The 57,671-nt window shown below is 46.1% G+C and carries 31 protein-coding genes, 2 tRNA genes, 2 rRNA genes and 2 pseudogenes (1 of these 37 only partly in view); 14 read left to right on the top strand and 23 right to left on the bottom strand.

The annotated features are described in order from the left end of the window. The 5 genes and pseudogenes from FO447_RS09120 to FO447_RS09140 all read right to left on the bottom strand — a co-directional run. Nucleotides 1–1,369, bottom strand: a 23S ribosomal RNA gene (locus FO447_RS09120); it reaches 1,529 nt to the left of the window's first position. 226 nt (nt 1,370–1,595) lie between these two features. Beyond that, nucleotides 1,596–1,669, bottom strand: a tRNA-Ala gene (locus FO447_RS09125). Nucleotides 1,670–1,688: 19 nt separating this feature from the next. Continuing rightward, nucleotides 1,689–1,762, bottom strand: a tRNA-Ile gene (locus FO447_RS09130). 131 nt (nt 1,763–1,893) lie between these two features. Continuing rightward, nucleotides 1,894–3,425: ribosomal RNA gene (locus tag FO447_RS09135) — 16S ribosomal RNA — on the bottom strand. The 16S and 23S rRNA genes sit together here with 2 tRNA genes alongside, the layout of an rRNA operon. Before the next feature lie 635 nt (nt 3,426–4,060). After that, nucleotides 4,061–4,671, bottom strand: a pseudogene (locus FO447_RS09140) (glycoside hydrolase family 43 protein); the annotation flags it as partial. Between the two features lie 42 nt (nt 4,672–4,713). Here FO447_RS09140 and FO447_RS09145 point away from each other — a divergent pair. After that, nucleotides 4,714–4,947 (top strand): hypothetical protein, encoded by a 234-nt coding sequence (locus FO447_RS09145; protein WP_200756105.1) that lies wholly within the window; start codon nt 4,714–4,716, stop codon nt 4,945–4,947. A 38-nt stretch (nt 4,948–4,985) separates the two neighbouring features. On the opposite strand, the gene FO447_RS09150 is transcribed toward FO447_RS09145, so the two are convergent. The 3 genes from FO447_RS09150 to asnB are packed head-to-tail and all read right to left on the bottom strand — an operon-like array spanning nt 4,986 to nt 12,719. Then, the gene (locus FO447_RS09150; protein WP_200756106.1) at nt 4,986–6,329 is read right to left on the bottom strand and encodes a glutamate synthase subunit beta; all 1,344 of its coding nucleotides are present in this window, start codon (nt 6,327–6,329) and stop codon (nt 4,986–4,988) included. A 19-nt stretch (nt 6,330–6,348) separates the two neighbouring features. Beyond that, a complete protein-coding gene (gene gltB / locus FO447_RS09155; protein ID WP_200756107.1) occupies nt 6,349–10,872 on the bottom strand; it encodes a glutamate synthase large subunit in 4,524 nt (1,507 codons plus the stop codon). Between the two features lie 59 nt (nt 10,873–10,931). Further along, the gene (gene asnB, locus FO447_RS09160) at nt 10,932–12,719 is read right to left on the bottom strand and encodes an asparagine synthase B (protein WP_200756108.1); all 1,788 of its coding nucleotides are present in this window, start codon (nt 12,717–12,719) and stop codon (nt 10,932–10,934) included. Between the two features lie 470 nt (nt 12,720–13,189). On the opposite strand from asnB, the gene FO447_RS09165 reads away from it, so the two are divergent. From FO447_RS09165 to FO447_RS09175, 3 genes are all read left to right on the top strand, one after another. Continuing rightward, nucleotides 13,190–15,367 (top strand): GH92 family glycosyl hydrolase, encoded by a 2,178-nt coding sequence (locus tag FO447_RS09165; RefSeq protein ID WP_117728725.1) that lies wholly within the window; start codon nt 13,190–13,192, stop codon nt 15,365–15,367. 28 nt (nt 15,368–15,395) lie between these two features. After that, complete coding sequence (locus FO447_RS09170) at nt 15,396–16,880, top strand: glycoside hydrolase family 125 protein (RefSeq protein ID WP_117695681.1); 1,485 nt, start codon at nt 15,396–15,398, stop codon at nt 16,878–16,880. A 745-nt stretch (nt 16,881–17,625) separates the two neighbouring features. Beyond that, nucleotides 17,626–19,200: an ATP-binding protein gene (locus FO447_RS09175; RefSeq protein WP_117695682.1), complete on the top strand. Its 1,575-nt coding sequence runs from the start codon at nt 17,626–17,628 to the stop codon at nt 19,198–19,200. A 150-nt stretch (nt 19,201–19,350) separates the two neighbouring features. Here the strand turns inward: FO447_RS09175 and FO447_RS09180 are convergent, their stop codons facing one another. From FO447_RS09180 to FO447_RS09195, 4 genes are all read right to left on the bottom strand, one after another. Next, nucleotides 19,351–21,339, bottom strand: coding sequence for a M13-type metalloendopeptidase (locus FO447_RS09180; protein ID WP_117695683.1), 1,989 nt, complete (start codon nt 21,337–21,339; stop codon nt 19,351–19,353). A 33-nt stretch (nt 21,340–21,372) separates the two neighbouring features. Beyond that, nucleotides 21,373–22,278: a DUF3667 domain-containing protein gene (locus FO447_RS09185; protein ID WP_117695684.1), complete on the bottom strand. Its 906-nt coding sequence runs from the start codon at nt 22,276–22,278 to the stop codon at nt 21,373–21,375. 40 nt (nt 22,279–22,318) lie between these two features. Further along, entirely contained in the window at nt 22,319–22,894 is a 576-nt protein-coding gene (locus FO447_RS09190; RefSeq protein ID WP_117695685.1) for a hypothetical protein, read from the bottom strand. A 61-nt stretch (nt 22,895–22,955) separates the two neighbouring features. Beyond that, nucleotides 22,956–23,636, bottom strand: coding sequence for a hypothetical protein (locus FO447_RS09195; RefSeq protein WP_147329742.1), 681 nt, complete (start codon nt 23,634–23,636; stop codon nt 22,956–22,958). Between the two features lie 247 nt (nt 23,637–23,883). On the opposite strand from FO447_RS09195, the gene FO447_RS09200 reads away from it, so the two are divergent. Further along, nucleotides 23,884–25,572 carry a helix-turn-helix domain-containing protein gene (locus FO447_RS09200; RefSeq protein WP_234698966.1) on the top strand — a complete coding sequence of 563 codons (1,689 nt, stop codon included), beginning with the start codon at nt 23,884–23,886 and terminating at the stop codon, nt 25,570–25,572. A 70-nt stretch (nt 25,573–25,642) separates the two neighbouring features. Here FO447_RS09200 and FO447_RS09205 read toward each other — a convergent pair whose 3' ends face one another. From FO447_RS09205 to FO447_RS09235, 7 genes are all read right to left on the bottom strand, one after another. After that, nucleotides 25,643–26,359, bottom strand: coding sequence for a hypothetical protein (locus tag FO447_RS09205; RefSeq protein WP_234698967.1), 717 nt, complete (start codon nt 26,357–26,359; stop codon nt 25,643–25,645). A 123-nt stretch (nt 26,360–26,482) separates the two neighbouring features. Beyond that, entirely contained in the window at nt 26,483–27,745 is a 1,263-nt protein-coding gene (locus FO447_RS09210; RefSeq protein WP_200756109.1) for an ammonium transporter, read from the bottom strand. A 166-nt stretch (nt 27,746–27,911) separates the two neighbouring features. After that, nucleotides 27,912–28,268 (bottom strand): P-II family nitrogen regulator, encoded by a 357-nt coding sequence (locus FO447_RS09215; protein ID WP_118066115.1) that lies wholly within the window; start codon nt 28,266–28,268, stop codon nt 27,912–27,914. 347 nt (nt 28,269–28,615) lie between these two features. Then, nucleotides 28,616–31,759 (bottom strand): glycoside hydrolase family 2 TIM barrel-domain containing protein, encoded by a 3,144-nt coding sequence (locus tag FO447_RS09220; RefSeq protein ID WP_200756110.1) that lies wholly within the window; start codon nt 31,757–31,759, stop codon nt 28,616–28,618. A 9-nt stretch (nt 31,760–31,768) separates the two neighbouring features. Then, a complete protein-coding gene (locus tag FO447_RS09225; protein ID WP_200756111.1) occupies nt 31,769–34,111 on the bottom strand; it encodes a family 20 glycosylhydrolase in 2,343 nt (780 codons plus the stop codon). 23 nt (nt 34,112–34,134) lie between these two features. Then, nucleotides 34,135–36,126, bottom strand: a complete 1,992-nt coding sequence (locus FO447_RS09230; RefSeq protein WP_200756112.1) for a glucosamine-6-phosphate deaminase — start codon at nt 36,124–36,126, stop codon at nt 34,135–34,137. Nucleotides 36,127–36,181: 55 nt separating this feature from the next. Next, nucleotides 36,182–37,147 (bottom strand): ROK family protein, encoded by a 966-nt coding sequence (locus tag FO447_RS09235; protein ID WP_200756113.1) that lies wholly within the window; start codon nt 37,145–37,147, stop codon nt 36,182–36,184. Nucleotides 37,148–37,570: 423 nt separating this feature from the next. Between FO447_RS09235 and FO447_RS09240 the strand changes: the two genes are divergently transcribed. Then, nucleotides 37,571–38,791, top strand: coding sequence for an ROK family protein (locus FO447_RS09240; RefSeq protein ID WP_200756114.1), 1,221 nt, complete (start codon nt 37,571–37,573; stop codon nt 38,789–38,791). A 187-nt stretch (nt 38,792–38,978) separates the two neighbouring features. Here FO447_RS09240 and FO447_RS09245 read toward each other — a convergent pair whose 3' ends face one another. Continuing rightward, the gene (locus tag FO447_RS09245; protein ID WP_005814044.1) at nt 38,979–40,268 is read right to left on the bottom strand and encodes an IS1380-like element IS612 family transposase; all 1,290 of its coding nucleotides are present in this window, start codon (nt 40,266–40,268) and stop codon (nt 38,979–38,981) included. 161 nt (nt 40,269–40,429) lie between these two features. Between FO447_RS09245 and FO447_RS09250 the strand changes: the two are divergent. From FO447_RS09250 to FO447_RS09280, 7 genes and pseudogenes are all read left to right on the top strand, one after another. Further along, nucleotides 40,430–41,872 (top strand): annotated as a pseudogene (locus FO447_RS09250) (alpha-L-fucosidase); the annotation flags it as partial. Between the two features lie 55 nt (nt 41,873–41,927). Beyond that, complete coding sequence (locus tag FO447_RS09255) at nt 41,928–44,927, top strand: SusC/RagA family TonB-linked outer membrane protein (protein WP_200756116.1); 3,000 nt, start codon at nt 41,928–41,930, stop codon at nt 44,925–44,927. 28 nt (nt 44,928–44,955) lie between these two features. Next, complete coding sequence (locus FO447_RS09260; protein WP_117693583.1) at nt 44,956–46,782, top strand: RagB/SusD family nutrient uptake outer membrane protein; 1,827 nt, start codon at nt 44,956–44,958, stop codon at nt 46,780–46,782. Nucleotides 46,783–46,966: 184 nt separating this feature from the next. Next, nucleotides 46,967–48,613 (top strand): sulfatase family protein, encoded by a 1,647-nt coding sequence (locus FO447_RS09265; RefSeq protein ID WP_200758534.1) that lies wholly within the window; start codon nt 46,967–46,969, stop codon nt 48,611–48,613. A 25-nt stretch (nt 48,614–48,638) separates the two neighbouring features. Continuing rightward, nucleotides 48,639–50,162, top strand: a complete 1,524-nt coding sequence (locus FO447_RS09270) for an arylsulfatase (RefSeq protein ID WP_118141034.1) — start codon at nt 48,639–48,641, stop codon at nt 50,160–50,162. Between the two features lie 55 nt (nt 50,163–50,217). Continuing rightward, nucleotides 50,218–51,438, top strand: a complete 1,221-nt coding sequence (locus FO447_RS09275) for an anaerobic sulfatase-maturation protein (RefSeq protein WP_200758535.1) — start codon at nt 50,218–50,220, stop codon at nt 51,436–51,438. An 87-nt stretch (nt 51,439–51,525) separates the two neighbouring features. After that, the gene (locus tag FO447_RS09280; RefSeq protein ID WP_118080185.1) at nt 51,526–52,686 is read left to right on the top strand and encodes a dicarboxylate/amino acid:cation symporter; all 1,161 of its coding nucleotides are present in this window, start codon (nt 51,526–51,528) and stop codon (nt 52,684–52,686) included. Nucleotides 52,687–53,208: 522 nt separating this feature from the next. On the opposite strand, the gene FO447_RS09285 is transcribed toward FO447_RS09280, so the two are convergent. The 3 genes from FO447_RS09285 to FO447_RS09295 all read right to left on the bottom strand — a co-directional run bounded on the left by FO447_RS09285 (nt 53,209) and on the right by FO447_RS09295 (nt 55,542). After that, nucleotides 53,209–53,439, bottom strand: a complete 231-nt coding sequence (locus FO447_RS09285; RefSeq protein ID WP_234698968.1) for an HAD-IA family hydrolase — start codon at nt 53,437–53,439, stop codon at nt 53,209–53,211. 97 nt (nt 53,440–53,536) lie between these two features. Then, complete coding sequence (locus FO447_RS09290; RefSeq protein ID WP_118141015.1) at nt 53,537–54,676, bottom strand: DUF418 domain-containing protein; 1,140 nt, start codon at nt 54,674–54,676, stop codon at nt 53,537–53,539. A gap of 254 nt (nt 54,677–54,930) precedes the next feature. Next, on the bottom strand, nt 54,931–55,542 hold the full coding sequence (locus FO447_RS09295) for an HAD family hydrolase (protein WP_234698969.1): 612 nt from the start codon (nt 55,540–55,542) through the stop codon (nt 54,931–54,933). 284 nt (nt 55,543–55,826) lie between these two features. Between FO447_RS09295 and FO447_RS09300 the strand changes: the two genes are divergently transcribed. Next, nucleotides 55,827–57,524, top strand: coding sequence for an ISL3 family transposase (locus tag FO447_RS09300; RefSeq protein ID WP_200756117.1), 1,698 nt, complete (start codon nt 55,827–55,829; stop codon nt 57,522–57,524). Nucleotides 57,525–57,671: the final 147 nt, after the last annotated feature.

A 57,671-nucleotide genomic window follows, 5' to 3' on the forward strand; every position in this document is an offset into this window, starting at 1 on the left:
CTGATTGGCATTGCCCGGGAAACCTTGGTCTTACAGCGGGAGGGAATCTAACCCTCCTTATCGTTACTTATTCCTACATTTGCTTTACTCACCGCTCCAGGATAACTTACGTACACCATTCGACGCTGTGAGTATGCTCCCCTACCGATACTTTTATAATTGCTATCCCGCGCCTTCGGTGTCTGCCTTATACCCGATTATTATCCATGCCCGGACCCTCGACTAGTGAGCTGTTACGCACTCTTTGAATGAATGGCTGCTTCCAAGCCAACATCCTAGCTGTCATAGGGACCAGACTTCGTTAGACTAACTCAGGCAGAACTCCGGGACCTTAGACGGCGGTCTGGATTCTTCTCCTCTCGGGGACGGACCTTAGCACCCGCCCCCTTACTGCCGGACTGCAAACCGTGAGCATTCGGAGTTCGTCAGGACTCGATAGGCGGTGAAGCCCTCTTGTCCTATCGGTCGCTCTACCTCTCACGGTGACCATCCGACGCGGCACCTAAATGCCTTTCGGGGAGTACGAGCTATCTCCAAGTTTGATTGGCCTTTCACTCCTACACTCGGCTCATCCAGAAGCTTTTCAACGCTTATTGGTGCGGACCTCCATCCCGTGTTACCGGGACTTCATCCTGGCCAAGTGTAGATCACTTGGTTTCGCGTCTACCCCCACTGACTGTGCGCCCTGTTCAGGCTCGCTTTCACTGCGGCTACGTGTCTCATGACACTCAACCTCGCCAGTGACGGTAACTCGTAGGATCATTATGCAAAAGGCACGCCGTCACATCTTGCGATGCTCCGACCGCTTGTAGGCGTATGGTTTCAGGAACTATTTCACTCCCCTGCTCGGGGTTCTTTTCACCTTTCCTTCACAGTACTCGTTCGCTATCGGTCTCACGGGAGTATTTAGCCTTACCGGATGGTCCCGGCAGATTCGCGCAGGATTCCTCGTGTCCCGCGTTACTCAGGATACCGCTATGCCTGATCTGGCTTCGTGTACAGGATTATCACCTTCTGTGATGTAACTTTCCAGATACTTCCACTCACCATTTCAGTACAATGTCGCGGTCCTACAACCCCGCTGGCGCCTTGCGACGTCAACGGTTTGGGCTGTTCCCCGTTCGCTCGCCACTACTGGGGGAATCATTCATTTATTTTCTCTTCCTGCAGGTACTAAGATGTTTCAGTTCCCTGCGTTAGCTCTCTTACATTGGTAAGAGTAACCGTCCTTCAGACGGCTAGGTTGTCCCATTCGGAAATCTCCGGATCAAGGGTTATTTGCACCTACCCGAAGCTTATCGCAGCTTATCACGTCCTTCATCGCCTCCGTGAGCCTAGGCATCCGCCATACGCCCTTTCTTACTTTCTTTACGACTGTATTTGCTATCAGTTTAACCTGACAGCGAATAAGTAGCTCATACTTTCAGCTGTATTCTAACAAAGTGAAATCTCATCTTGCGATTTGATTTACTTTAGTCTGAACTAAAGTTCATTACTTACAGTTTTGCTTGTGTCAATATGTCAAAGATCTTCTCGTGGTGAAGTTTTTATGATTGGCTCCTTGCAGTCGCCTATCCTAAAAATTCCCACTGTAGTGGAGAATAACGGATTCGAACCGTTGACCCCCTGCTTGCAAAGCAGGTGCTCTAGCCAACTGAGCTAATCCCCCAAATCGAGAAGTAAAGAAGTAGTCCCAGGCAGATTTGAACTGCCGACCTCCACATTATCAGTGTGGCGCTCTAACCAACTGAGCTATAGGACTGTGTTGGTAAAGAGTAGCATCTCTGCCGAACATTCTCTATCTCTTATTTAATTAAACAGATGGTGCGTACAAGAAGAGAAGCGAACTTTTAATCAGATTCCTATATCTTCATAGGAAATTCGTCTCTCCAGAAAGGAGGTGTTCCAGCCGCACCTTCCGGTACGGCTACCTTGTTACGACTTAGCCCCAATTACCAGTTTCGCCCTAGGCCGCTCCTTACGGTCACGGACTTTAGGCGCCCCCGGCTTTCATGGCTTGACGGGCGGTGTGTACAAGGCCCGGGAACGTATTCACCGCGCCATGGCTGATGCGCGATTACTAGCGAATCCAGCTTCGTGGGGTCGGGTTGCAGACCCCAGTCCGAACTGAGACAGGCTTTAAGGATTTGATCCGTTTTGCAAGGGACCGTCTCTCTGTACCTGCCATTGTAACACGTGTGTAGCCCCGGACGTAAGGGCCGTGCTGATTTGACGTCATCCCCACCTTCCTCACACCTTACGGTGGCAGTGTCCCCAGAGTGCCCAGCTTAACCTGATGGCAACTAAGGAGAGGGGTTGCGCTCGTTATGGCACTTAAGCCGACACCTCACGGCACGAGCTGACGACAACCATGCAGCACCTTCACAGAGGCCCCGAAGGGCGTCATTGTCTCCAAATCCTTCCTCTGCAATTCAAGCCCGGGTAAGGTTCCTCGCGTATCATCGAATTAAACCACATGTTCCTCCGCTTGTGCGGGCCCCCGTCAATTCCTTTGAGTTTCACCGTTGCCGGCGTACTCCCCAGGTGGGATGCTTAATGCTTTCGCTTGGCCGCTGACCTATTCAGACCAACAGCGGGCATCCATCGTTTACCGTGCGGACTACCAGGGTATCTAATCCTGTTCGATACCCGCACTTTCGAGCTTCAGCGTCAGTTGCGCTCCAGTGAGCTGCCTTCGCAATCGGAGTTCTTCGTGATATCTAAGCATTTCACCGCTACACCACGAATTCCGCCCACTTTGTGCGTACTCAAGGAAACCAGTTCGCGCTGCAGTGCAGACGTTGAGCGTCTACATTTCACAACACGCTTAATCTCCGGCCTACGCTCCCTTTAAACCCAATAAATCCGGATAACGCCCGGACCTTCCGTATTACCGCGGCTGCTGGCACGGAATTAGCCGGTCCTTATTCATAAGGTACATGCAAAAAGTCTCACGAGACTCACTTTATTCCCTTATAAAAGCAGTTTACAACCCATAGGGCCGTCATCCTGCACGCTACTTGGCTGGTTCAGGCTCTCGCCCATTGACCAATATTCCTCACTGCTGCCTCCCGTAGGAGTTTGGACCGTGTCTCAGTTCCAATGTGGGGGACCTTCCTCTCAGAACCCCTACTGATCGTCGCCTTGGTGGGCCGTTACCCCGCCAACAAGCTAATCAGACGCATCCCCATCCATCACCGATAAATCTTTAATCTCTTTCAGATGTCTTCTAGAGACGTCATTGGGTATTAGTCTTACTTTCGCAAGGTTATCCCCAAGTGGTGGGCAGGTTGGATACGCGTTACTCACCCGTGCGCCGGTCGACGCCCATCAAAAGCAAGCTTTCGATGTCGTTTCCCCTCGACTTGCATGTGTTAAGCCTGTAGCTAGCGTTCATCCTGAGCCAGGATCAAACTCTCCATTGTAAAATATCATTTTTACTTCTTGCCTCATTGCTGAAGCAATCGGTGTTTGTTGTCTGTACTTAGGACGAATATCCTTTTCGTTTATTGAAGCTTAGTAAACCTGACTTGTCAATTGCTTGACGGTTCGTTTCTTTTACCCAGTCAACTTTCTTATTTCTAAGAAGTTAACCGTTTCTTGTACTACTTGTCTGTTTATGTAAAATCTTTCAAAGAACTCTTTCTTTAGTTGCTAAGAGAAACCATATTTCTCAAAAGCGAGTGCAAAAGTACTAACTATTTTTCATTCCACCAAATCTTTTCGTAAAAAAGTTGATATTTTAGCTGTATTTTAACATCTATAAACAAATAAACCCATTTTAGAAGCTATTTCTGCCTATTTTAAAGGACTAAATAAAAACTACATATCAAATTAGGAAATACACCTGTGATAGATTTTACTAGGAGCATGTAGAATAGAGAGACATGCATACGAATTTTCCTTCTTTATCATAATGTACGCGCGCAATAACATATTTTTTATCTTATCTAAACCTACACAAGCATCCCCCTAAACATTCTATCCAGCTATGCACTTAACAATAAATCCACTTATTTTTCTATATTTTTTAATTCTTGATTCCATTTCAATAGTTTTTACCACTCTTTCCACCCTCTTTCTTGATGAGCATGTGGTAGAGACCATCGCTCTTCAAAAAATTGATATCGGCATCGATGGTAGCATAGCCCCAGTCGAAGAGTAGCTTAGGAGTGGTGAGTTTGGTGAATGTCTTAAAAGATCTGAGGTGCCATACACGGTTGATGGTGCTCCAATCCTTATAAGGAGATGTAGCTGTGGCAGCATCGCAGAAGTTCTGCATGCCCTTGCGAAAATCGAAGGTAACGCTGGTCCAGTTCGTCAAATCCTTACTCTTCAGGAGATCGATACCATGGTTATCCCACTTGTGGCTCTTGCGAACGCACATATCGGTGGAAACCATGATGTAACCCTTGCCATTGTACATGCGGGTGATGTAGGCATCACGGGTTCCGCCTTTAATGCGGGCATGCTCTTCTGGATTGAAGATAGGGTTGCCGCCATTGATGTCCTGATAGTTGTAACCATCACGGGAAATAGCGTAGGCAGTCCACCCCCCTTATCGCTCATATGACAATAGAGATAACCATAATTTCCCTTTACAAGATTCTGTGCAGTCATTGGCATAGAGGCTGCCAACGCCAAGAGAACAGCTAATAATTTCTTTTTCATTTTCTGTTATTTCCTTAGTTTAATTATTATTAGCTGAAGTTTTTGAGTGCAAATTTATACTTTATATTCGGGAATGCCAAATTATTAAGGGAAATATGGGGAGAATTCACGAATAATGGTCTTTTTTTATTGATTATTATTCATGGGACAGGCGATGGAATCGCCTGGAACGGGGGCAGAAGGGGGACGGAACAGAAGACAAAGGAGAGGGAGGAAAGGAAAAAGGAAGGAAGGCAAAAGGAAGGAAGGAAAAAGGGAGGAAAACCTCATCACTGAGGTCAACCTCCCTACACTTATAGTTAAAAATAACCGATTTATTTGTTCAGGAACTTATCTACCTGGGCAGCAATCTTTCTGCCGCTTGCCATGGCGCGTACTACCAAAGAGGCACCGCTTGCTGCATCGCCTGCCACGAATACATTCTCGGCAAATTCAGGCTGCCGTGGCTTCAGAAAGCCCATTGCTAGGAATACAGCCTCTGCCTTGATAATCTCCGACTCACCAGCCTCTACCATCAACGGACGACCGCCCTCTGGGTTTGGCTTCCAATCGATAGGCTGAACCTTCACACCCGTCAACTTTCCATTCTTGCCGAGGAACTCCAATGAGTTGATGTTCCAGCGACGTGTACATCCTTCCTCATGACTGGATGTAGTTTTCAGTGTGCGAGGCCAGTTTGGCCAAGGATTCTTAGGATCCTCAGGCCCCTCTACTGGCTTAGGCATGATCTCAATCTGAGTTACACTCTTGCAACCCTGACGATGAGCCGTACCGATACAGTCGGAACCTGTATCACCACCACCGATAACCAAGACATCCTTGCCCTTGCAGTTGACCAGTTCATCCTTAGAGAACTCCATGCCAGCAAGGATTCGGTTCTGCTGAGAGAGGAGTTCGAGGGCGAAATAAACACCCTTCAATTCTCGTCCTGGAATCTTCAGGTCGCGGGCAGTAGGAGTACCCGTAGATACCACATAGGCATCGAAGCCTTCTGGCAACTTGGTAACATCAATCTGCTGATTGTATCTGAACTCGATGCCCTCTTCTTCGAGAAGACGAAGACGGCGGTCGATGATGCTCTTGTTGAGTTTGAAGTTAGGAATACCATAACGCAACAGACCACCGGCATTCTCACGCGCCTCGAATACTGTTACCTTATATCCCTTATGGTTCAACTGGTTGGCAGCTACCAATCCCGCAGGACCGGCACCGATGACAGCCACCGTCTTGCCATTACGCTCAGGAATCTCAACATGTACATAATCCTCAGAGAAGGCGTGCTCCACGATGGCACACTCATCCTCACGGTTGGTGGTTGGCTCATGATCCATGAGATTCAATACACACGCCTTCTCGCAGAGTGCAGGACAGATGCGTCCTGTGAACTCAGGGAAGTCGTTGGTGGAATTTAGGAGGCGGTAAGCCTGCTCCCAGTCGCCCTTGTAGAGGGCATCATTCCACTCCGGTGCCTTGTTGCCCAGCGGACAAGCCCAGTGGCAGAAAGGCACACCACAATCCATGCAACGTGAAGCCTGCTGTCGGCGATCGTTGCTATTCAATGTCTGTTCTACCTCGCTAAAGTCGAGGATTCTATCGTGAATTGGTCTATAACCTGCTTCCTTGCGAGGTATAGTCAAAAATGCTTTTGGATTTCCCATCTTTTTTCTAATGTTAAAATTAGTAATCTCGCTGCATATCCGCAATCTTCTGCTGTAACTTCTTTACCTGCTCCTCCTGGAGAACTCGCTTGTACTCGATTGGCACTACCTGGATGAAATCCTCTACATAGTGGTTCCAGTCGTCGAGCATGGTACGGGCAAGCTTACTGCCGGTGTAGAGATAATGCTGACGAATCAGCTCGTGCAACTCCTTGCGATAGGTGCTGTCCTCCACGAGGTTGATCTCCACCATATCCATGTTACAGAAGTAATCGAAGTTGTGGTTCTTATCCCATACGTAGGCAACACCACCACTCATACCAGCGGCGAAGTTACGGCCGGTTTCACCGAGCACTACTACTCTACCGCCCGTCATATACTCACAGCAGTGGTCACCAGCACCCTCAATCACGGCGATGGCACCGGAGTTACGAACACCAAAGCGCTCGCCTACCTTACCATTGATATACAACTCACCGCTTGTAGCACCATACAATCCGGTGTTACCGGCGATGATGTTATCCTCGGCAGAGAAGTTGCTGCGGATAGGAGGAAGGATGGAAATACGACCTCCTGAAAGTCCCTTGGCAAAATAGTCATTGGTCTCACCCTCGAGCTTGAAATCCACTCCATTGACCAGGAAGGCACCGAAGCTCTGACCTGCAGAACCCTTGAACTTCACGTTCACGGTCTTGTCTGGAAGACCAGCCTCACCATATTTCTCGGCAATCATACCGCTCAGCATCGCACCGGCAGCACGATCAGTATTCTTGATGGCAAAGTCGAGGTTCACTTCTTCTTGGTTCTCGATGGCACGCTGTGCACCACGGATAATCTGCTGGTCGAGTACATTGTCGAGGTCATGAATCTGCTCGGTAGTATGATAGAGCGAGCAATGACCTGTTTCACGATGCAGCAAGCGAGAGAAGTCGAGCAAGTCTGCCTTCTCCTCGATGCTCTTAGCCACCTCTGGCTCTAAGGCATCAGCACCCTCGGTAGGAACAATCTCCTCATCCTTCTTGCGGACGATGAGCTCGGTATGACCGATGATATCGTTCAATGAGGTGTAACCCATCTCAGCCAGATACTCACGAACCTCCTCGGCGAGGAAGCGGAAGTAGTTGATGAGGTACTTGTAGCTACCACGGAAGTGCGCACGGAGCTTAGGATCCTGTGTAGCAACACCCATAGGACAGGTATTCAGGTTACACTTACGCATCATGACACAACCCAAAACGATGAGGGCTGCCGTACCGAAACTGAATTCCTCAGCACCGAGCAGAGCCATCAGGATGATGTCACGACCGCTCTTCAACTGACCATCCACCTGCAGACGAACCTGACCACGAAGACCATTCTTCACAAGAGTCTGCTGGGTTTCAGAAAGTCCAATTTCAGGAGAGATACCTGCGAAACGCATGCTGGATGCAGGGCTGGCACCTGTACCACCCTCAGCACCAGAGATAACGATGAGGTCAGCCTTCGCCTTAGCCACACCGGCAGCGATGGTACCCACACCACTCTCAGCTACCAACTTCACGGAGATAGCCGCCTTAGGGTTCACATTCTTGAGGTCGAAGATGAGCTGAGCCAAATCCTCGATACTGTAGATATCGTGATGAGGTGGAGGAGAAATCAGACTGATGCCAGGGATAGAGTGACGGGTCTTGGCGATGACCTCGTTGACCTTGAAGCCAGGCAACTGACCACCCTCACCCGGTTTAGCACCCTGTGCCACCTTGATCTGGATTTCCTCTGCATTTACCAAATATTCTGTTGTCACACCAAATCGACCGGAAGCAACCTGCTTGGTCTTACTGGAGAGGCTGATGCCATCCTGTGTAGAATGGAATCGCTCGTTATCCTCACCACCTTCACCGGTATTGCTTCGAGCGCCGAGGGCGTTCATGGCGAGTGCCATTGCCTCGTGAGCCTCCTTGGAGAGGGCACCGAAACTCATCGCACCGGTAACGAAGTGCTTGACGATTTCCTCTACCGGCTCCACCTTATCTATAGAGATAGGATTCTTGCGGAAACCGAAGAAGTCGCGGATGAAGATAGGCTCCTGCTTATCGTCAACGAGATGTGTATATTTCTTGAAGAGATCGTAATCGCCCTTGCGGGTTGCGAGCTGCAGGGTAGCGATGGTCTCTGGGTTCCAAGCGTGCTTGATACCATCCTTGCGGTAGTGGAACTGTCCGAGACTTGGCAGGAAGTCGAGCTTCTTGGTCTCGAATGCCTTGTCGTGCAGACGGATGGCATCACGGGCGATGGTCTCGAGTCCGATACCACCGATAGTGCTCACCTCTGTTCCGAAATAGCTCTTCAGGAGGCTTTCGCTCAAACCGATGCTCTCGAAAATCTTGGCACCACGATAGCTTCGGATGGTAGAGATACCCATCTTAGCCATAATCTTGAACAAGCCCTTCTTCACAGCCTTGATGTAGTTCTGCTCGGCTGTATGGTAATCCTCCTGAATCTTTCCCTTCTTTACAAGGTCGTCGAGGATGGCGTATGTCAGGTATGGACAGAGGGCTGATGCACCGTAACCCAACAACAGGGCTGCGTGCATCACCTCACGAATCTCACCGCTCTCAACGATGAGGGCAGTCTGCACACGCTTGCCAGCATCAATCAGATAATGATGTACGGCGCTCACGGCGAGCAGAGATGGGATGGCGGCATGGGTCTCATCCACGCCACGGTCGCTCAAGATGATGTAGTTGTAACCATCATCCACGCTCTGGGCAGCCTGCTTACAGAGTTCATCCAATGCCTCATGCAGTCCTTCTTCGCCCTTGGCGGTTTCGAAGAGCATGTGGAGCTTTACGGTATTGAAGCCCTTGTAGCGGATATTCTGAAGGATATCCAACTGGGTATTGGTCAGGATAGGATGTGGCAGACGAACCATCTTGCAGTTGCTTTCGTCTGGGTTCAGGATGCCGGAACCTACTCTACCGATATACTCGGTAAGACTCATCACAAGGTTCTCACGGATAGAGTCGATGGCAGGGTTGGTAACCTGAGCAAACTGCTGACGGAAGTAGTTGAAGAAAATCTGTGGCTGGTCTGAGAGCACGGCAAGTGGGGTATCATTACCCATAGATGCAGTAGGCTCCTGACCCTTGGTAGCCATCGGAATGATGGTACCATCGATATCTTCCTCGCCAAAACCGAATTCCAATTCCTTGCGAGTGAGGTTTTCCACAGCGTTTTCCACCTTACGTCCGCTGCGCAGCTTTTCCAGTTCAATACGGTTGGTATTCAGCCACTGGCGGTAAGGATGCTGCTCAGCCAGGCGCTCCTTGATTTCGCCATCATAGTAAATCTTGCCTTCCTGGGTATCAATCAAGAGAATCTTACCAGGCTGCAAGCGTCCCTTCTCGGCAATCTCGGTAGGTTCGAAATCCATCACACCTACCTCAGATGCGACTACCATCATATCGTTCTTGGTGATGGTATAGCGGGCAGGACGCAGACCATTTCTATCGAGCATACCACCGGCATAACGGCCATCGCTGAAGAGCAGGGCGGCAGGACCATCCCATGGCTCCATCAGGATAGAGTGGTACTCATAGAATGCCTTCAGATCCTCAGAGATAGGGTTCTTGTCGTTGAAGCTCTCTGGCACCATCACAGCCATGGCATGAGGCAATGACAGACCGCTCATTACGAAGAACTCGAATACATTGTCGAGACTTGCCGAGTCACTCATATCAGGCTGAACGATAGGAGAAATCTCACGGATATCGCCCAAAGCCTCGCTGCTCAACACACTCTCACGAGCCTTCATCCAGGCACGGTTACCACGGATGGTGTTGATCTCACCATTGTGGGCAAGGAGACGGAATGGCTGAGCCAGACTCCATGTAGGGAAGGTGTTGGTAGAGAAGCGGGAGTGAACCAATGCCAAACCGCTTGTAAAATAATTATTGGTCAAGTCAGGATAGTACTGACGCAGCTGGAGGCTGCTCAACATACCCTTATATACGATGTTCGAATTAGACAACGAACAGATATAGAAATCAGGATCACTGATTCGTTTCTCGATACGCTTACGGATGAGATAGAGGGTGCGCTCAAAGACAGGTACCTTATCATCGGTAACGCCTGTAATGAACACCTGCTTGATGGCAGGTTCGTTGCTCAATGCAGCCTCACCCAGACAGTCAGGGTTGGTAGGCACATTGCGGAGATGCATCAGCTGCAATCCCTCGCGCTCAATTTCCTCAATCATGATAGAGAGGATATCCTGCTGTTTCTTCTCATCCTTAGGCAAGAAGACGAGACCCGTTCCGTATTTTCCCTTCTCAGGCACTGGGATACCCTGAAGAAGAATAAACTCATGTGGAATCTGGAGCATGATACCGGCACCGTCGCCCGTCTTGTTATCAGCACCCTCTGCACCACGATGGCGCATATTCTCGAGGACCTTCAAGGCGTTATCGACCAGCTCATGACTCTTGTTACCGTGGATATTCACCACCATACCTACGCCACACGCATCGTGCTCATAGGCTGAACTGTACAATCCTTTTTCCATTTCTTGTTCGTTTTATATCGGTTATTTATAACTATCTATATATCATCATTTTATGTTGACTATTTATACGCCTGTTCATGAACACCCGCCACGGCTCTGCCGCTAGGGTCGTTCTGGTTCTTGAAAGAGGCATCCCAGGCAAGGGCTTCGGCTGTAGAGCATGCCACACTCGGAACACTAGGAACACTCTTGGCAGCACTGTCACTTGGGAAGTGCTCGGCAAAGATAGAGCGATAATAGTACTCCTCCTTGTTCTGTGGAGGATTGATAGGGAATCGCTCGGCAGCATGCGCCATCTGCTCATCGCTTACGGCAGATGCGGTAATCTGCTTCAGGGTGTCAATCCATGAATAGCCCACACCATCGGAGAACTGCTCCTTCTGTCGCCATGCCACTTCTTCAGGAAGCAGATCGGCGAAAGCCTCACGAACCACCTTCTTCTCGATGGTCTTGTCCGGACACATCTTCAATACCGGGTTCATGCCCATCGCTACATCCAGGAACTCCTTGTCCAGGAAAGGCACACGGCCTTCAATGCCCCATGCAGCCAGACTCTTATTGGCTCTCAAGCAATCATAAAGATAGAGTTTGCCGAGCTTGCGTACGGTTTCCTCATGGAAAGCCTTGGCGTCAGGTGCCTTGTGGAAGTAGAGATAGCCTCCGAACACCTCGTCGGCGCCCTCGCCCGAAAGCACCATCTTGATACCCATGCTGCGGATGACTCTCGCCAGCAGATACATCGGGGTAGAGGCACGCACGGTGGTTACATCGTAGGTCTCGATGAAGTAGATGACATCACGGATGGCATCCAATCCTTCCTGGATGGTGTAGTTGATTTCGTGATGCACGGTTCCGATGTGCTCGGCTACCAGTCGTGCCTTTGCCAAATCAGGCGCACCCTTCAAACCTACGGCGAAGGAGTGCAGACGTGGCCAGTAGGCCTTGGTCTCGCCACCGTTCTCCACACGGGTAGAAGAATATTTCTCGGCTACGGCAGAGATGACAGAAGAATCAAGACCGCCGCTCAGCAATACGCCGTAAGGCACATCACTCATCAGCTGGCGCTTCACAGAAGACTCCAGGGCATCGTGAATCTCCTTCACGGCTGCCTCTTCCTGAGGTTCCGCATCCTTCAGCTGGGCTTCTGCCTTCTTTTTATCATCAATCTGATATTTTTTCTGCATGGCAGCATACTCAAACCAATCGCGGGTATAGTAACGCTTCATGCCAGGATTCTTGCTATAATAATAATGACCTGGGAGGAATGGCTCATAGTGGTCGCACTGACCTTCCAATGCCTTCAACTCACTTGCCACCAGCACCTTTCCATCTTTATCATAACCGATATAAAGAGGAATTACGCCGATAGGGTCGCGGGCAATGAGGAACTCATCACGCTCAGCATCGTAAAGGGCGAAGGCAAAGATACCGTTCAGCTCTTCAAGCATCTTGGAGATACGGGCGTGGAGCGCATCCTCACCTTTATATATTAAGGTATCAAAGTCGGAATCTGCTCGCATCTCACGATAGAGAGAAAGAATCACCTCACAGTCGGAACCGGTCTGATACTGGTATTTGCCGGCAAAACGGGCACGGATATTCTGATGATTATAAATCTCACCGTTTACGGCAAGCACCTGTTTCTTATCTGGTGCAAACAAAGGTTGGCGACCACTTTCAGGGTCAACAATACTCAGACGCTCATGTGCCAGGATAGCAGAACCACCACAATAGATGCCGCTCCAGTCTGGTCCGCGATGACGGATCTTCTGGCTCATACGAAGCGCTTGCTGTCGCAATTCAGGAGTTTGCTCCTGAATATTGAAGATAGATACGATTCCACACATAATATCTTTTCCTTTCTTTTACGGTTATTTATAACTCTAATTCTTATCAGAAACTCGCTTTCAATATCATTTTGCTATGTTTCGGGTGCAAAATTACTACTTTTTGACAATATGCCAAAGATTTTCGTTACCTTTTGTCTTGAGAAAAGAGACACAATTACATTTTTACACATAACTACCTATTTAATCTTTCATTTTGGAAGCATAAACCACATCAATCATTACAGAATAACACAAAGAGAGAAAAATAAGATAAAAGCATTAATTCCACAGAAATCCCTACGCTCTGAAAGGGCAGGGCGGATGGACAAACATCATACTGCAATCCCCATCAATACGATGAAAGTTTAGTTAAAAAATATATAGGATTGTGCCGTTTTTCCCATTTTTTTCGTATCTTTGCACTATTATTAGTTTTATTACAAATAACCTAATTTATTCAATTATTCCGTAGAAGTTACTATAACAATATGAGAAAGAAACTTATAAACCTATTCATGATGACTTGCGTGATAGCAGGTAGCTTCACACAGGCATCCTTTGCTCAACAGGCAAAATCAAGCAATCTCACACAGTTTGTCAACCCTAGAATCGGAACGGGTGGTCACGGTCACGTATTCCTCGGAGCTAACGTTCCGTTCGGATATGTGCAGCTGGGCCCTACTGAGCCATCACGTGGCTGGGACTGGTGTTCCGGTTATCATCACTCTGACTCCGTACTCATCGGTTTCGGTCATCAACACCTCAGCGGTACCGGTATCGGTGACCTGGGCGACGTGGCATTCCTGCCAGTAACCGATGCCAACCAGAAGGAAATCCTCTTCAGTCATGCCAACGAGAATGTGCGCCCGGGCTATTATGCCGTAAAACTGCAGCAGCCTAACGTATGGGTAGAGCTCACTGCCACCCAGCGTGCCGGATTCCAGCGCTATACCTTCGGTGCAGATGCACAGCAGGCACAGTTGGTGCTCGACCTGAAGCAGGGCATCGGATGGGATGCGGCAAAGGATTACAACGTAGACAAGATTACATCTACCACTATGGCAGGTCATCGCTTCTCCAAGGGTTGGGCAAACGACCAGAAGGCATTCTTCTTCGCAGAATTCTCACAGCCTGTCACCGTGAAGCCATTGGGAACCGGAAGATGGTTGATTACTGCAGCAGATGTTACCAAACCTTTGTTGGTAAAGACGGGTATGTCAGCGGTCAGTGCAGAGAACGCCCAACTGAATTTGCAGAAGGAGATTCCAGGCTGGGATTTCCGACAGGTGGTGGCAGACGCTGACGAAGCATGGAACAAGGAATTGGCTAAGGTGAACATCGAGACCAACGACTCCGTATCCCGCCGCATCTTCTACACAGCGATGTATCACAGCATGACCGCTCCATCCGTGTTCTCAGATGTCAACGGACAGTATCGTGGTGCCGACGGCAAGGTGCACGATGGCAACTTTACCAACTACACCACCCTCTCGCTCTGGGATACCTATCGTGCGGCTCATCCGCTGATGACGATGATTCACACCGATATGCTGCCTGATATGGCAAGCACCTTCATCAACATCTATCGCCAGCAGGGCCAGTTGCCGGTATGGCATCTCATGGGTAACGAAACCAACTGTATGGTGGGCAACCCAGGCATTCCAGTGCTTGCCGACATGGTTCTGAAGGGTTATGTAAAGGATAAGGAAGGCGCTTACGAGGCACTGAAGCAATCGGCTCTGCGCGAAGACCGCGGCCTGGGTCTGCTCAAGAAATACGGTTATCTGCCTTACGACAAGGAAAAGACCAAGGAAACCGTGGCAAAGGGTCTGGAATATGCCCTGGCTGATGCCTGCGTGGCAAAGGTGGCTCGCATGTTAGGCAAGAAGGAAGATGCCAAATATTTCGAGAAGAGATCTAAATCTTACAGCAAATACTTCGACAAGGAAACCGGATTCATGCGCGGCATCGGTTCCGACGGCAAGTTCCGTACTCCATTCAACCCATTCGCTGCCGAGCATCGTGACGATGACTACACCGAAGGAAATGCATGGCAATATACCTGGCTGGTGCCACATGATGTTCACGGACTCATAAAGCTCTTCGGCAACGAGCAGAAGTTTGTAACCAAGCTCGATTCGCTCTTCATCGTCACCGGAAATATGGGCGATAATGCATCTCCTGATATCTCAGGTCTCATCGGTCAGTATGCTCACGGCAACGAGCCTAGCCATCAGGTGCTCTACATGTACAACTATGTAGGTCAGCCTTGGAAGGGAGCCCGCCTGCTGCGCCAGACCATGGACGAGATGTATAAGGACGATTTCGACGGATTGAGCGGCAATGAAGACGTAGGTCAGATGTCGGCATGGTACATTCTTTCTTCCGTAGGTCTCTATCAGGTAGAGCCAGCCGGCGGCAAGTATATCATCGGCAGTCCTATCTTCAACAAGGCATCGCTGAACGTAGGCAAGAGCAAGACCTTCAGCATCATCTGCAAGGACAACAGCAAGGAGAACATGTATATCCAGCATGCCAAGCTCAACGGCAAGCCATACACCAAGTCGTACATCATGTATAACGACATCATGAAGGGCGGCACCCTGGAACTCCAGATGGGCAGCCAGCCATCCAAGTGGGGAACACGTCCTGCCGACCGACCATAATATGAACTAACTAACAAAAGATAAGAAAATGAGAAAGACTATTTTAGCAATGGCTCTTCTTGCCTCCATGACAGCGATGGCTCAGGAGAACGCCAAGGTGGATGTCCACGCACGCTATACCAAGGTGGTGACACCGGTGGATGGCAAGTACGAATCTAAGCGTCCGCCTGTAGAGGACCGCCTCTTCACCTCCACTGCCGTGGAGAAGAAGATCAAGGAAGTGCAGAAACTCCTGAAGAAGAACCCAAAATTGGCTTGGATGTTTGCCAACTGCTATCCTAACACTCTGGAGAGTACCGTTCACTACCGTGTGCTCGAAAATGGTGACGATGATACATTTGTATATACAGGCGATATCCCAGCCATGTGGCTCCGCGACTCAGGTGCGCAAGTTTGGCCTTACGTAGCCCTTGCCAACAAGGACGAGAAGCTGAAGAAGATGCTGAGGGGCGTAATTCTGCGCCAGCTGAAGTGCATCAACATCGACCGCTATGCCAATGCCTTCAACGATGGTCCTACGGGTGCCGGATGGGTGAAAGACCGCACCAAGATGCAGCCGGATGTATTCGAGCGCAAGTATGAGATTGACTCCTTCTGCTACCCTATCCGCCTGGCTTACGAGTACTGGAAGGTGACAGGCGATGACTCCATCTTCGGCGATGTATGGATGAAGGCTGTGGAGAATATCCTGAAGACTTTCCATGAGCAGCAGCGCAAGGTAACCGCCAAGGCATATCACTTTACCCGTGTTTCCGACCGTGCCTTCGATACCATCGGCTGGGACGGTTTCGGTGCTCCGGTGAAACCAGTAGGTCTGATTGCTTCTATGTTCCGTCCATCAGATGATGCCACGATTCTTCCATTCCTCATTCCTTCCAATTTCATGGCAGTATCATCTATGAACAAGGCTGCCGAGATTCTGAAGCATGTGGCTGAGAAGGATGCGGCAAAGAAGGATGCGGCTCTGAAGATTGCCAAGGATTGCAGCAGTCTTGCCGATGAGGTGCAGGGAGCCTTGCAGAAGTATGCCATCTACAACCATCCTAAGTACGGCAAGATTTACGCCTACGAGGTAGATGGTTTCGGCAACCAGCTTCTGATGGACGATTCCAACGTGCCATCTCTCCTGGGTATGGGCTATATGGGCGATGTTCCGATGAACGACCCTATCTATCAGAACACCCGCCGTTTTGTATGGAGCGAGGACAATCCTTGTTTCTTCCGTGGCAAGGCTGGCGAGGGTATCGGTGGTCCTCACATCGGATACGACATGCCATGGCCTATGTCTATCATGATGAAGTGTTTCACTGCCCAGAGCGATGACGAGATTCGTTTCTGCATGAAGATGCTGCTGAACACGGATGCAGGCATGGGCTTCATCCACGAGTCATTCCACAAGGATGATGCATCAAAGTTTACCCGTCCTTGGTTTGCATGGCAGAACACGCTGTTTGGAGAATTAGTGATTAAGCTGATCAACGATGGCAAGGCAGACTTGCTGAACAACTTATAATACACCTTATTATATATAGAGAGAGGATGTGTCATGAGTCCATGGCACATCCTCTTTTTCGTTTCATTAATCGTCCCACAGTTTTCACAGATAACGCAGATTTAGGATTTTAGAATTTGTAAAGAATTACGAGTAAAGGATACCCTCTGAAAAACTGAAGGTTGTGAAGGAAGGGTCACAAAAAAAAACTGAAATCTGAAATTAAAAATTCATTTTTATATGCAGCGTAGAGTAAAAGAGAGGTAATTATCTGATTATTAGAATAATAACCGATATTTATACCAAGTGTTAAAATGCAGTTTTTGACATGAAATTATTATTTTGAAAAAGTGCCTTCAGTCCTTCAGCCAACAACTTTGTCCATTCTTCTTACTTTTTAACCATATTTTAACACTCCAAAAAACTTTGCCTTCAGTTCCTTCAGTTTTCGTGTCTTATTTTTTTGATTTTCCTCATTTCCCAAAGAATCAAGTTTTTTCAATACGCTATTATTTTATCTCACGGAGATATAGTTTTATCTCTCAGAGATATTTTATTATTTCTCAGAGATATTTTATTATTTCTCAGAGATATTTTATTATTTCTCAGAGATATTTTATTATTTCTCAGAGATATTTTCCCTGTCTAATAGCTTCTTTAGAACACCCCCTAAGGAAAAACAAAGAAATTCCGGGAAAAGCTTGCGGGTTTAAAAATAAAGTCGTAACTTTGCGCAAAAGTTCATTTAAAAGACAGATAAGGAATTATGGTAGAGACAAACGATAGAAGATTGCCTGTAGGCATCCAGTCTTTTGAAGAAATCAGAGTGCAAGGATGTCTGTATGTTGACAAGACAGATATTATCTGGCAACTTGCCAACAGAGGAAAGAAGTATAATTACCTGAGCCGCCCTCGCCGCTTCGGTAAATCCGTTCTTGTCGATACGCTCGAATCCTACTTCCTGGGAAAGAAGGAACTCTTTGAGGGATTGAAGATCATGCAGCTGGAGACGGAATGGGTGAAGCGCCCTGTCATCAGACTGGATATGAGTCAAGCTGGTGCTGAGCCGGAAAGTGTACGAAGCTATCTGGACGATGTTTTTCATACCCTTGAAACGGTGTACGGAATTACTGTACGCCCAGACAGTTCTCTAGCCGTAAGATTCAAGAACATCATTGAGTCAGCTTTCAACCAAACCGGACAGCAAGTTGCCATTCTCATCGATGAATACGACTCCCCTTTGCAGCATTCGTGGAAAACTCCGCAGCATGAAGCATGTACCGATATCTATAGAGAAGTATTTGCAGTCTTGAAAGCACAGGATAAATACGAAAAATTTGTCTTCATCACCGGTATCACCAAGTTTACGCAGATTTCTCTTTTCTCAGTGCTCAACAATTTGAGCAACATCAGCTTTGAGCCGGAATACGCTGCTATCTGCGGTATTACGAAGGAAGAAGTTTTACGTGATTTCAAGCCGGAAATCAGTAAATTGGCAGAATACGAAGACTGGACTTACGACGAAGCAGTTGCCAATCTGACGGCATATTATGACGGCTATCATTTCAGTCGCCGCAATATGGTGGATGTCTTCAATCCGTTCAGTCTCATCAATGCCTTGGCAGATTCTGATTTGAAGAACTACTGGGCTTCATCGGGTGCAACCTCGCTGCTGCCTAAGTTTGTGGATGACATGGAAATCAAATTGGGTAATTTTGATAGTTGCGCCATCCTCCGTCAAACCATAGAGACATCGGATGTGACAGGTGGTGGAGCTGAATTGTTTCTCTATCAGTCGGGCTATCTTACGATTAAGGGTTACATAAACGGAACTTATCTTCTTGGCATTCCTAACTTCGAGGTAAGGCAAGCCTTGAATGAAATCGTGTTGCCAACGTTGACCATGCGCAAGAACAATGACCTTCAATCTACCCAGGCATTTCTGAATGCTCACCTCAGCGTAGGCAATCTTCCCGAAGCCATGAAATGCCTGAAGGCGCTCATTGCGGACGTTCCCTACAGCAACAAGAAACTTGCCAGCATGGATATGGAGGAGCGCTATCGTCTGATATTGAGCACAATCTTCAATGCCATCGGTTGCCGGGTGGAAGTAGAGAAGATGATTGCTACGGGCAGGATTGATATGGTGGTGGAAGTCACCAACTTCATCTATGTGCTGGAGTTGAAGCTGAGCAACAACGGTGGCGTGGATGCTGCCACGGAGCAGATAAAAGCCAAGCAGTATGCCGAGCCATTCCAGGCTGATAAGCGAAAAGTAATTGCCCTTGCCATAGAACTGGATGATAAGGGAAAGGGACTGGTTGACTGGAAGGAAGTATAAGATAACAAAAGAAGGGTCTATACGCCACCCGATCATCGTGGCATATAGACCCTTTTCTATTGTTTCTCCCATATACTTCAAAAAACAGCACCGCACCCAAAATGCATCTGTGGAATCCGTGAAATCCGTGGGACAAAGAATTCTGATAATTTACCAAATTCTCGCTCGTTTCTCAGGCTTCAGATAATTCATGTCGCCCCACTTCACGTCAAACAACTCATACCAACGATCACAGTTCATGGTACAACCATTGACACGAGCGAAACTAGGTGCATGAACGTCACCTCCATACATATTCATCAGATAATCATCCGACAATTTAGCTCTCCAAATATTAGCATAAGCCTGGAAGAACCTCTTCTCTTGCTTTACTAACTCCTCACCATAAAACCCTTGTTCCTTCAGTTTCTCCTCGTATACCTGTAAAGACATTTCCAACCCACCGAGATCGGCAATGTTTTCTCCCAGCGTTTGCTCACCATTTACATGATACCCATCAGAATCAACAAAGAGAGGAAGATGATTATAACAATCAACCAACAGATCTGTTTTTTCCTTGAAGGCCATCTGGTCTGATACTGTCCACCAATTTTTAAAGCGACCTACAGCATCAAACAGAGCCCCCTCGTCATCGAAGCCATGGGTTATCTCATGCCCAAATACCGCAACCAAGGCATAAAGCATTGCATCGGATTGACTCTCATCATAGAATGGAGGCAAAATAATATTTGGCAGGACAAAAACAGAATTGCAATACGGATAGTAAAAAGCATTGACTGCTGAAACAGAAAAACCATCCAAATAACAAAAATTACCGATCTCGTCTTTAGGCAATTTGCTGAGTAAAACATGTCTTAAATCATTTTGGCTTTTTCTTACCAAAGCCATATCTTCATACAAGGACTTGCCTGCCAACTGTGGAATTCCTTCTTCATGCCAAGAATCGGATTTGCCTACCAGGAATGTCATTTTTTTTAACTTTTCCAAAGCACTGTTCTTGGTTGTCTGGCTCATCCAGTCAAGTTTTTCAATTCTTCCTCTGAATGTACGACGGAGATTTTCCATCAAGTCTAGTATTTTCTGCCGATATGAATCCTTCAAGTACGTATCACAAAAAGTCTTGGCTGTCGGATAACTCAGTTTATCGTCAATCAAGCCTTTCAACACAGTCTCATCAGTCTTGCCCAAAAGTTTCTGGCAAGCTGTTCGTGAAGCCAAAGCCAAGTCGACCGCCAAACAGCATTCCAAGAGACTAACCACCTTACTGCCTTCACTATCAGATAGTAAAATGTCATCAAAGAAATAACTGGTAGCTCTATCCACATTCAATTTATCCGGTTCAACCCCCAATCCTTCCAAGAGAGCATAAATAATTTGTTCTTCATCACCAGCAGCTCTCGTAAGAAGTTGTTTTACCGAAATTAAATTCTCATGATATTCAGGACTACAGAGTCTCCTCATCCTGCTATTAGCATCTTCCTGTTCTTTAGAAGGCTGCAAAGAGAGTGCTTCCTCAACACGCATAGGAGCCATCTCTTTATCCACTCCCAACTGTATCAACGCCCATTCCAGCCAACTCGCCAATTTGGTATCATCATCGGCAAATTTCGACAAGAGGTCTGACAGTTGATTTTGTGATTCTATAGTATACAAGAATTCTCCATCCAAGACAGTTAGCACCCCTTTCAAAAAAGGCGTATTCCCAGCCTTCAAGCTCTCACCCAAAGCAAACGCCTTCTCTTCCTGAGTATTCATACTTTCCAATGACTGTATCTTTTGCTTCAACTGATTGATAGCATCTGCATCCTCTCCCAACCGTTCGAAATCATCTCTCAGCATTTGGTGTTGTGGGATTTCAAACTTCATTCTTTGCTCAACAGCAGCCTCAGCCTCAGAATACAACAGTCCAACATAATTTTCTCCAGAAATCAGAGGGGTCTTCTCATACCATTTGCCCCAACAATACAGGGCAAAGTTGTCACCAGGCTTTATCTGGGTATTCATGTTTTCATCCAATGTCCAAGGTTTGGCATCTACGGACGAAGGAGCCAAAGATTCATCCTCCTTATCACTGCACGATGCGAAAAAAGACAAGCCTATAGCCAACAAGCCTCCGAATAATAAAAGTTTTTTCTTCATGTTACAATTGATTTTAGAATTTCAAAAAGATAATTACGTAAAAAACAAGAAATTGATAAGATAGACTATTCCTATCCCCAATAGCGCCAACGCAACCAACAACAGGAACAAATAAAGCACCACCCAACAGGCTGTGAATGCCATATATCGAATGGTACGCAACCATGTCATTCCGTAAATGCCACGATAAGTCCAAACCAGATAGTACACCATAGCCCACACGGGCAACGGCAACAACGCAAAAAGCGTATAAAGATAGACAAGAGCCATGTAATGAGCACCTGCCCTCAGAGGATATGAACCGAAATTCACTTTACGAAAGGCACGTCGAGCAGCAAGACCATACATAGGGAAAATGGCAAAAAGAAAGAGTGTCGTATCACTCTCCAGTTTTCCTCTCAAAACTCGCCACAGAGCAGCCATCTTTCCATTATCCATTCGCCCATCATCCTTGCTAGTGATGGTTACTCCCCATTTCTGATATATATATTTTTCTTCCTTACCAGAAGAATCCTTTTTGGAAACAACTTCTTTCTTTTCAGGTTCCACGGTATTGGTCAATTCTTCATAGGTATGCGTGACCAAAGTCAATAAGGAAAATGAAACCAACAAGGTTGTCAATGGTCCCAAATAGCTGACTTGATGCCCACGGAAATAATCACGAATCATATACCCTGGGCGAAAAAGCAACTCAAAGATGGTGCGCATATAGGCATTCGACATGATGGGAGAGGCCTCACGGAAAGTCTTCACCATTCTCCATTTTCCGAATATTCCCGCCGTATGAAACTGTCCGCATCTTGGGCAATAATTGCCACGATACTCCGTGCCACAATGCTTGCATCTTGTGACTGCTTTCGTGTTGGCAGGTATCGGTTTACCCCTTTCGAGATAAACCTGATACCTACGTATCAAGAGAGAGATCTTATTCTTAAGCATTTTCTTACTCCATACATTTCGCGATGAATGACTTTGTTATCTACTTACCAAAAGTCACAAAACTTCCATCGGAATCTTTCTTTTTATCAATAGTATAAGAATAAGAGATTATAACAGGATGCCTATCTACGACATAGTGCTCTACCTTATCCTTGCCTATCGAAATATTTGCACTACTACCATGATTATGGCCTGCAGGTTTAGCACCACTTGCATAATTTGCATAAAAAACGCTTTGTTCAGTATACCCGAACTTGTAATGATCTTTTGCCAACTCTACATTTGCCTTCAAAGAACGCTTTATTGCTATTGTTCCATTAGCTGGCAAACTAGCAAATTTTATCTGCTTTTTCCACTCTCCAGTAATAGTTTCTGTTTGGAGCTTACCTGAAGCATCGGTATACTCAACGGTTACATCACATAAGAGCAGATCACCTTCAGACGGCGTAAAGTAAAACATGGCTGTTCCTGAAGTTGGCACCTCGGTATCCTCCGTAGGAGTTTCTCTTTTAGGAGAATCGTCATCATCACTACTGCAACTAATCAGACTACCAGCAAACAACATAACCAACAAACAGAGCATCATGGCTCTAAATTTCATCATTGTAAAATTCATAATCGATAATTTTTATTGTTAATAAAATAAAGTAGTATTTTGGTCTAAAAACAGAGAGATGCTACTTGAATACTGGGCGCACAGTATAGCCGAAATACCGCCCAGCATCTCCCATATTGATAGTATCGTTGTTGAAACCCATACAGACAAAGGTATTCTCCATACTTGTACCAACAGAGGCTCCGAGGTAGAAGCCGATGGAATCTTGTTCTAATTTGCCTTCTTTCATGTAGCCCAAAGCCATGAGACGGATGGTCTGACCGTTTCTCTTGCTCTTGACGAGCCAACTGACATGCCCATTCAACGGTGAGAACACCCAAGTGGTGTTATGGATGGTGTCCTCCAGCTCTTCCATCTCCTCCTTGGTAGGTAGGCGCCATTTTCCTTCCCATCTCACATGAGCCACGTCGTGCTTGTCTTGAAGAACGCCATATTCTTCCGGATAGCCAGACATCCACTGATAGTTGTTCTTTGAGTAAGAACGCTTAACTTCCAACTCACCCCACGAATAGAATTCTGAAGCCAGTTCGTCTTCTTCGCCTCCCAGATTGGCTGTAGCCCACTTCGTACCGGATGGAAGCTGCAAGTCCACATATTTATGCCCCATATAGGCGGATGTGTTCGTGCCCACATGATGATCGCACCCCACGACTACTGCAAGCAAAGATGCCATGCTGCCAACATTCAGCATTACAACCCAAAAGAGCATCATGGCTCTACAATTTTTCTTTGTAAAATCCATAATTGACAAATTTAAATGATTAGTAATATAATGTATGAAAATCTTTTGTTTTGCAAATTTAAGACAAATCCACGAAACGGCATCGAAATTGAGTTTTCACTTGTTCACAGTTCGCTCCCAATTATTCGTTTCGTTCCCAAAACTTCATTATTTTGCCCAAAAATTACCAAATAGCACAAAATCAGCACTTATTTCACCCTATTTCGGATAAAATCCGTAACTTTGCATTACTTTTAAGAAATAAATAATGATGGATAGACTTTTACACAAGAAAAAGACAAAATGGCTACTAGTTTTCATTTTGGGATGGTGGACAATCGCTCTGTTCGCCACGGGGACCGTATTGCCCGATAGTATGGTGACCGAGGATAAAGTATATGAATATACGTTTTCCGACACCCCACTGGCAGAGCGGATTATGGCAGAGTTGCGCAAGCAAGGCAAACAAGTTTCCTATGAACTGGACATGACGGAAGGCGACCTATATTATAATACGGGACGATTCATCATGGCCACCCGCTTCTACAAGAGCGCCCTCTCAGCAAGAGCCGTCAAGCAAGATGCCACCAAGAAGATGAAACTACTGCATCGTCTGATTTCTTGCTACGACGGACTATACGACGAAGAAGAGAAATCAAAAACCATTAGACAATTAATTCACGAAGCGAAACTTGCCAATGACATGGGCATGGAGTCTATTGCCTTGTTTTATCTGGGCAAGAGCCTGCATGAGCAAGATTCGAAGGAACGAGGATACGCCTACATGTTGCAAGCCCTTAGGATAATGGAAAAGTCGCATTACGACCACAAGTACGACAATCTGCGGGCAGATTACAACGACCTACTTATCTGCTATGAGCGTGATAAGAAACACAAGGAGGCATTCAAGATATTGAACAAACTGGAGAAATACCTAGATGCAAAAAATCCTGGCGAGACTGACATGGAAGGACTCTATGAACAGGAAAGATGCAAATGGCTTGCTCACCGTGCCGTGGTATGCTCAAAACTGGGAATGACCAAGGAAGCCGCAGAAGCTTATCACGAGTTCAACAAGATGGGAAGCATCAACCGCCGATACGCCTATCTGATAGTACCCTATCTACTTGGCCAGCACAAATACCACGAGGTCTTGGAGTTGTGCAAACAACGTGAACAAGAAATGCAAGACAGGAAGGACACCGTCAATCTCTACATGTCATCCACACTCAAATTCTACGGCATGGCCTACAGAGGACTGAGACTGTACGACAAGGCAGCAAACTATTTCGAGCGGTTGTCCGTATTGAGAGACAGTCTGCGCATCAGGGAATTGCAAAGTTCCTCGCAAGAGTTGGCTTTCATATATGACGTAAAGGATAAAGAGGCGCAAATCGCCAACCAGCGCTGGGCACTCATCATCACCATCGGTTTCGGTGTGGCTTTAATCATTGTCGGAGGAATACTGGGCTACAACTACCACACCATCAAGAAAAAGAACATCACACTGGTGACAAACGTGAAGGAAGCCATGAAATACAAGGAGGAACTGGAACGACAGAACCTCAACACCCTATCCTCTACCATGACACAACATACAGAAGAAGAGGACATGGACAAACGGCTGTTTGAAGAGATTAGGAGCAAGATTATCGGAGAGAAATTCTTCTTAGACAATACCTTCTCCCGCAAGACATTGATGAACGAATTCAACATTCCAGCCAACAAGTTCGCAGGTCTGTTCCGTCAGTTCACGGGCAAGACATTCAGCGAATACATCAACGACCTGAGAATCGAGTATGTGGCAGAACTTCTTCTCACCGGCAAATACAAGAATGTAGAAGAATTGCTGAAAGACTGCTCGTTCATATCCTCTACATCGCTATACCGCTTGTTCACTAAGAGATATGGTATGACTCCACAGAAATTCCTGCAGAACGCAAGATTTGTAAAATAGAAAAAATGCCGATAGTTCCAAATTCCAGAATTATCGGCATTTATCATTTATAAAACCAAAAAACTATATATTATGGTTGCAAGGTGAAACCTACTACCAGGTAGGCTTTCTCGGTACTAGGGTTAGCAGCCACCTGAGCGAAGACCGGAACAGAGAAAGAATCTGTAATCTTCAAATCCTTGGTTGCTTTCACACCTACATGAGTAACAGCGAAACCATTGGCATCACCATAGAAGGATGTAGCAAACGGAACAGCACCTACACTTGCCTCCCAATCACAGCCACCTAACTTGAATGGAGCTGTAGCCTCAACGTATGAAGAATAGGCACGATCACCATCCTTATTTACTCCATCATTGCCTGCAAAGTTGGTGTACCAGTTCAAGGCAAGCGGACCGAAATCATAACCTACATTTGCCTCGAATACATGAGAAGTCTCATGAGCAGAATAAGCAAAATACTTCTCATTAGGAGAATTGAACCAGTAATCAGTTACACCGATATGGAAACCGCCAGTCTCGTATGCCAGGGTAAGATCGAACTCCTTGGTATCTTCTGGCTGAGAAATACCAACACTTCCCCATGCAGTAAGAGACAAACCTTTATATCCAATGCCAAGAGTAGGCTGCAAAGAAATTGCTCCCAAATCCTGACCACGCCAGTAGTACTGGCTCACGATATCAGCACCCATAGATGTTTCCACCTTGTCCTGTGCCATAGCAGCAGGAGCAAATGCCATCAAACCGAGTGCCAACGCACCCATCTTCTTCATATCTAAATGCTTCATATTCTCTCTTTTTATGTGATACATTTGTTTTTTAAAAGTTTCGGCTGCAAAATTAATAATAATAATTTTGCTCACCAAAACTTTTGTCTATTATCTCTCTCTTACGTCTATATGAAAGTACCATTAGTTGTAGCAGCTTTCACCATGCTCGTAGATATCCAGACCTTCTTCCTCGATTCGCTTATCAACACGGAGACCAGCAATCTTCTTGATACCCCAGAAGAGGATGATACCTGTAGCAGCTGCCCAAAGGTCGATGCAGAGGATACCGAAGCACTGTGCGCCGAAGAAACCGAAACCGCCACCATAGAAGGCACCACCATCAAGGGCGAAGAGACCTGTCATCAAGGTACCGAAGATACCACATACACCATGAACTGAACTTGCACCAACAGGGTCATCAATATGAAGCTTGGTATCGATGAACTCAATAGAGAATACCAGAATGATACCTGCCAAGAGACCGATGATGGCAGAACCCAATGGACTAACCAAGTCGCAACCAGCAGTAATGGCTACCAAACCAGCCAAAATACCGTTCAATGTCAATGAGAATGAAGGTTTGCCATACTTGATCCAAGAGGTGAACATAGTACCAAGACCACCACAAACTGCAGCCAGGTTGGTTGTCAGGAATACGTGGCTGATAGCAACACGGTTAACCTCACCAGAAGCAGCAAGCTGAGAACCAGGGTTGAATCCGAACCATCCGAACCAGAGGATAAATACACCCAGGGCAGCAGCCATCAGGTTGTGACCAGGGATAGCAGTACTCTTGCCATTGCGATACTTACCCAAACGAGGGCCTAAGCAGATAGCACCAACCAAAGCAAGTACACCACCAACACTATGTACGATAGCAGAACCTGCGAAATCATGGAAGACTGCACCGAAGGTATCCATCATGAATGAACCGGCATCAGCGTTGCAGAGCCAACCGCCACCCCATGTCCAGTGCCCCTCTACAGGGTAGATAATCAATGAGATGAAGAATGAATAGATGCAATACATGGAGAACTTGGTACGTTCTGCCATAGCACCAGAAACGATGGTAGCACTAGTAGCGCAGAAAACTGTCTCAAACATCAGGAAGCCTTCTGTAGGAAGACCGGCTGCATTCGTATAGAAAGACAAATCGCCGAAGTTAGGCATACCGATGAAACCGGCACCATCACTACCAAACATAAATCCGAAACCTACGAACCAGAAAAGAACAGAGCCGACCATAAAATCGACAAAGTTCTTAAACAAGATGTTCGCGGTGTTTTTACTACGGGTAAAGCCCGCCTCGCAGAGGGCAAATCCCGGCTGCATGAAAAAGACCAACATGGCTGCCAAGAGCATCCATACGGTATCTACTGAAATTCCTAAATCCTGTACACTCATAATCTTTACCTTTTAAGAAGGAATGTTAAATGTTAAGTGTTAAATGTTAAGTTAGCATACGTCCACTTAGCACTCGATACTCTCACCTAACTCCCAAACATTCCGATTTTACTATTAATTCATCCAATTCAGTTAACATTTAACATTAAACACTTAACATTAAATATTATTTCTCCTGCTCAGCATTATAGAGAGCGATGTCTCCTCTTTCACCTGTACGGATTCTTATGGTATCCTCTACAGGAATTACAAAGATTCGACCATCACCAATCTCGCCGGTTCGGGCAGCCTCCTGGATGGCATTAATCGTTTTCTCTACGTTCTTGTCGCGCACGACAACATTCAGCAACACTCGCTCAATACTACTGGTATCATACATGACACCACGGTAGATACGAGCCTGTCTCATCTTACCCTCTCCTCTTACATCGTAGTAAGAGAACCACTCGATGTCGGCGGCAAGCAATGCTTCCTTTACATCCTCAAACTTAGTCTTACGGATGATTGCTTCAATCTTTTTCATGTTAATCTCTCCTATTAATTAATTTACATTTTGTTTATTTTCTGGTGCAAAGGTACGATATTTTGCTTAATATTTCGCAACATTGCTTACTTTTTGATATTAATATTTTCATTTAGTTATTATTTTGCTTAGTTCTCTTTAAAATACGGAACAAAATGAAAGCAAATTACACATTATTCGTTTCATTTTGAAACAAACAATAAAAAAAACGCTTGAAAGGCCCCAAAGACCCCTCAAGCGGCAAACCTAAAAACAAACTCTCAACCCTAAAACTAGGGTCACTTTATTATTTAAACTTAATCTTATACCCGTATTTCCGCATATATCTGAGTTTTATAACGGAAATTTTATTTTGCCTTTATTTTGAATGTAAATTCACGATCAGCATAATGGAGACGATACTTCTCCATAGGCTTGGTCATCCAACTGTCGATGCAGCCCAAAGGATACTGGCATTTCTGGATATGCAACTGCACGAGTCCCTTATCCACCAGATCACCACTGTGTTGTCCCCATGCATGCGTCTTCTCGATACCAGAATCCAAATCCTCTACCAGATAAGGGATGGCACTGCACTCCATAGGTTCATACCCCTCGAAGGTAATCCCCTTGCCGGTGGTTGGATTAAAGATAGAGAAATAGCGGATATCGGTATGGTTACCACTCTCCTGCGGACGGATATATGGATAATATTCATCCTTCACGTCAGACTCGTACTTGCCGATAAAAGCAGAAGAATGACGATCTACGTAGTTCTCTTCAGGACCTCTACCATAATACTCGAGCTTAGAGAAAGTAGCAGGCATCTGCAACTGCAGACCGAATCTGAACAGATCGGCAACCTGAACCTCCTTGTCGGTAGTCATCTTCTGGGTAACATTCACCTCGCCCGCAGCACTGATGTCATAGCGGAGCATCAGCTGAGCTTTCACATCAGGCATATCGAAGAGAGCTGTCAGCACCACATTGTCCTTACTCACATTTTTGTCGAAAGACTTCAGATTCATCTGCGGGTTCTTCCATACTCTCATCTCCTTCTGCAGAGATGCTCCATAGTCATTATCGGTAGGAGCACGCCAGAATTCCGGAGTCATACTCTCACGGAACTTCAACATCGGTTCACCATCTACATCGAGATAATCTATCATACCCGTCTTCTTGCCTATGGTAACAGACATTCTCTGTGCGCTGACCTTCACATAAGAGTTGGTTTCCTCCACCTCCATACTGCTTGTCTGCTGCACCTTACCCTTCTTGGTTGGCGCAGCAGCAACAGCAGGAATCGCCGGTTTGGCAAACTGATAATCGCTGATGATAAACTGCTGGCGAGCCATCACCTGGCCCTTGTCTACCAGCGGCTGTGTGCCATCGCTTGCAAAAGCAAAGTTAAGAACAATCTCCTCCTTTGCATGCTTCGATTCAGCCTCAGCCACCGCATACTTCAGTTCATCACTCTTGATCAGTTTGGTAGCCTGAGGAGCAATACCCTTTGTTTCAGGAATCTCAACTGTAGCCAGTTTCACACCATTGGCATAAACCGTAGCTGTCAGGTTCAAGTCATCGATATTCTTGAAGAAGTTCTCGTTGTAAACCTTGAAAGCACCATTCACAGCATCCAGGTCCTTGATCCATACATTCTGATGATAGTACTGAATCTCGTAAGCATGAGGATTCAGACGGCGGTCTGGAGCAATGATACCATTACAGTTGAAGTTATAGTCACTTGCCGGATAGCGGCCGTAATCTCCACCATAAGTAAAGATTTCCTTACCGGTGACAGGACTCTTGTCACGAATGCCCTGATCTACGAAGTCCCAGATATAGCCACCCTGATACTTAGGATACTTACGGATGAGGTCCCAATATTCCTTGAAACCACCTTCCGAATTACCCATAGCATGAGCATATTCGCACTGGATGTATGGTTTAACACCATCACTCTTGCAATATTTCTCACTCTCCTCGTAGTCGATATACATCGGACAGTAAATATCAGTCTTGCTGTCATAACCGCCACGCTCATACTGAACAGGACGGGTCTTGTCGAGCGCTTTCACCCAGTCATAGGTCTTTTCGAAGTTGATGCCGTAACCACACTCATTACCCAAACTCCATACGATGATAGAAGGGTGATTGATAAAACTTTTCACATTACCTTCATTGCGTTCGATGTGAGTCTGGAGATACTCAGGGAACTTAGCGAGTGATTTCTCCCCATATCCCATACCATGAGATTCGAGGTTAGCCTCAGCAGTAAGATACAGTCCGTATTCATCACAGAGTTCATACCAGCGAGGATCGTCAGGATAATGGCAGGTACGAACCGCATTGATGTTCAACTGTTTCATGATTCTGATATCCTGAATCATGCGCTCTACACTTACCACATATCCACCATCCGGATCTATCTCATGCCGGTTGGCACCCTTAATCAGTACAGGCTTGCCGTTCACCAGCAACTGGGCGTTCTTGATTTCCACATTGCGGAAGCCCACCTTCTGCGGAATCACCTCCGCTACCCCCTGCTTATTCTTCAGAGAGATGTATACCTTATATAAATAAGGTGTCTCAGCAGTCCAAGCCTTCACCTTCGGTACTTTGATTACCCCCTGAGCTCCGGTAGCCGATGCTATTTGCTTGCCATCCTTATCGCACAAGGCAACAGTCACATCAGTCTTGCCGCCCTTCAGCGCTATCTGATAGTTCAGGATACCATCCCGATAATTATTCATCAAACCGGCATCAAGACGGATATCGGCAGCATGAAGTTTCGGACGTGCATAGAGATAAACCTCACGGGCTATACCAGTAAAGCGCCAGAAGTCCTGATCCTCGAAATAAGAGCCATCGCACCAGCGCATCACCTGCATAGCTATCAGGTTCTTGCCCGGCTTCAGATACTTGGAGATATTAAACTCGGCAGCCACCTTGCTGTCTTCACTATATCCCACATACTTGCCGTTCACCCAAAGGGTCAGGTTGCTGGTAGCCGAACCTACATGGAAATAGACATCCTTGCCCTTCCAGTCCTTAGGAAGTTCGAAGGTACGACGATAAGAACCCGTATAGTTGTTGAGTTCGCTGATGTATGGAGGATTCGGATCAAACTGGGTAGCCCAGGCATAACCGACATTCTTATAAGTAGCATCTCCATAACCGTTCAGTTCGAACAGCCCCGGTACAGGGAAATCCTTCCACTCCGAATCGTCATAGTTGGCTGCAAAGAACTTGGCAGGACGCTTGTTATAATCCTTCACGAAGTTAAACTTCCACATGCCTTCCATCGAAAGATAGTTGGCCGACTTTTTCTTGTCAAAACTCTGTGCTTTGTCAAGGGTCTCGTATGCGAAGAAAGCAGCACGGCGAGGTTCGCGGTTCTGCTGGTTGATATCCACATTATGCCAGCGCGACTCATTCTGAGCCGCCATGCCATTGCCGACAGACAGCAAGGCGAGGCAAAGCGATACATTTGCTATATTTCTGATGCTCATATCTGTTTATTATTTTCTGAAAAACATAGAGTTATCTACTGGTGTAAACTTCTGTTCGCTGTCCTTGCGCATTTCAATGCCGAGACTGCTCCACCATGAAGGCCAGCCGCCAACGATATTGCTGAGGAAAACCACCTTGAAAGGATGCAATCCCTTAGCCAATGCTACAGAAGTATCATGATTGGTACCAGCCTTCACATCCCCCTCGTTGCTGATCATGAGTTTGTTATCAATCCAAACCTGCTCCAGACGGGAAGAGAGATAATAGACACCATCCTCCGGAATATTGATGTAGCCCTCAGCGATGGCAGCATAATTATTGGCACCGCGCAAGGTAGCAGCATCATCCTTCTGCTGAATCTTCATCTGCTCCAAGCCCTCGATGTTTGCACACTCCCAGGCAGCATCAGCCCATTCCAGCTGGTCAACCTTCAGATAGTTGCCCTTAATGCGCTTCATCTGCAACCCAGGTTTTGCGTCCTCCACCTTAACAGCAGGAGCATAAGTCTGCTTCTCAACATCAACGGTTCTGATACGGCTCATCTTGCCTGAAGGCAATATGGTTGCTATCTTGATGATGGTGTTTCCACTCACCCTGATAGGCTCTGCATAAGCCGAAGAAGAAGGAGTTGGTGTACTTCCATCCAATGTATAAACCATCTTCATAGGACGCGAGGTGGTAAAGGTTACCGCAGTATCCCCAGTAATGACCACCTTATCGCAAGAACCGAAAGGCTGCTCAGGCAATGGGATATGATAACGGATATGGCGCTCGTCCAGACGAACACAGTTTGCATCCAGTCGGCGGCAGAAATCCTTGAAGTTTTTCCTGCTCACTGGCGACCATGCAATCTCAGAGAGAGCAATGGCACGAGGATACATCATATACTCCATCTTGGCATTGGAATACATATATTCCGACCAGTTGTTACACTGAACGCCCAGGATATGATGAGCCAGTCCCAATGCCTTGATGGTATCAGGTACCGGATTATAATTATAGGTAGAAGCCAGATATCTAGGAGGACTAGGAATGGTTACAGGCTCCACCTTGCTGTCGCCCTGATACCAGTCGAGATACATACCGTCGCTGCCCGGCGTCATGATGACATCATGCTTCTGCATGGCAGCCTCGATACCTCCTTCCGTTCCACGCCATGACATCACGGTAGCATTCTCACTCAATCCGCCTTCCAGAATCTCGTCCCATCCGATAATCTTTCTGCCACGCTTCTCCAGCATCTTCTCTATGCGCTTGATAACGTAGCTCTGCAGTCTTTCCTCTGCCGAATGCTTTCCTTCAGCCTGCAAGCCCTCAGTCTGAATACGCTTCTGACAGGTAGGGCAGTTTTTCCAACTGGTCTTCGGACACTCGTCGCCACCGATATGGAAGTACTTACCTGGGAAGAGAGGAACAATCTCACTAAAGATGTCATCCAGGAAGCGGAACATATCTTCCTTGCCCGGACACATCACGATATCCTCTACACCCCAAACAGTTCTCAACGACCACTGCTCACCTTTGCATGAAAGATAAGGATAAGCAGAGATAGATGCCATCATGTGACCAGGAAGGTCGATTTCCGGAATCACGGTAATATAACGCTTGGCTGCATAATCCACTATTTCCTTAATCTGCTCCTGGGTATAGAAACCGCCATAAAGAGAACCATCGCCCTCGGTACGGATACTGCCCACAGAAGTAAGTTTAGGATATTTCTTGATTTCGATACGCCAGCCCTGGTCTTCCGTCAGATGGAAGTGCATGGTATTCACCTTGAACATAGACATCAGGTCCAGTTGCTTCTTCACATTCTCGACAGAAATGAAATGACGGCATGGATCGAGATGGAATCCACGGTAGCCGAAGCGTGGAGCATCCTGGATATCACAGCATTGTGCTACCCATTTCACCCCATCCACCCGGGTTGCGCTCTCAATCTGGGCAGGGAGTAACTGCATGAAACTCTGCATACCGTAGAAGGCGCCCTTGGCGGTCTTCGCCTTGATAACAACCCCCTTGGCGGTTACGGTAAGGCGATAACCTTCCTCGGCAATTTTCAGCGAAGGAGAAATCTGTATAGAGATATTCCCCTTCTTTCCACCTACCGTTACCTCATAACCTGTAGAAGCCTTCAGTTTGTCTGCCATGTACTGGGCGATATTTCTGCCTTCAGCCGTCTGATAAGCGATTACCACCTTCTGTGGCAATACGAACTCACCTTTCTGTACCTGAGTCTTCACCGGTATCGGGATAATATTAATATCGGCAGCAGATGCCGGAGTAGAGATACCACCTAGCATCGCTGCACAGGCTACAAACGAGCCTAATAAACGATTAAACTTTGCCATAATTTAAATATATTAATAAGTTATTACAATGGCTTGTACTCCACGAAAGCCTCCATGGCCTCATAGCATGCCAGACCCAACTGGTCGTAGAGCGATGCAGTAGCACGGTTACGGTCCTCGGCTCTCTGCCAGAACAGGCGCTCATCATTACCCAAGAAAGGAGCACTCTCCATCTGCGACTGATGCTTGAGGATAGAGTTACGCTTTGCCCGCAACTCCTCAGGGCTCAATGGAACACACATTTCGATATTCTCAATCTCCCATTCAGCCCAGGCACCACGATACATCCAGATGCGACAGTCCTTCAACCATTCAGCACCCGCTTTCTTCTCTTCGTCGATAGCTGCCAGAACGGCATCAGTACACTTCTTGTGGGTTCCGTGAGGATCAGCAAGGTCGCCGGCAACATAAATCTGATGTGGCTGTACCTTCTGCAACAGAGCTCTCACTATCTCCACATCCTTCTCGGTCATTGGCAACTTTTCTATCTTGCCGCTCTCATAGAATGGCAGGTCGAGGAAGTGGACATGGTCAAGCGGAATTTCATTATAAGTACAAGCGGTACGAGCCTCACCACGGCGAATCAGTCCCTTGATGGTCAGGATATCTCTCGTATCGAAGTCACTCTCCTTCTTCTTGGCAAAGAAGGTCTTGATTTCCTTATATTTATTAGAGATGACGCTGTCTTTTGAGTCAGCAAAAAGCTGGTTGAAACCATTGATAAAGTGCATGAATCTTGTTACTTCCTCATCACCCACAGCAATGTTTCCTGATGTTTCGTAAGCTACATGCACATCGTGGTTCTGCTGTACCAGTCGACGGATGGTTCCTCCCATTGAGATAACATCATCGTCTGGGTGTGGAGAGAACACGATAACCTTCTTAGGGAATGGTGTTGCACGCTCTGGGCGATAGGTATCATCGGCATTTGGCTTACCACCTGGCCATCCGGTAATGGTATGCTGCAAATCATTGAAAATCTTGATATTGGCATTATAGGCTGAGCCATAGAGAGCCAGAAGTTCGCTCAGTCCGTTCTCATTATAATCCTTATTGGTCAACTTCAGGATAGGCTTACCGAGTTTCTGGCAGAGCCATACCAGTGCCGAACGCACCAGTTTATCACTCCACTGGCATGAAGTTACGAGCCATGGATGCTCGATACGTGTCAGATGATGAGCAGCCCCCAGGTCGATGACAACATGAGCATTCGGATGAGTCTGAAGGAATGATGCCGGCAGGGTATCTGTGATTGAGTTCTCCACCACCTTCTGCATAATCTCTGCCTTCTCTTCGCCCCAGGCTGTCAGATATATGCTCTTGGCAGAGAGTAAGGTAGCGATACCCATGGTGAGCGAACATGGAGGAATGGTTTCCTTGGTCTGCTCACTGTTCTCCATCTCTTCGCGAGAGGTATTGCCGATGAGGATGATACGGGTCATCGACTGGATGCCCGAACCTGGCTCGTTGGCTGCAATATTACCCGAACGGCCTATACCTATGAGGGCTACATCGAGACCGCCGAAGGTCTTGATGCGCTGCTCATAGAGACGGCAACGGTCCTGTACGGCATCCTGTGCCACAAAACCATCCAGTGTAAAGATGTTCTGCTCAGCCACATCCACATGATCAAGGAAACGCTCCTTCAACTGGTTGATGGTACGGAGAGAACTGTCCTTCTGGAGCGGATAATATTCGTATGCATTGAATACAACAACATTGCGGAAGCTCAGGGTCTTCTCGTTGTAACGGCGAACGAGTTCATCGTATACAGAATAGAGAGAAGAACCGGCGCCCAGCGCCATCACATAGAATTTGCCTTCCTGCTGTGCTGCCTTGATGCCAGCTTCTATTTTGTCAGCTACATGACTGGCACCTTCTGTCATAGAGGCAAAGATGTCAGTATGAATCTTCTCCATTCTGGAGATTTCAGAATATTCTACAGTCGTCTTTGGCCTGTAGAACTCTACAGGTACTTTATTGAGTACGATTTGTGAACTAAGATTGAGTCTCATATCTTTATCTATATTTAAATAGGTTATGTTATATTTTCTTTTTTAAAATGACGGATTAGAGTTCAGATGCCATTGCTGCAGCACCCAGGATGGCAGCCTTGGCACCATCCAGTCCGCTCATCAGGAACTTAGCCTTACCTTTATATAATGAGAGCACATGCTCGTTATATGCTTCTTCAATAGGACGGAAGAGCAGATCGCCAGCCTGTGCCAATCCTCCGAAGAAGATAAAAGCCTCCGGGCTAAGAAAGGTAGCTATCTCTGCACAGGCCTTGCCGATTCTTGTACCGGTCTGTCTGAACACTTCCTGTGCCAGTGTATCTCCTGCCATGGCTGCCTTATAAACTGCATAAGATGTAATTTCTTCCCTTGGAATATTTCTCAGCTCAGTTGCCCCGGTTGATGCTTCGAGCATGGCCAAGGTAGTACGGACCACGCCTGTAGCCGAACAGTAGGTCTCCAGACAGCCCTTTCTGCCACAGCCGCATGGTCTTCCGTCAGGATCCACCACCATGTGTCCCAACTCACCGGCGAAACCGTCGCAACCATAAATCAGCTGCCCGTTAGCCACGATACCCGATCCTACGCCTGTTCCGAGAGTGAGTTCTACGAAGTTTTTCATGCCAACCGCAGCACCATATTTCATTTCTCCCATAGCAGCCGCATTTGCATCATTGGTAATAGCAACCGGAATGCCCAGTTTCTCTGCAAACATGTCAGCCAGCGGTACAATACCCTTAGCCCATACCAGGTTTGCTGCATTTTCAATGGTTCCCTTGTAATAGTTACCACAAGGAGCACCGATGCCCATGGCACGAATTTTCTCCATACCACCTACCTGTTCTACTATCTGCATCACAGCTTTTACCGACTCCTCTACGTATTGTTCCACACGTTGGAATGTCTGGGTCTTGATTGAGGTTGTAGCTATTATTTCTCCGTCCCCATCAACGATGCCGAAAACGGAATTGGTTCCACCCAAATCCAAGCCAATCACTAAAGACTTTACATCGTATTCCATACTTCTTTTAATTAATAGGTTAAAATCGAAAAATAACGAGGAGCGTTACAAACTTCCATTTATTAAATTATTTATTAACGCTCAGTTCGTTACTAAAATATTTTATTTTGCAAAGTTACTAGTTTTATAAAACACTGCAATGAAAATAGCGTTAATATTTCTAAAACAGAAACATTTTTTATACTTTGAGCCTTCTTATGGCCGAAATACCTGCACTTCGCTCGCTTCTGATGCCGATTAAGTGTGACCCCCTTTTGTGCACTTACGTATCCAACCCCTCTATATATAATAAGGTATAGGAGGAAACAGGATGTTCGAAAACGACGAAAAGTATACTATTTTTTACCGTTTAAGTTTTATTAACAGCAAAAATATTGCACATATCCGAAAAAGCTTTATCTTTGCAACTAAAAAATATTAGTTATGAAAGCTGACTTAATAAAATATCTTAGAAAGATAAACAAAAAGCCCTCAGTTCAGGGCAAGCTCCTGGAGCAGTTTATCTCTCACGGAGCCTCCACCATCCCAGAGATGTCGAAGGCTATCGGAGTTAGCTTACCGACAACAACAAGTGCCCTCAACGAGTTGATAAAAGAAGGACTCGCCAGAGAGATTGGAAAGAAAGACAATTCTTCGGGACGCATCCCGATGGTTTACGACCTCATTCCAACAGCAGGCTACTTCATCGGCGTCAATCCTGAGATGAACTGCCTGGCACTTGCAGCAAGCGACTTCGCAGGCAATCTGATTACCGAAAAAACAAGAGTGCCTTACGTATATGAGAACTCTCCTGAAAATCTGGAAGAGATAAGCAGAATCATCAATGAGTTTATCGAAAGCCTTCCTGTTTCAAGAGAAGAAATACTTCAAGTTTGCGTGAACGTGGCTGAGCGCGTGAATCCTGTACAGGGAAATGCCTACAACATGTTCACCTTCCTGAAAGAATCATTGGCCGACAAGCTGACCCAGCTCATACAGCTACCTGTATGTATCGAGAACGATACCCGGAGCATGGCTTTCGCTGAGTTGATTAAGGGACAGTGCAAAGGCCTGAAAGACGCCATCTTCGTGAACGTATGCTGGGGCATCGGAATCGGAATCATCATCGACGGCAAACTCTATTACGGCAAGTCGGGATATTCTGGCGAATTCGGTCACATGACTGCCTACAACAACAACATCATCTGCCACTGCGGCAAGATTGGTTGCATAGAAACAGAAGTTTCGGGCAGAGCACTCAAAAGGAAACTCATCGAGAAGATAAAGGAAGGAAAGACTTCCATCCTCTCTGAAAGAGTTCTGAAAAAGAATGAAGACCTATCACTCCAGGATATTCTGGACGCCATAGCAAAGGAAGATGTACTGAGCCTTGCCACACTGCAGCTCATAGCAGATGAACTTGGCAAACAGCTGGCAGGAGTCATCAACATCTTCAACCCAGAAATGCTGGTCATCGGAGGTGAAATGTCGGTTACAGGCGACTACCTCACGCTACCGGTAAAGATGGGTATCAAGAAATTCTCTCTCAACATCATGAATGAGGATTCTAAAATCGTTACCTCAAGTCTGAAAGGTCTTGCAGGAATCACGGGAGCCTGTCTGATGGCAAGATACCGGCTTCTGAATGAGAACATCGACAAATAAGGAATTTAAACAACCAACCTAAAATCCGCAACTATCATCCAATACACGATTAAGGGTAGATTTATGAGTCGTTAGTAGCAGCTTTCAGTAAAAAGCAACAGCACAACATCAATATGTAGCCACCATCCCCTTACCCCACGATGCGACTTGAGGTAATACGCAGATTCAAACCGGAAAGAAAGGATTCTTATCCGAATTCTGTTTTGAAGGGTTTTGCATAAGCTCGGTTCTCTGTGTAGATATTCAGCACGTATTGCCTTGCAGTCATGATCCACTTGGCAGGTACGGAGATGAATCTGAAGACAAAAGCCTTTATGCGACTCGTTTTCTTGAGCCCAAAAGCCTTGGTGTCAAGCCTGCTCATGATGGTCTTGTAGAAATTGTGTATCAATGCAGTAAGCAGAAGAAAGACAGTATTCTCCGCCATGAATGACTTGGGGAGCCTGCTCCAACCGAATCCGTTGTTCATGTCGTCAAAGATACGTTCCTTGCCGCCACGCAGATTGTAGAATTCAACAATGTCCCTTGTCGATGACTTGTAATCGTTGGTCAGAATACAACGGTAAGTGTATTCGCCTTCCCACAGGTCAAGGTCGCCACTGTTGCGTCTTTGTCTCTGGATGACAAGACGATAGCACTTGCCTTCCCATTTCTCAACGAGAATGGAATTGAGTTCGAACTGGATGCCGTTAATCTCCTCCGTCTTCCATCCTCTCAGAGCAAAGATGTCATTGTAGAGCGAACTGCATCGGTTGGCACGGATGTAGAAATGTTTGCAATGCTTCTCTATCTCACTGACGATTTCCTTCGAGCAGGAACCGCAGTCTGCCCTGAAGCGATTTACACGGATGTTCTGGGATTCCAGAAGAGCGAAGAATCTCTTATGGGTGTCTGCCTGATGAAAACGCACATTCGTGTTACCATCGCTGTTCTCGATATAGACTATCTTGTCACCGATAACATATACGCCAGGCCTGTAGCCGAGGAACTTTTTGTAGGTCGGTTTTGCATCATACTTCTCCGTTTCAAGGAACTGATGGTCAAAGTCAACATCGTATTCCTCAATTTCCTTCAACTCGCCTGTAGAAACCAAAGCGTTTATAAGCAATGTGTTGAGTTTGTCTGCAGTATTGAAATCATAGGTCTTGCCTTGGTCGGAAGTATAGGAGATGTTTTCCTGTGTCAGTTCCTTGATGGCTCTGAGGATGGTATCAGAGCTGCATGTACGAAGGGTAGGATGATACGAGAGATGGCGCATCAGTTGTGACGTTACATCTTCCACGCATGAGCCGCCACAGAAATAAACGCTCATCAGCGAACGGACTATCTCGCTGAACTGATATCCGAAGATACTGCTGCATCTCTGACCCAGTGTTGAGTCGATAACGGGTGAAAGCATGGAGTCAAATTTCTCCATGATTGAAAAAATTCCTCCAAAAGGTGTGAGTTTCTCAGATTTAATTTGTATTTTTGCCATGTCATATTAGAGTTTTGCTTGTTTTCTTTTTGCAACACTAAGATAAGTGAAAATTCTGACATGGCAAAATCCTGGGCAACTTTTTGTTGCTCAGGAACTTATAAATAAAGTTAAATTATAGTGTTGCGGAATTAAGGACCAATACAAAACCTATTTTAAGTATGAAGAAGTCTCTTCTTGTTGCACTATGCCTGGGGCTGGCAGCCATAACAGCTGCCGCCCAGCGCAACTACAGCCAGGTAGACCCCATCCAACCTGTGCCAACCGCCAAGCAGGTGGCATGGCAGAAACTGGAAACCTATGCTTTTATCCATTTCGGCCTCAACACCTTCAATGATAAGGAATGGGGATACGGAAATTCGGATGTAAAGACCTTCAATCCTAAGAAACTGGATTGCGAACAATGGGCAAGAACCCTGGTTGCTGCGGGCATGAAAGGAGTCATCATTACTGCCAAACATCACGACGGCTTCTGTCTCTGGCCTACACGCACCACAGATTACTGCATCCGCAACACACCTTATAAGAATGGTGAAGGTGATGTGGTAGGAGAACTCTCCCAAGCATGCAAGAAATACGGTTTGAAATTCGGAGTTTACCTCTCGCCTTGGGACAGACACCAGGCAAGCTACGGTTCTCCCAACTACCTGAAGCTCTACCAGCGCCAGCTCAAGGAACTTCTGAGCAACTACGGCGAACTTTTCGAAGTATGGTTTGACGGAGCCAACGGAGGAGACGGCTGGTACGGAGGCGCCGAAGAAAGCAGAACCATCGACAGAAGGAACTACTACAATTTTCCTAGAATTTTCGAAATTGTTGACAGTTTACAACCCAATGCCACTATTTTCGGTGATGGCGGACCGGGATGCCGATGGGTAGGAAATGAAAATGGATTTGCAGGCGAGACCTGCTGGTCTACAATACCATCCAACACCGTCTATCCTGGCTTCAAAGACTACAAACAGTTGCAGTTTGGATGGGAAGACGGCGACCAGTGGACACCAGCTGAGTGCGATGTATCTATCCGTCCGGGATGGTTCTACCATGAGAAAGAAGACAGTAAGGTAAAAACCGTTGAAGACCTGTGCAATCTCTATTACAAGAGTGTAGGACACAACGCTACCATGTTACTCAACTTCCCGGTAGACAAGGATGGACTCATCCACCCTATCGACTCTGCAAATGCAGTAAACTTCCACAAGAAAATCCGACAAGAATTATCTGTCAATCTACTGAAAGGCATCACACCTAAAGTAGACAGCCAGCAAGGCAAGCACATTGGCAAGAATATCACAGACGGCCAATATGATACCTTCTGGGCTTCTAAAAAGAAAAAAGATGCCTATATCGAGTTTCAACTCGGAAAACCGAAATCTATCACACGCCTCATGCTCCAGGAATACATACCTCTGGGGCAGCGCGTAAAAGCCTTCTCAATCTATTACCGACAAGGCAAAAACTGGGTAAGGCTCGACCCTAAGGAAGAGACTACCACTATCGGCTACAAGCGAATACTTCGCTTCGATAAGATTAGTACAAGTGGCATCCGCATCGTAATCGACGATGCAAAGGGATGCCCTTGTATAAACTCTGTTTCAGCATTCTAATAACTAGAAAGAAGTACGAAAAATTTTATAACTAACAATAAATAATAGCCCTATGAACAAAAGAGCAAATTTGTATTTTGCAGCGCTTTTAGGTGCGATGTCACCTCTTTGCACTGTTTCTGCATTGGCTGCTCAAAGCAATTCTACCATTGCTACAGCTACCCAGCAGCAAAACTCATGTACAGGTACTGTTAAAGACGCTACCGGAGAACCTATCATCGGCGCAACCATCAGAATCGAAGGTAAGACCGGTGGAACCGTAACTGACCTGGATGGTAACTTCACCCTCAGCAACATCGAAAAGGGTGCCAAACTTATCATCACTTATGTGGGTTACAAATCACAGACCCTCACATGGAGCGGTAGTCCGCTCAACATCACTTTGCAGGATGATGCCAACATGCTTGAAGAGACCGTAGTCATCGGTTACGGTACAGTAAAGAAGGCTGACTTGGCAGGTTCTGTGGCAGTTTTGGACAGCAAGAATTTCAAGGACCAGCCTGTTGCACGTGTTGAGGATGCCCTCAACGGACGTATGTCTGGTGTGCAGGTAATGTCAAGCGGTGTTCCTGGTGGAGCCATGAAGATTCGTGTACGTGGTACCAGTTCCGTAAACAAGAGCAACGACCCTCTCTACGTAGTAGATGGTATCGTTCGCGAGACAGGTCTTGAGGGTATCAGCCCTGAAGATATCCAGAGCATCCAGGTATTGAAGGACGCTTCTTCTACAGCCATCTATGGTGCCCGCGGTGCCAATGGTGTAGTTATGGTACAGACCAAGAGCGGTAAGGCTGGTGCTACACAGGTAACATTCGATGCAAGTTTCGGTATCTCTAACGCTTACCACATTCCTGAGGTAATGGGAACCAAAGAATATGCACAGGCTTTGATTGATTACAAGGGTGTATCTCAGGGTGCTATGCAGGATTATCTTGACGGCACCAAGCCAGGTATCGACTGGATGGACGAACTGCTCCGTACAGGTATCACTCAGAACTATAAGGTAGCAGTTTCTCAGGGTAATGATAAAACTCAGACTTACTTCTCTGCCAACTATATGGACCAGAAGGGTGTTATCACAGATACCAGCTCTAAGCGATACGCTATCAAGGCTAACATGCACAACAAGATATTCGACTGGTTGGAAATGACCACCGATATCAACCTCGCTCAGACCGACAACTCAGGTGCTGATTTTCTTCAGAACCAATCTAACCCTATTTGGGTAGGTTTGAACTACTCTCCTACCATGGAGATGATGGATGCAAATGGCAATTATATTAAAGATACCAACAACAATATCCAGAACAACCCTTATGGTATTCTCCATGGTGGTGAATACGACCGTAAGCGCACGATGGTAACTGGTCACGTTGACTTGAAGTTCAACCTTCTCAAGGGCCTGACATTCACCACAACCAATGGTATCGACTATAATGATTACAAGTGGTACAATTTCACATCAAGCAAGGTGAATACCTCTGGTAACTCAATGGGCAACAACGATGCAACAGTTACCGCTTTGCAGTCAACCAACAACTTGACCTATAACAACAAGTGGGGTGAGCACTCTTTGACCGCAACAGGTGTATGGGAAGTTACCTCTAATGAGGTTCGCCGTATGGGTATGACTGGTACAGGTATTATCCACGAACAGGTGGGCTACTGGAACGTAGCAGATGCTACATCTAAGACTCCTACCAACGGCTATAGCAAGTGGACCATGCTCTCTGGTGTAGCTCGCGTAATGTACAACTATGCCGACCGCTACATGTTGACAGGTACTCTCCGTGCCGATGGTTCCAGCCGTTTCACCAACAAGAAGTGGGGTTACTTCCCATCTATCGCAGGTGCTTGGACTGTTTCTAATGAAAAGTTCTGGGAGCCTATTAAGAATGCTGTAGAATACATGAAGATCCGTGCCAGCTATGGTGTCATCGGTAATCAGGACATCAATCCTTATTCTACCCTTGGATTGTTGAAAACTACAGATTTCTCATATGGTACAAACCTATCTTACACAGGTTACTGGGCAAATGGTCTTGCTACACCAGACTTGACATGGGAGAAAGTACACCAGTTCGACCTCGGTGTTGACTTCGGTTTCTTCGGCAACCGTTTGAACGTTAGCTTCGACTACTTCAACAAGACTACCAAGGATGCTCTCTTAGAGACATCATCTCCAGGTTACATAGGCGGTACCACATATTGGGTAAACGCAGGTGAAGTAAACAACAAGGGTATTGAGGCAACCATCAATGGTCAGATTATTCAGACTAAGGATTGGACATGGTCAACAACTCTGAATGTCAGCTACCTGAAGAACAAGGTAACCAAGATGACAGCTTCAGATCCTATTATTTACGGTCAGACTCCTTCTCCTGGTACTGTTGACCCATGTACTATCATCAAGGAAGGTGAGGCTATCGGTACATTCTACGGCTTCAAGTGGGCTGGTGTAGAAAAGAATGACAAGGGAGAATATGTTGATATGTATTACACTGCAGACGGCAACAAGACAGCAGATCCAGACGCTTCTAAGGATCGCTTCATATTAGGTCATTCAAATCCAGACGTTACATTAGGCTGGAACAACACCATAACCTATAAGAACTGGGACTTCAACGTATTCTGCAATGCAGCCTTCGGTGCTAAGCGATTGAATATGGTACGTTTTGCAATGAACTCAATGGTTGGTGCTTCTATGTTCGTAACTGATAAGGATTACTTCAGTAATATAGGTATCACCATGCCAACTCCAGGTGCTGAAAACAAGACCTATGGTAACTCAGACAAGTGGCTCGAGAATGCAGACTACTTCCGCTGCGAGAATATCAGTGTTGCTTACACATTCCCACGTAGCGTAACCAAGTTGGCAGACATTCGTCTCTCACTCTCAGCTCAGAACCTCTTCACCATCACAGGCTATAAGGGTATTGACCCAGCAGGTGCTTCATTCGGCGAAAAGAATATAGACCGTGATAATGGTTTGGATATGGGTGCTTATCCTAATCCTCGTACCATCACAATGGGTGTTCGTGTAACCTTCTAATTTCAACAATCTAAAAACTGTAATAATTATGAAAACTAAGAAATTATTATACATTGGTTGTCTCATGGCAGCATCCTTGGTTACTTTCTCGTCTTGTGGCGATTTCTTGGATGAGGATCCTAAGGGACAGTTAACCCCAGAGAAGTTCTTCCTTACAGAAGATGACCTTACTGCAAGTGTTAACGCTTTGTACGAAAGAATCAACCAGACACAGAGCTGGACCAACCCTATGTACCCACAGTGGCAGGGTGATGATATCACAGCCAACCCTGGTTCAAACAAGCAGGCTTGTGCGGCTCTTGATGCTTTTGCATCTGAGGGTGCCAACAAGGGTGTAACAGATGCATGGAATCTGCATTATTCTGTGATCAAGGCTGCTAACCTGATTGTAAATGGAGCAGGAAATGTGAATGGCTCACAGGAAAAGAAGAACGTAGCCTTTGGTAATGCACACTATTGGCGTGCATATTCTTACTTCTATCTGGTACGTGTATTCGGTAAAATACCTATCATCACAAATACAGACATTAACCAGTTGGATGCTCAGCCTGCAGAAATTGCAGAAGTTTACGAAATGATCGTTAAGGACTTGAAGGATGCCATCAACGAACTTCCTACCAAGTACGATTATGAGCCAGCTCGCTTGTTTGATGTAGATGTTTGGGTTACCAAGCAGGCTGCACAGTCAACATTGGCTGCAGTTTATATGTCTATGGCAGGCTACCCTCTCAATAAGGGCACAGAATACTACAAGCTCGCTGCAGAGCAGGCAAAAGATGTCATTGACAACAACCATACTTATGGCTTCATCTTGAACCCAGACTGGAAGGATGTTTACTCTATGGGTAACAACTACAACAAGGAGACCTTACTCGGTATCAACAATGATGCCAAGGGTTGGTGGGATCATGACTCACAGCTTTCTTCTTGCTGCCGTTTCGAAAGCCTCGGTGATGGTGGCTGGGGTGACGCCTGGGGTGAGATTGCTTTCTGGAAGAGATATCCAGAAGGACCTCGTAAGAATGCCATCTACGCAAAAAGAATTACATTCCAGGATGGTACTGTAATCACTGCAGATTGTAATTGGTGGGATATTCCTACTGAAGATCTTTGGGTTCCTATTACAATGAAGACTGATGCTAAAGAACTCGAGAAGCAGATTAAGGGTCTGGATGAAAAAATCGAAAAAGAGAAGGATAGTGAAAAGAAGACCGTCAGAAAAGTTAACGGAAAATACGAAAAGCTCTTGTTTGAGAAGGGTAAGAAGTGTGTCAAAGAATATCACCCAATGTTCACTATCTTCACTGTAAACTGTGATGAGAAAGGTGGTATGCTCAGACAACCATACGATTGTATGAAACCTAACTATAGTGGTATGGTTAATGACCGCCGTCATAACCTCATCCGCTATTCTGAGGTGCTCCTCTGGTATGCTGAGAGTGCTGCCCGTGCAGGCCTCTCTGACTTGACAGAAGCTAAGAAATGCTTGAAGCTGGTTCGCAGCCGTGCCGTAACAGATGTTGAAAATGTGACACTTGGCGACGGAACTACCGTAAAGATCGACAACATGAGCGCTGCCCAGCTTGCTGAGGCTTGCTACATCGAACACGGATGGGAAGTTGCAGGTAACTGGGTATCTATGGTTACCCGCCGTTCAGATGAGCTCCGTATGGACGAGCTCAAGAAGAACTTCGAGTATCGCGTTACCAATGCTCCTGTAGTTATCTCTAAGAAGGGTGACAAGGAATATACCGCTCAGGAAAGCGTTACAGTTACTGGTCCTTGGTCAGAGGATAGAATTTACTGTCCATATCCAACAACCGATGGTGAGAAGAACCCAAACTTGAAGAAATAAACTTTTTAAGTAATCAATTCATAAGCTAGTCACATGACTTGTCTACTTTTCAGGTAGTATGACTCATGTTAAAACATCAAGAGGGAATGCCAAGTGAGTTGGCATCCCTCTTTTTGTTGTTTTGATAAATATTTTAAACATTATGGCTAATAATTATCTATCTTTCAACCGATCTTTGCTGGCGATGGCTGCCCTTCAAGCCTTGCCGCTATCTCTCTTCGCCCAGAATACAGGCGAAAAACCAAACATCCTGTATATCATGTGCGATGACCACGCCATACAGGCTATCAGCGCCTACGGCAGTGCCATCTCCCAACTGGCGCCTACCCCAAATATCGACCGACTTGCAGAAAGGGGAATGAAATTCAACGAGGCTTTCGTTGAAAACTCGCTTTCTACACCAAGCCGTGCCTGCCTGATGACCGGCCTCTACAGTCATCAGAACGGACAGCGCATGCTGGCAGAGGGCATCGATTCCACCAAAACCTTCTTCTCTGAAATGCTGCAGAAGGCAGGCTATGAGACGGCAGTAGTGGGAAAATGGCACATGTCATGCCGCCCTAAAGGTTTCGATTTCTATCACATCCTCAACGACCAGGGACAATATTACAACCCAACCTTCGCATCAACAGACCATTACGGAGAATACAAGCAGGAAATGGGATATGCCACCGACCTCATCACAGACCATGCCATCGAATACCTCGACCAAAGAGACAGAAACAAGCCATTCTGTCTGCTGGTTCATCATAAGGCACCCCACCGTCTGTGGATGCCTAGCACCAAGTATGTTGGGAAATACGGCAAAATAAACTTCCCGCTACCTGAAACCTTCTGGGACGACTATGCGACCCGAGGCTCGGCTGCATCCACCCAGAAGATGACTATCGGTGAATATATGGAAATGGTACGCGACCTGAAAGTGCCCGAAATGTACGACCCTTCCACACCGGAAGGCAGAGACTCGTATGCCGGACTCATGGGGGAGATGAACCGCATGACACCGCAGCAGCGCGAGGCTATTGATGCCTATTACATGCCGAGAAACAGAGAATTCCTGAGCAAGAACCTCACGGGTAAGGAACTGGTAGAATGGAAATACCAGAACTATATCCGCGACTATATGGCAGTGATTGCTTCGGTGGATGAGAGTGTAGGCCGACTTCTGACTTATCTCGATGAGCATCATCTCACGGATAATACCATCATCGTATACACCTCCGACCAGGGATTCTACATGGGCGAACACGGCTGGTTTGACAAGCGTTTCATGTATGAGGAATCATTCCATACACCGCTCATCATCAGCTATCCTAAGCATATCCAGCCTAAGAGCGAGTGCAACCAGATGGTACAGAACATCGACTTTGCTCCTACCTTCCTCGACCTGGCGGGCTTGAAGAAGCCTGCCTATATGCCGGGCACTTCGCTCCAACCATTGTTTGCCGGACAGCCTGTAAGAAAATGGCGTAAGAGTCTGTATTACCATTATTATGACTACCCTAATTATCATCTGGTACGCAAGCACGATGGTGTGAGAACCGAGCGCTACAAACTGATTCATTTCTACGGCAAGGGTGGCGAAAGAGCCGTTCCAGAAAACAAGTATCAGTGCCAACCGGGAACTTCAGAAAACTGGTGTTTCGAATATCTCAAATCCATCAACTACATCACCAATGATGCCGATATTGACTACTACGAGTTGTATGATATCCAGGTTGATCCGAACGAGCTGCACAACCTCTACGGCAAGCCTGGCATGCAGAAGGTAGAAAAGGAAATGAAGAAACTCCTCGCTACCTATCGCAGAAATCTGAAGGTAGATGAGTAAAGGAACCGAACAAAATAATATTGATATGAACAAGACAATATGGCTTACAGGGGTAGGTTTGGCGTGTCTTCCTACCCTGCTCTGTGCAAAACAGAACACCCCGCCCAACATTCTCTTCATACTGTGTGACGACATGGGATATGGCGATCTGGCTTGTTACGGCCAACCTTATATCCACACGCCTAATATAGACCGGATGGCACAGGAGGGAATGAGATTCACCCAGGCTTATGCCGGTTCTCCCGTCTCGGCTCCGTCGAGAGCTACCCTCATGACGGGTCAGCATACGGGACATACACATGTGCGTGGAAACAAGGAATACTGGAGAGGTGTGCCAATGGTAAAATATGGCAACAACGAGGAGTATTCTGTCGTAGGACAGGAACCTTACGACCCGCAGCATAAGATTCTGCCCGAAATCATGAAGGACAAAGGATACAGAACCGGTGTATTCGGGAAATGGGCTGGCGGATATGAGGGTTCGGTTTCTACTCCCGACAAGCGTGGCGTGGACGAATTCTATGGCTATATCTGCCAGTTTCAGGCTCATCTCTATTATCCTAACTTCCTGAACCGCTACAGTCGTGCAATGGGAGATACAGCGGTGGTAAGAGAGGTAATGGAACAGAACATCCAGCATCCGATGTTCGGCAAGGATTATTTCAAGCGCAAACAGTATTCTGCCCGCATCATCCACGACAAGGCACTGGAATGGATAGACAGACAGGATAAGGAACATCCTTTCGTAGGATTCCTTACCTATACCCTGCCGCATGCCGAACTTGCCCAGCCGGAAGACTCTATTCTAGAGAATTACCAGAAACAGTTCTTTACCGATAAAACCTGGGGCGGATGGGAAGATTCGAGATACAACGCTGCGATTCATACCCACGCACAGTTTGCCGGAATGATTACCCGACTAGACCAGTATGTGGGCGAAATCTTCGCCAAGCTGAAGGAGAAGGGACTCGACAGGAACACCATTGTCATCTTTACTTCAGATAACGGACCACATGAAGAAGGTGGTGCCGACCCGGAGTTCTTCGGTCGTGACGGTAAGTTGAAAGGTCTGAAACGCCAGTGCTACGAAGGCGGCATCCGCATACCGTTTATCGCCTGGTGGCCTGAGCATATCAAGGCAGGAGCGGTGAACGATACCCAGTTTGCCTTTTACGACCTGCTGCCTACTTTCTGCGATTTGGCTGGCATCAGAAACTTTGCCAAGCGTTATACCAACAGAAAGTTGGCTGGTGATGGTTTCGACGGAATCTCTATCGCTCCTACCCTTCTGGGCAAGGATGCAGAGCAGAAACATCACGATTACCTGTACTGGGAATTTCACGAAACCGACCAGATTGGCGTGAGAAAGGGCGACTGGAAACTGGTGGTAGTAAAAGGCGAGCCGCGGCTCTATAATCTGGCTTCCGATATCCACGAAGACCATAATGTGGCGGCAGAACATCCTAAGATTCTTACCGAACTCCTGGCTGCCATCAGAAAGGAGCATCGAGACAGCAAGGATTTCGAAATTACGCTGCCTAAGTTCTGATTTTATCTCCCGGTTACAGAGAGATAGAGATTACAACTAGATTCAAGAAAAAATGATGAACGACAACATAGCAAATTCCTTTGCCAAGCCACTGTATGTAATGCTGAAGCCTGCGGGTGCCCATTGCAACCTGGCATGCAAATACTGTTATTATCTGGAGAAGAACAAGCTCTATCCCACTGCTCAGCGACATCTGATGAGCAATGAGATGCTGGAACAGTTTACCCGAGAATATATTGAGGCGCAAACCATGAACCAGGTGCTCTTCACCTGGCATGGTGGCGAGCCTCTGCTGCGCTCCATCGACTTCTACCGCAAGGCTTTATCCCTACAGCAAAAGTATGCTGGAGGCAGGCGCATCGACAACGTAATTCAGACCAACGGCACGTTGCTGACCGATGAATGGTGCGAGTTTTTCGCCCAGAACCATTGGCTGGTAGGCATCTCTATCGATGGTCAGCAGCCTGATCATGACCATTACCGGCTGACGGCTGCGGGAAAACCATCGTGGAAGAAGGTGATGCAAGGCATCAAACTGCTGAAGAAACACGGGGTAGAATGGAATGCGATGGCGGTGGTAAATGCCTATAATGTCAATCATCCGATGGAGTTCTACCGCTTCTTCAAGGAAAACGGCTGTCAGTTTCTGCAGTTCACACCTATCGTTGAGCGACTGACCCGACATGAGGATGACCGTACCCTGGCAAGTCTTGCCGACAAGAATGAGATTCCGCTGAGCGAGGCATCAGTTACGCCGGAGCAGTGGGGCTACTTTCTCTGTGCAATTTTCGATGAATGGGTCCGGAAGGATGTGGGCAAAATCTTCGTTGAGATTTTCGACTGCACACTGGCAAACTGGATGGGTATTTCTCCCGGCATCTGTGCTTATTCCAAGGAATGCGGTCATGCGGGAGTGATGGAGCACAATGGCGATGTTTATTCCTGCGACCACTTTGTTTTTCCGGAGTATAAGTTGGGCAATATCCGTGACCATTCGCTCATCGACATGCTTTATGGTGAGCAGCAACAGGAGTTCAGCCGTCTGAAACACAGTTCTCTTCCCCGCCAGTGCAAGGAGTGTGACATGGAGTTTGCCTGTCATGGAGAATGCCCAAAGAACCGCTTCATGAAAGATAAGTATGGCGATTCCGGGCTCAACTATCTCTGTCTGGGTTATTACCATTATTATCAGCATGTAGCGCCCTACATGGATTATATGAAGCAGGAACTCATGGCGCAGCGCCCACCTTCGAACATCATGAAAGTTATACAGTAAGCATGACAGATTCTAAAAAAACAGCAAAATACTTGGAAAAAAGTCAGAAATATCGTACCTTTGCAGGCAAAAAGCAATTTTACGAATATGAAAAGAATCAAAATGCCACTTTTGGCAAGAATCATCATTGCCATCCTGTTGGGTGTAATCTTCGGCAATTTCTTCAATGAAGCTGCCGTCAGAGCGTTTCTCACCTTCAACGGCATCTTCAGCCAGTTTCTGGGCTTTATGATACCGCTCATCATCATCGGTCTCGTAACACCAGCCATTGCCGACATCGGTCATGGAGCCGGAAAACTCCTCCTTGCCACTGTGGGCATCGCCTTTGCCGACACCATCCTGGCGGGTCTGCTTGCCTATGGTACAGGTTCGGCACTCTTCCCACACATGATTGCAAATTCTGCCCATGTGGCAGTAGATAAGGCTGAAGAACTCAAACCCTTCTTCGAAATCAAGATACCAGCCATGGTTGATGTGATGAGTGCCCTCGTCTTCTCGTTCATCGCCGGACTGGGCATTGCCCATAAAGGCAGCCGCACCATGCAGAACGTTTTTCAGGAATTCAAGGAAATCGTATCAGGTGTCATTGCCAAAGTCATCATTCCCCTACTGCCCCTTTACATCTTCGGCATCTTCCTGGGCATGACTTTCTCGGGCGAAGCATACCATATCCTGCTGGTCTTTGCACAGATTATCCTCGTGATTCTCGTACTTCATATCGTCATCTTACTTTACGAATATCTGTTGGCTGGCGGCTTGTCCCACAAGAATCCTTTTAAGCTGTTGCTCAACATGTTGCCAGCCTACTTCACGGCACTTGGCACATCATCATCAGCAGCCACCATTCCGGTAACTCTGAAGCAGACCTTGAAAAACGGCGTCACCGATGGCATTGCCGGCTTCACCATTCCGCTCTGTGCCACCATCCATCTCTCGGGATCAATGATGAAGATTACCTGTTGTGCGCTCACCATCTGTCTCATCAATGGTATGCCTTGCAATCTCCCCCTCTTCCTCAACTTCATCTTCGTGCTCGCCATCTGCATGGTAGCAGCTCCGGGAGTTCCGGGAGGAGCCGTCATGGCAGCGCTAGGTCCGCTAGCCTCAGTTTTAGGTTTCAATGCCGATATGCAAGCACTTATGATAGCCCTCTATATTGCGATGGACAGTTTCGGCACCGCCTGCAATGTAACCGGCGATGGCGCCATTGCTATTGTCGTGGATAAGATATTCAGAAAGGATAAATAAAAAATAAAAGAGGGTGTGTCACAGACTTATGACACACCCTCATCTTTATATAAATCTCTCTCTATTTCTAAAGTGATTCACATATATATATTATGTATATCGTATGTTCTATTCTTACTTGCTCAAGCTAACAGAATGGCTCATGTTAGTCATTTCTGGAATTGAGTTTACTACGTGTTTCAAGAACATGCCCATGCAAAGAACCATACCTGAAAACATAACTGCGGCGAAAGCCATTGTAAAAATAGTCATCATAATTATTAACCTTTTTAAAATTTATTATTTGTTATTCCTTAAACACGAGTGCAAAGTTAACACTTTTTTATCGAATAACAGCATCTTTTGCCGAGAAATATCATTGCAATATGTCTTTCTTGATATGGGTCAACCACTTGTTTTTAGCCTTAAAAATGACATTTTGCTATCGGATATGTTGTTTTTGTGGCAATAATTTATATATATCATTTTTCTCGCTTTGTTATGTGTGTAACAAGATAGGGCTTCCTGTCAGATGATAAGAAGTCAGAATCGAAGTGAAAGCCAATCATCGAACTTCACGTTCTGGAAGGTATGGATGCCCAGTTTCTCGGCAGCCTCACAGTTTTCCTTCAGATCATCGATGAAGAGGGTTTCATCGAGATTGATGTTCGCCTGCCTGATTACCTCCTCATAGATGTGGGCATCAGGAACACAGTTCTCTTCCCCGCCAGTGCAAGGAGTGTGACATGGAACCGGCGATGGCGCCATCGCCATTGTCGTGGATAAAATATTCAGAAAGGATCAATAAGAGATAAAAAAGGTGTGTCATGGATTTATGACACACCTTTTTTTATCTCAAAATCTTAAAGTTTTAGAACTTAATCCAGGTCAGCTTCTTCCAAATTCCCTCGAAAGGACCATGGGAGTGATACTTGAGCCAGAGGTTGGAGAAGAGGCATTGTACTACTACCATGGCGATACCCACAAAAAAGGCGTAGGTGATGCCAAGCTTTGTCTGGAGATTGAAACCATAATAGGCAAACAATCCGCAACCGATGATAGACTGGAGGAAATAGTTGGTAAGACTCATCTTACCAAACTGGCGCAGGAACGACAATCCCTTTCTGAACCATTCCTTTCCGTACCACAACAAAACGAATCCTGATACTACAAACGAGAGGATAAAGAAGTTGTAGATAGGATAAAGCCAATTGTTCCATGTTTCCATGTGGCGCACATCAGCGATGCCACCCACAATCAATACCAGGATGGAAACCGCCAGCACCTTCTTCCACAAAGCCAGGTTGTTGTTCTCATTGTAGAACCAACGCTTTCTGCCCACCAGCATTCCGAGTATGAAGAGGCAGATGGTCTGCGTATGTCTTCCCTTCATCAGGCACCAGTAATAGGTAGCCACCTGTCCGTATCGCAGGTTACTGTAGGCATTCTCCAGGAAGGTGCCGTGCTGATGACCATGATACATGTTTCCATACACCTCTCCCAACGACGATGCATCTACCTGCCATCCGGTAATGAGGGAGTAAATTTCTATCGGCTGGATAAAGAGAAAGACAACCACCCACCAGAGCCATTTGGTAGGAAAATAACTCAATGGGATGAGAACCAGTCCATAGATGGCATAGGAAAAAAGGATGTCACCATCGAAGAAGGCGGTGTTCACGATACCGAGCATTGCCAGGAGGAACATTCGCCAGGCGAATCTACCCGAAAAGCAATTTCCACGCTGCTGCTGATTATCATTCATGATAAAGAAGCTTAATCCGAAGAGCAGGGCAAAGATGCCATACATCTTTCCCGACAGCAGCAATGCCAGCACATCTGCCATCCAATCATCACACCCCAGCGTATAAGCATGCGCTATGCTTCCATCGTACATATTGAAATGCTCCACAGAGTGATAGAGAATAATACCTGCTACGGCCAATCCTCTCAAGGCATCAGCCACGTCAATACGGCTGTTTTTCAGTCCTAATGTCTTGTAAAAATTCATTTTGATATTATTTGTTAGTTATTATGAGTTGGCAAAGGTATAACATTTTATTGGAAAAAGCGAATAAATCAGCCTTTTCCTTAGTTATTCGTCAGAAAAAGTGTGGGAATTTGTTGATTATTCGTTAGAAAAAGTGTGGACTTCTACAGATATTCGTCAGAAAAAGTGTGGGGTTATTGCGATTATTCATCAGAAAAAATGCAAATTAACACAAAATTATTTAACGAATAAAAGCTTCGATTCTAACATATCCGTCAGAATCGAAGTGAAAGCCAATCATCGAGCTTCACGTTCTGGAAGGTATGGATGCCCAGTTTCTCGGCAGCCTCGCAGTTTTCCGTCAGATCATCGATGAAGAGAGTATCATCGGGATTGATGTTCGCCTGCCTGATTACCTCTTCATAGATACGGGCATCAGGTTTTGCCAGATGCATTCGCTGAGAGAGGAAACAGTGCTCGAAATAATCCTCTACCCCATGGTTCTGATAAGGGAAGAGATGCTCCACGCAATAATCCCAATGTATATCAATGGTATTGCTCAAGAGGAAGAGGCGGTAACCAGCCTTCTTCAACTGCAGGAGTCGCTCCTTTTTCTCATCAGGAATCTCCACCAGCATCTTGTTGGCTGCATCGATGATTTCTTCATTCGTCACATCAGCTCCTGTCAACTCACGGGCTGCATCGCAGAATGCTTCGGTGGTAATCATTCCCACACCCAGTTTGCTCATCAGCTTCATCCCTTCACTCTGAGGATTCGGATTAGCCAGTTCCCCCATTCCTATCGCCTTGAAAGCCCCGATGCATCCTTCCGGATTGAGCTTCACCAGGACATTACCTAAATCAAATATGATATTCTTGTATTGCATAATCTATACCTTATTTTAAATCACACTTTTAATCTTTAATTAGATACTTTCTGCAAAAGTACTGTAAATTCGGGAGAGAACAAATGATTAGGGAAAAGAATGGTGGGAATATAACATTTATTAGTAAAAGAAGGATATGCCTATGTATGAGAAAGTGGCTCTTCGCAAATTTTGGTGCACATAATGCCCAACTGCAGAATTCTTTAAGAAAGTTTTACATAAAATGTTAGCGATTGTCCGACAAAAAATGTAAGTTTATTAGTGTTCAAAAAATAAGACTTACAATGGAGACAATCGCTAACATTTGCAAAGGTACAGAAAATTTAGGAAACAACCAAACGGATTTAAAATTAAATGCTTTTGAAGTGGGAGAAAACCTCGTTGCTTTCCTCATCCCCCACTTTGCTAATTTCGTTATAATCAACTATACCATCACAGAGGATGAAGTGGCACTGACGCTAAAAAGCAAGTCTACTTGCGCTTGCTGTGATCGTTGCCATATCGAGACACATCATACCCGTGGCTGGCAAAAAAGGAAAGTAACCATGCCTCCGCTCGGTGGAAAACGTTTTACACTGATTTTGTATATGCGTAAATTTCACTGTAAGGCCGATGGTCATTTCTTTACAGAGCAACAGCCCGATTGGCTCAACAAGTATGCTAGATTTTCCATTGACTGTACAAGACTAATGAACCAAGTGCACTTACAGATGTCATCAGTCTCAGCTTCCAGAATATTGTCGGATATGGGAATACATTGCTGCCCCAACACATGTATCAATCATCTCAAGAATATAAAACTAGCTTCAGATAGGACGGCAACCAACATTGGTATAGACGATTTTGCTAAAAGGAAAGGCTATTCGTATGGTAGTGCCATCGTCAATCATGACACTGGTCAAGTGTTGGAATTGATTGATTCTAGAGACTCCGAAAAGGTCGCTGAAGTCCTGAGCCTCTATCATCATGTGTCCACCATCACTCTCGATAGGGGCAAGTGTTACATCAAGGCTATAAAGAAGGCTCTTCCTGCAGCAACTGTTGTCGCAGACAAATTCCATATTATGGAAAATTTGACGAAAGCACTTTTCCCACAAGTCCAAAGCCGCTTCTTGCATGAAAGAAAACGTTTGTTGGACAAAAGTGAAATTGGTCCCAAACCTCCAGTCTTAGATCAATCCTGGGTGCTACAAGGTATTTATGCATCTTTGGACTCAATGAGTAAAGACGTGGAAAAAGCTAAAACATTGGCTAAGCGGAAGTTGTGTCTTCAAATGCATGTAAATCAAGAGCTCTCTATAAAGGATATCCATGACAAAACAGGCTATAGCAGTTGCGAGATTAAGAAACTGCTAGATGCAACTTATGAGAGTTTTCTCAACCCTAGCCAACTATGGGTATATAAAAATGTGAAGTACATATCAGATAGAATCTTAGAGAAAAAGACTTTGGAATACTCAGGTGTGGTCAAGGGCGTTCATGGTTCGGGGAAAAAGTATGCAATGAAAATGTTGCTGTCCATTCTGAGGGAGAAATGGAAAAATGAATATGGGGAGTACAAAGAAAGAATGAGGAAATTTCTATCAAAAGAAAGCATACGAATGGAAGAGCATGATCTTTGGAACGCAATTGTACACTTTAATTCAAGACCAAAGACGGAATCTGTCAAGATTTTCATGCAACAAAAAAACATGTATGATTTGAAATACTTTGTCTCCACATTTCAAGGGATATTGAGTGGAGAGAACAAAATGGGACTATACAAATGGATAAATATGGCCATTGGATGTGGGGTGGATGGAATAGAAAAGTTTGCCATGGGTTTGCTTGACGACTACCAGGCCATCAAGAATTCCATTACCAGCAAATGGAACAATGGAATTCTTGAAGGAACGGTATGCAAGATAAAAACAGTAAAACGAATTATGGCAGGACGAGCCTCCATCACCTTGTTGGAGAAAAAGGTTGCGCTTAAGCTTTAGCACTATGTGCACCAAAATTTGCGAAGAGCCGAGAAAGTTTTTCTAAAACTATTGCCACTATTGCCACACCTCAAGTTAACCAATTGGTTTTTAGCTATTTAAGCGTGGCAATAAGGGCATTTTCTATTATCACCTATTGCCACCTAT

The sequence above is a fragment of the Segatella copri genome (genome assembly GCF_015074785.1).
GTDB lineage: Bacteria > Bacteroidota > Bacteroidia > Bacteroidales > Bacteroidaceae > Prevotella.

Excerpts from the sequence above, each read along its gene's own strand:
- FO447_RS09175 (WP_117695682.1), top strand. The coding sequence starts at position 17,626 with ATGGTAGAGACAAACGATAGAAGATTGCCTGTAGGCATCCAGTCTTTT.
- FO447_RS09295 (WP_234698969.1), bottom strand. The coding sequence starts at position 55,542 with ATGCAATACAAGAATATCATATTTGATTTAGGTAATGTCCTGGTGAAG.
- FO447_RS09240 (WP_200756114.1), top strand. The coding sequence starts at position 37,571 with ATGAAAGCTGACTTAATAAAATATCTTAGAAAGATAAACAAAAAGCCC.
- FO447_RS09235 (WP_200756113.1), bottom strand. The coding sequence starts at position 37,147 with ATGGAATACGATGTAAAGTCTTTAGTGATTGGCTTGGATTTGGGTGGA.
- FO447_RS09265 (WP_200758534.1), top strand. The coding sequence starts at position 46,967 with ATGGCTGCCCTTCAAGCCTTGCCGCTATCTCTCTTCGCCCAGAATACA.
- FO447_RS09290 (WP_118141015.1), bottom strand. The coding sequence starts at position 54,676 with ATGAATTTTTACAAGACATTAGGACTGAAAAACAGCCGTATTGACGTG.
- FO447_RS09275 (WP_200758535.1), top strand. The coding sequence starts at position 50,218 with ATGAACGACAACATAGCAAATTCCTTTGCCAAGCCACTGTATGTAATG.
- asnB (WP_200756108.1), bottom strand. The coding sequence starts at position 12,719 with ATGTGTGGAATCGTATCTATCTTCAATATTCAGGAGCAAACTCCTGAA.
- FO447_RS09165 (WP_117728725.1), top strand. The coding sequence starts at position 13,190 with ATGAGAAAGAAACTTATAAACCTATTCATGATGACTTGCGTGATAGCA.
- FO447_RS09210 (WP_200756109.1), bottom strand. The coding sequence starts at position 27,745 with ATGAGTGTACAGGATTTAGGAATTTCAGTAGATACCGTATGGATGCTC.
- FO447_RS09200 (WP_234698966.1), top strand. The coding sequence starts at position 23,884 with ATGATGGATAGACTTTTACACAAGAAAAAGACAAAATGGCTACTAGTT.
- FO447_RS09245 (WP_005814044.1), bottom strand. The coding sequence starts at position 40,268 with ATGGCAAAAATACAAATTAAATCTGAGAAACTCACACCTTTTGGAGGA.
- FO447_RS09260 (WP_117693583.1), top strand. The coding sequence starts at position 44,956 with ATGAAAACTAAGAAATTATTATACATTGGTTGTCTCATGGCAGCATCC.
- FO447_RS09255 (WP_200756116.1), top strand. The coding sequence starts at position 41,928 with ATGAACAAAAGAGCAAATTTGTATTTTGCAGCGCTTTTAGGTGCGATG.
- FO447_RS09230 (WP_200756112.1), bottom strand. The coding sequence starts at position 36,126 with ATGAGACTCAATCTTAGTTCACAAATCGTACTCAATAAAGTACCTGTA.
- FO447_RS09285 (WP_234698968.1), bottom strand. The coding sequence starts at position 53,439 with ATGGCGATGGCGCCATCGCCGGTTCCATGTCACACTCCTTGCACTGGC.
- FO447_RS09180 (WP_117695683.1), bottom strand. The coding sequence starts at position 21,339 with ATGAAGAAAAAACTTTTATTATTCGGAGGCTTGTTGGCTATAGGCTTG.
- FO447_RS09185 (WP_117695684.1), bottom strand. The coding sequence starts at position 22,278 with ATGCTTAAGAATAAGATCTCTCTCTTGATACGTAGGTATCAGGTTTAT.
- FO447_RS09195 (WP_147329742.1), bottom strand. The coding sequence starts at position 23,636 with ATGGATTTTACAAAGAAAAATTGTAGAGCCATGATGCTCTTTTGGGTT.
- FO447_RS09190 (WP_117695685.1), bottom strand. The coding sequence starts at position 22,894 with ATGAATTTTACAATGATGAAATTTAGAGCCATGATGCTCTGTTTGTTG.
- FO447_RS09300 (WP_200756117.1), top strand. The coding sequence starts at position 55,827 with ATGGAGACAATCGCTAACATTTGCAAAGGTACAGAAAATTTAGGAAAC.
- FO447_RS09225 (WP_200756111.1), bottom strand. The coding sequence starts at position 34,111 with ATGGCAAAGTTTAATCGTTTATTAGGCTCGTTTGTAGCCTGTGCAGCG.
- gltB (WP_200756107.1), bottom strand. The coding sequence starts at position 10,872 with ATGGAAAAAGGATTGTACAGTTCAGCCTATGAGCACGATGCGTGTGGC.
- FO447_RS09270 (WP_118141034.1), top strand. The coding sequence starts at position 48,639 with ATGAACAAGACAATATGGCTTACAGGGGTAGGTTTGGCGTGTCTTCCT.
- FO447_RS09150 (WP_200756106.1), bottom strand. The coding sequence starts at position 6,329 with ATGGGAAATCCAAAAGCATTTTTGACTATACCTCGCAAGGAAGCAGGT.
- FO447_RS09220 (WP_200756110.1), bottom strand. The coding sequence starts at position 31,759 with ATGAGCATCAGAAATATAGCAAATGTATCGCTTTGCCTCGCCTTGCTG.
- FO447_RS09205 (WP_234698967.1), bottom strand. The coding sequence starts at position 26,359 with ATGAAGCATTTAGATATGAAGAAGATGGGTGCGTTGGCACTCGGTTTG.
- FO447_RS09215 (WP_118066115.1), bottom strand. The coding sequence starts at position 28,268 with ATGAAAAAGATTGAAGCAATCATCCGTAAGACTAAGTTTGAGGATGTA.
- FO447_RS09280 (WP_118080185.1), top strand. The coding sequence starts at position 51,526 with ATGAAAAGAATCAAAATGCCACTTTTGGCAAGAATCATCATTGCCATC.
- FO447_RS09170 (WP_117695681.1), top strand. The coding sequence starts at position 15,396 with ATGAGAAAGACTATTTTAGCAATGGCTCTTCTTGCCTCCATGACAGCG.